The following is a 56,958-nucleotide window of genomic DNA, read 5'->3' as shown; positions in this document are numbered from 1 at the left end:
GATCGACGATGACCTTGGTGCCGGCGATGTGATCGTGCAGGCAGCGCCGGTCAGCGCGGAAGATCAGTAGCGGGTTGAGCAGACCGATGACGACGCCTACTGCGACAATCGGAATCTGGCCGATGACCCGCAGCACCAGATAGCGCAGCACGAGCAGACGCCACAGCGGCGGCTTGTTGCCTTTGAGGTCGACGATGCGGATTTCCAGCAGGCGCTTGCCCCAGGTCTGGCCGCTCTGGTGCAGCGGCCACCCTTGCACGAGAACGAAAACGGTAAAGCCGATGGCTGCCCATAGGATTATCGTGCCGGTCGGCATGCCATAGCCGCTGCGGCTGGCGTTGATGAAGGCCGGCAGAAAACCCCCAAACCACTGGATGGGCAGCACGATCGCCATCAGCAGCAGCCCATCGAGGATCGCCGCCCCGAGCCGCACCCCGCGACCCGCCAGCGCATCAGGCGGACCGTTGAACGCATCGGCGATGCGCGTCGTGGGATTGGCGTAGGGATTGTTCTCGTCCATGGCCGGCTCCTGGCAAGTCGACCGAGTCTGCCGCGACCAACGTCGGCCCGCCAGCCTCGCGGCGCGATGCGATACTGCGCGTTCGCGTCGCGGCCGCCGCCGCAGGGAACCGATCAAGGCATGCCACGCAGCGTCTTCATCACCGGCACCGACACCGGCATCGGCAAGACCCAGGCAAGCGTTGCGCTGCTGCGCGCGATCGAGGCACGCGGCCATCGCGCCGCCGGCATGAAGCCCGTCGCGAGCGGCTGCGAATGGATCGACGGCCGCTGGAGCAACGAGGACGCGCGCGCGCTGCGCAGCGCCACGCGGCTGCAGCCGCCGTATGCGCTGACCAATCCCTATCCGCTGCGCGACGCGGTCGCGCCGCACCTCGCCGCGGCCGCGCAGGGCATCACGCTCGAACTCGAACCAATCCAGGCGGCGTATGAAGCCCTGCGTGCGGAGACGGACTGCGTCGTCGTCGAAGGCGCCGGCGGCTGGTGCGTACCGCTGTCGGCCGCGCTGATGCAGGCAGACATCCCGAGCGCGCTGGCGCTTCCCGTCATCCTCGTCGTCGGCCTGCGCCTGGGCTGCATCAACCACGGGCTGCTCAGCGCACGCGCGATCCGCGCCGACGGCTTCGAGCTGCTGGGCTGGATCGGCAACGTCATCGATCCGCAACAGCCGCTGCAGGCCGACAACGTGCTGACCTTGCGCGATCGCCTGGATGTGCCCTGCCTGGGCCTGCTTCCGCACGGGCCGGTCGACGCGGTGCGGCTCGACGATGCGCTGGCCGCGCTCGGCGCCGCGCCGCTGGCGCGGCGGCGCTGAGCGAAGTAAGCCCTCCGGCCCGTTGGGCGTTCAAGGCAGCCAGAACCTGCGGTTCTGAGCGGTTGTCTTTCACCCCCTTGAAGGGGAGGGCTTTTTCCCCGCCGCCGCACCTTGTCCGCCGCGACACCGCCTCGCGACCGCCACGACTTCCGGCATGCGCCGCTGGGATACTTTGTCGCAATACTGATGCGTTGTAGGCTGCCTGCAGCCTGTGTGCGGTGTCCTGGGGACGCCTCGCCATGGAAGATCACGCATAGCCGGAGCATGTCATGCCGCGCATCGTTCGCCCGTTCCGCGTTTCCCTTTCCCTGTTGACACTCGCGGTTGCGAGCGCGGTGTCGACGACCGCGTACACGCAGGGTCCGCCCGGTGGCGAAATGCCGCCGACCACGGTGGAAGCATCCCGGCCGCGCGTCGAATCCGTCCACGAAACCCTGGCCGCCGTCGGCACGCTGCGTGCCGAGGAAGCGATCACGGTGCGCCCGGAAGTCGTCGGACGCATCGAGGCCGTGCTGTTCGACGAAGGCCAGAAAGTCGCCAAGGGCGCGCCGCTGTTCCGCCTCGATGCGAGTCTCGTACAAGCCGACGTCGCCGAGGCGCTGGCCAACGCATCCAACAGCGACCGCGAACTCAAGCGCGCGCAGGAACTGTCGCAGCGCAAGCTCATCGCTCAGGCGGACGTGGACACCAAGCGCGCCCAGGCCGCCGTCGACGGCGCCAAGCTCGCCTCCAACCGCACGCGCCTGGGCAAGACCGAGATCCGCGCGGCATTCGCCGGCACCACCGGTCTACGCAAGGTCAGCCCGGGCGAATACGTCAACATCGGCGACGCGCTGGTCGACCTCGTCGCGCTCGACACGCTCAAGCTCGACTTCAGCCTGCCCGAGGTGTATCTGGGCCGCTTTCGCCCAGGACAGAAGATCAGCATCGTCGTCGATGCGCAGGGCACGAAGCGCTTCGACGGCGAGGTCTATGCGGTCGCGCCGCAGGTCGATCTGGCCACGCGCTCGGTCACGCTGCGCGCACGCGTGCCGAATGCGGACGGCAGCCTGTTCCCGGGCCAGTTCGCCAAAGTCGCGCTGGAAATCGGTTCGCGCGAGAACGCGCTGCTCGTGCCGGAACAGGCGCTGTGGCCCCAGGGCGACAAGCAGCAGGTCTACGTCATCCGTGACGGCAAGGCGGAACTGATCGAGGTCAAGACCGGCCTGCGCAAACCCGGCTTCGTCGAGATCGTCAGCGGCATCACGGCGGACGACGAGGTCATCAGTGCCGGGCAGATGAAAATCGGTCCCGGCGCGAAAGTGCAGACCGCGCAGGCCGCCGCGGCGGCGCAGCCGCCTCCGCCCGGGCCAGCGAAGTAAGGACCGCGCGCCATGATCCTTTCCGATATCTCCATCCGCCGGCCGGTGTTCGCCACGGTGGTGAACCTCGTCATCCTGCTCGTCGGCGTGATCTGCTACGAACGTCTGGCCGTGCGCCTGATTCCCAAGGTCGACACGCCCGTCGTCACGGTTGCGACGACCTATCCCGGGGCCAGCGCCCAGGTGGTCGAGTCACAGATCACGACACCGATCGAGGAACAGCTCTCGGGCATCGAGGGCATCGACTACATCGGCTCGGTGTCGCGCGAGGAATCCTCGCAGATCACCGTGCGCTTCCGCCTCGATCGCGATCCGGACTCGGCCGCCGCCGACGTGCGCGACCGCGTCGCGCTCGCGCGTGACTTCCTGCCGCAGGAGTCGCGCGAACCCGTCGTGCAGAAACAGGAAGCCGACGCGCAGCCGATCATCTACCTCGCGTTCTCGTCGGACCGCCACACCGAACTCGAAATCGCCGACGTCGCCGAACGCCTGGTCAAGGACCGCGTGCAGAACATCGCCGGCGTCGCCCAGGCGCAGGTCTACGGCAACAAGTACGCGATGCGCGTGTGGCTGGATCCGGCGCGACTGGCGGCCTACTCGCTGACCCCTGCCGACGTCGAGACCGCGCTGCGCAAGCAGAACGTGGAAATACCGGCCGGCCGCATCGAGAGTACGCAGCGCGAATTCGCCGTGCTGTCGGAAACCGACCTGAAGACGCCCGAACAGTTCGGCGCGATCGTGCTGCGCACGGGTGCCGACGGCTATGCGGTGCGCATCCGCGACGTCGCGCGTGTGGAGCTGGGCGCCGACCAGGCGCGCTTTCGCGCGCGCTACAACGGCCGCACCGCCGTGCCGCTGGGCGTGGTCAAGCAGGCCACCGCCAACCCGCTGGCGATTTCCGAAGGACTGCATACGCTGCTGCCGGAGATCACGCGCACGCTGCCCGAAGGCATGAAAGTGGAAATTGCCTACGATTCCACGATCTTCATCGCCCGCTCCATCAGCGAGGTCTACACCACGATCGCCGAGGCCATGGTCCTCGTCGTCCTCGTGATCTTCCTGTTCCTGCGCTCGGCCCGCGCCACGCTGATCCCGATCGTCACGATCCCGGTCTCGCTGATCGGCGCCTTTGCGGTGATGTACCTGTTCGGCTTCTCGATCAACACGCTGACCCTGCTCGCGATGGTGCTGGCGATCGGCCTCGTCGTCGACGATGCGATCGTGATGCTCGAGAACATCTACCGGCACATCGAGGAAGGCATGCCACCGATGCAGGCGGCGCTCAAGGGATCCAGGGAAATCGGCTTCGCCATCGTCGCGATGACCTTGACGCTGGCCGCGGTGTACGTGCCGCTCGCGTTCTCCACCGGCCGCACCGGGCGCCTGTTCATCGAGTTCGCGTTGACCCTGGCCGGCGCCGTGATCGTGTCGGGCTTCACCGCGCTGACCTTGTCTCCGATGATGTGCTCGCGCCTGCTCAAGCACAGCGAAAAGCACGGCAAGGCCTACGAGTTCGGCGAGAAGGTGCTCAACGGTCTGCAGCGCGGCTACGAAGGCGGCCTGCGCTGGAGCCTGCGCCGGCGCGCCATCGTGTTCGGCGCCGCCGCCGTCGTGTTTGCCGGCCTCGTTTCGATCTTCGCGTTCAAGCTGCTGCCGAACGAACTCGCGCCGTCGGAAGACCAGGGCCTCGTGATCGGGTTCGGCATGGCGCCGGAAGGCGCCACGCCCGACTACACCGACGGCTACGCCAAGCAGATGGAAGCGATGTACGCCAAGATGGACGGCGTCGACCGCTACTTCCAGATCGTCGGCTTTCCCACGGTCACACAGACCGTTGGCTTCGTCGGCCTCAAGGACTGGTCCGAGCGCGCGCCGGCGAGCACCTACCAGGGCATGCTGTTCCCGCAGTTCATGAATATTCCCGGCGTGCTCGCGTTTCCGGTGCTGCCGCCGTCGCTCGGCGCGGACGATTTCGGCCAGCCGATCTCCTTTATCGTGCAGACCACCGGCACCTGGGAAGACCTCGAGAAGATCAGCGACGGCCTGCTCGCGAAGATCCGCCAGAACCCGCAGCTGACCAACGCCGACTCCGACCTCAAGCTCAACAAGCCGCAGCTGCGCATCGAGATGGACCGCGACAAGGTCGCCACCGTCGGCGCCAGCGTCGACGAGGTCGGTCGCACGCTCGAAAGCCTGCTCGGCGGACGTCAGGTCACGCGCTTCAAGCGCGGCTCGGAGCAGTACGACGTCATCGTGCAGGTCGACAGCGAAGGCCGCCGCGTGCCCGAGCAGCTCAGCAGCATCTACGTGCACGGCGCCGACGGCGGCATGATCCAGATGGCCAATCTCGTCAGCGCCAACGAAGCCGTCGCGGCGAAAGAGTTGAACCACTTCAACCGCCTGCGTTCGGCCACGATCAGCGCCGGCCTCGCGCCGGGCTACAGCATGGGCGAGGCGCTGACCTGGCTGTCAGGCGCAGTCAAGCAGGTCGCCGCCGACGCGCAGTACGATTTCTCCGGCCAGTCGCGCGAATTCCGCGAATCCTCGAGTGCCTTTGCGTTGCTGCTCGCGCTCGCGCTGGTGTTCATCTACCTCGTGCTCGCCGCGCAGTTCGAAAGCTGGATCGATCCGCTGATCATCCTGTTCTCGGTGCCGCTCGCCGCGTTCGGCGGTCTGGCCTGCCTCGTGCTCGTGAACTGGGTCGCCGCGACCGGCCTCACCCACCAGGCCGGCAGCTGGAACATCTATACCCAGATCGGCCTGATCACGCTGGTCGGCCTGATCGCCAAGCACGGCATCATGATCGTGGAGTTCGCCAACCAGCTGCAGGAGCGCGGCGCGAAAAAGAGCCAGGCCGCGTTCGAAGCCGCGCGCATGCGCCTGCGTCCGATCCTCATGACGACCGGCGCGATGGTGCTCGGTGCGTTGCCGCTCGCGATCGCCTCCGGTGCCGGCGCCGAGGCGCGGCACCAGATCGGCTGGGTCATCGTCGGCGGCATGAGCTTCGGCACGCTGCTGACCCTGTTCGTGGTGCCCGTGGTCTACGTGCTGCTGGCGCGCAAGCATGTGCCGCAGGAGGACTTCGAGGCCTCATCCATCGCGGCGCACTGAGCTGCCCAAGAGCGGACGGAGGCGGCGCGCCTTCAGCGCGTGTCGCCTCAGCCGGGCTTGTTTGCGATCGCGATGATGGTCGCAAGAGGAATGAAACCGTCGAGCTGCTCGGTGACGTCGAGGGCCTCGAGCCCGTAACTGACGCCGGCCTTACCGAACATCATGCAGCAAAGACCACAACCGACGATCTCGCCGAAGAATGGTATTGGGAACAATAGCCGTCCGATGCTCATGTCGAACAGGTCGTAGGCGATGCAGACGGCGAGTTTGGCTGGCCACATGGTACTTTCCTCGGTCAGGTGAAGGACTTCGGCCCGCCGCAACAAGCAGCGGCGAAGCGAGAGAGTTCGCAGTCAGCGGCGGACATTGGCCAGCCCATGCGACGGCGGCGACGATCCAGGCGGCACATTGGCGCCGGGCACATGCTCTCGGAACAACAGAGCGAACGCGTCGCGCAGCAGTGCGTCCTGCGTCACGACGTTCAGCGAATCGCCGGCACGCTCCGCAATACCGACGCGCTCGAGTGCAGGCAGCCCCCCGTCGTCGTCGGCAATGAACACCGTCTTGTCCTGCAACATGCGCGCAAAGATCCGGTCGACTTCATGCAACACGCCGGGCGAGGTATCCCGCGCGTCGAGCAGCACGGTCGGCGCGATGTCCATGAGGGCTTCCACGACCTCTTGCCAATCGTCGTCGTTGAAAGTGCGCGAATCGAACAGAGCACTGAAGTTCCACCCGGCGAGACCGCCTTCAGCGCCTCCGGACGGCAGATTGCCGGTGTCGAGCAAGGCGGTGAAGTTGAGAATGATGCGGTGCTGTAGCGCATTCAGCAGCTCGAGCCGCAACGGAGACGAAGCCGCGAGGTAGACGACCGAAACTGGAAGATAGATTCTCGATGCAATCGCTGCGGACGTACTCAGCAGATACGCGGCAATGGCGGCGCAGACCCACGGATCGAAAAACAACACGAGCGAGCCGATCGCGAGGCCCGTTGTGCTGTGCGAACGCAACTTGGAGCGCTCGAACTTCACGCGCGAGGTCTTCAGGAACAGCGCATAACTGCGACGACATCGCTCGACGAGGTGAGCGCCATGGAAGCGCCGCATCCAGGCCATCTTCGTGATCACATGCAGCAGATTCAATGCGCTCAACAGAGCGAGCGCAGCGGCCAGTCCGTACGCAAGTACGCGCCAGAGCAGGCCGGCTTGGACCAGCAGCAGCAGCACCGCCGTGACGGCTGTCCAGACCAGTACGAGCGACAGCGCCAGCGGCCAGGTCGGCGCGGTCATCGGCGTGGTGCGCAGTCTCATAAAACCTCGTCGGAAGGGCGGCGACTATCAGCGCTGACGGATACCACGCGCCTGACCCTCTGCCGCGACCGAGCGCAATCTCCCAGCGTTCATCCTTGGGGCCGACATCAGGTATTTGCGGCCCGCGCGTGAGCGACGCCGAACTGCGTCAGGATCAGGACGAACAACCGGTTGCGCGGCAAGTGCCTTACGTTCGAAAGGGGTTACACCCCACACCGCATGGCGCGACGCGACGCGACACAGCGCGGCGCGGCGCGGCAGCACGACTGCACCCGCTTCATGTGTACATATTCCGCATGCCGCACCCGCCCTCGGGGGTATGCCATAGACCTCCAGGCGTGGTGCTAAGGACTGGGGGCAAGCATTACCGTCCCCCCGGGCGGCAAAGAGCAGCGTCCGTCATGCCTGAGTCCACCTCCTCTTCTGCGGCTCGCGCGCAGGGCTCTTCCGCGTGGGCCCGCTCGTCGCGGCCTCTCCGCCGGCCGTGGCGCAGAGCTGCATCGCGGGCATAGTCCTCGCGTATCGACGTTAGTCGGCGTTGCGCTTGAGTGTGCCCGGCAGGCACGCTAGCACTTCGTCAACGCCACCCAAGCGCTGCCGCCTGCCACGCCACAGCGAAGTTTACGAATATTTATGTCCACCTTGTTCAGTTCACTCACCATCGGCGCACTCACGCTAGCCAACCGCATCGTGATCGCGCCGATGTGCCAGTACTCGGCCGAGAACGGCTGTATGACCGACTGGCACACCATCCACCTCGGGCAGCTCGCGCTGTCCGGCGCTGCGCTGCTCACGATCGAGGCCACTGCCGTGCTGCCGGAAGGCCGCATCAGCTTTGCCGACGTCGGCCTCTGGGACGACACGACCGAAGCCGCGATGGCAACGACGCTGGCGCGCGTGCGCCGCTATTCGGACATGCCGATCGCGATTCAGCTTGCACACGCGGGCCGCAAGGCATCGACCGACCTGCCCTGGCACGGCGGAAAGCCGATCGCGCCGGACCAGGTCAACGGCTGGCAGACCGTCGCGCCGTCGGCACTGCCATTCGCGCCGCACTACCCCGCGCCGATCGCACTGGATCGCGACGCGATGAACACCGTACGCGACGCCTTCGCCGCCGCAGCGCGCCGCGCGGCGCGGCTGGGACTCGACGCTGTGCAGCTCCACGCCGCGCACGGGTATCTGCTGCACCAGTTCCTCTCGCCGCTCGCCAACCGGCGCGACGACGCCTACGGCGGCAGCCTCGAGAATCGGCTGCGCTTTCCGCTTGAAGTCTTCGATGCGGTACGCGACGCGTTTTCGCCCGAGCGTCCGGTCAGCGTGCGCGTCTCGGGCAGCGACTGGGTCGACGGCGGCTGGAGCGTCGAGGACACGATCGTGTTCGCGCAGGCACTGGAACGGCGCGGCTGCAGCGTGATCCACGTCTCCAGCGGTGGTGTCGATCCGGCGCAGAAAATTCCCGTCGCACCCGGCTACCAGGTGCCTCTGGCCCGCGCCGTCAAGGCCAACGTCGGTATTCCCGTCGTCGCCGTCGGCCTGATCACCGAGTACGACCACGCCGAAGCCATCGTCGCCAGCGGCGATGCCGACCTCGTCGCTCTCGCCCGCGCCATGCTCTACGACCCGCGCTGGCCGTGGCACGCGGCCGCGCACCTGGGTGCGTCGGTAAAGGCGCCCGCGCAGTATCTGCGCTCGCAGCCGCGGCGCTTTCCGAAGCTGTTCGACGCTCCTTGAACGCCCGGCGAAAGGGATGCGGACGCGCCAGCGTTCAACGCTTCCTGACACTCAGAAACGCCACGGCATCGAGCCGTCCGAAATAGTGCGCTTCCTCCAACGGCGTCGTATCACCGTCGATCACAGTGCGCAACTCGAAATCGGCGCCGTGCCGTGCCAGCAGTTGCAACGTCGGCACGTCGTTGCGAACGGCGGCCAGATGCGCCGCGGTGTAACCATTGATGCCGCGCACGTCCGGATCGGCGCCGCCCTGCAGCAGCAGCTCAATTACCGCGAGCCGGTCGTCCCGAGCGCCATCTATCGCCGAGTGCAGCGGCGTATAGCCTTCGTCGTCGCGAAACCGCAGCGTCACGCCGCGCCCGATCATCCAGTTGAGGGCGAGCAGCGAACCGCAGTCGATCGCATTAGTGATCCAGTGGCGTCCGGTGAAGCCATCGAACGCGTCGGGAAACCCGTCGACGAGTTCGGCCAGCTCCTCGAGATCCGCGACGCTGCCCGAAGCCAGCAAGCGCATGATCTCGTCATAGTCGCGATCGGCGGTATACCGCGGCGTGGCGCACTTGTTCATCGTCCCGTTCCCGCTGACTGGTGACGCGAGTCTGCCATCGTACGGACGGCCATACATCCGCGCCGACCGCGCACATGGACTTCGCCCGGCACCCTGCCTTACCCCGATCACGATCTTGCTAGCATCGCGCGGCTTGCCGCCCGCCCAGGCCACTGCCCATGCCCACCAACCTGCTCGTGCGTCCCTACCGCGACACCGACTGGGGTCGGCTCTGCGTCATCCACGATGCCGCGCGGCTGGACGAGTTGCGCCAGAGCGCCGGCGTCGCCGCGTTCCTGCCGCTGACCCAGGCCGCGGAAAACGAAGGGCTGTTCGACTACACAGTGTGCGTCGCCGAGGCCGATGGCCGCGTCGATGGTTTCGTCGCTTTCAGCGACGACGAGCTCGCCTGGCTCTACGTCGATCCCGCCTGCTATCGCCGCGGCATCGGCCGCGCGCTCGTACGGCATGCGGTCAACAGCGCGCCCGGACCGCTGACGGTCGAAGTGCTCGAAGGCAACGAGGCCGCGCTGCGGCTGTATCTCGACGAAGGCTTTCGCCAGCTGCGCCGTGTCGAGGGACGCATGGCGGGTAACGATGCGTTCCCCGCCGTTGCGCGGGTACTGAGGCACATGCCATCCGTTTCGCGCGCATGAATTGCCCTGGGCCGACCGACGGCGGGGGCACAGCTTCAGCAGGTGTGCGCGGACTCACGCCGCTCGTCGCCGCGACGCTGCGGTGGAATCGACGCGCCACGGTCGAGCTGTACAAAGAAACGCCCCGGCACGAGGCCGGGGCGTCTTGTTTACAACCGTGCGGTGAAACTTACTCGATGACGAATTCCTCACCGTCGATCGCGCAGATGTCAACGCCGTACTCTTCCAGCGGCTCATGACCGGCGATTTCGTAGCGGAAGTCGTACTTGCAGGTCGACGTACCGTCGATCGTGACGGCCAGCGTGCCGCCGTTGGGAATCGTACCCTGCAGGATGTTGCTGCCCCACTCGCCGCTCGACGACGGGCCGCCGTACAGCGCCTTCATCGTGCTACCGGTCTTGTTGACGACCGAGAACCCGACGTCGCGCGCGCTAGCGATGGTGGAGCACAGTGCAAGCGCCGCGGCGACGGCGAAAAGAGTCTTACGCATGAAGTGTTTCCCCTGTTTGGCGAAATGCCGAGCGGAGAGTAGCGCTGGCACATACGCCCGGCAATGGCTGTGCGCAACCGCTCAAAGCGGTTATTCAGGTGCGCATTACCTTCGCGTCGCTAGCGCTCGCCGCACGCTATTCGCGTTCCCGAAAAGCCCGCGACGATCGCCGACGATCGGAGCCGTTCGAGCGCCGCCTACGGAATGGGAACCGCGCAAACGACGGTGTCTGCCCCATTCAGAAAGCATGCGACTTGAAGAACGACCACGCCGCGGTCGATCGGGAAGGTCAGGAAGGCACCGCCCCGGGCATCGCCGGCAGCGCGCTGCAATACCGGCGACGCCAACGAGCAAACCTCACGCAACGCCATGCAACAAACGCGAACGATGCGGTACGCCGCACACGCCAGGCGCCTGCAAGCGGACTCAACACGGAGAGTGCATAGCCCGTCGGCGCACGTCATCATGACCGGCACGCGCGCACCCCCGCCACCCATGCCTGCAGGCCGGAACCAATATGACCGAACCGCCGCTTCGACGTCCCGTGCGTCTCTGGGTCGCTGCCCTCATGAATATCATCCTCGGCACGCTCAGCCTCGCAGCCGTGGCATTCCTTTCGCTGTCCCCCCAGATACCCGACGCATTCCGGACAGGCGTGGGCAACACCGTGGTATTCGCCCTGTCGACCGGCCTGCTCATCGCCTGGTCCGTGCTGGCGCTCATGGGAAAACCCTGGGCGCGCTACCTCATGCTTGCCGCCGCACTGCTGTTCTATGGCGGCATCCTGATCCAGAACATCCAGATCTACCGCAGCGCCGCCGACGCACACCTGGCCACCGCGCCGCTGATTGCGCAGGTCGCGGCTGGCGTGATCGAGATCGTCATCAACCTGTGGGCGCTGCTCAGCGCGAAGACGCGGCGGTATTTCGAGCATGCAGCCAGCGCGGCCGGCCGGGGCCGACGAACACCATGACCAGCCCTGGAGGCAAGCAATGCCCCTGACCGGAAGTTGTTTTTGTGGACAAGTTACCTACTGCATCACAGCACCCTTGCGCGCCGCGCGCAGTTGCCACTGCTCACGCTGCCGCAAGGCCTTCAGCGGCGCCGGCTCGGCGTACGCGGAAGTCGAACCCGGATCGTTCGCCTGGAAAAGCGGCGCCGACAACCTCAGCGGCTACGAGTCCACACCGGGCTGGGGACTGTGTTTCTGCCGCACCTGCGGTACCACCCTGTGCGGCACACACGACGGCGAAGTACACGGCGTCACCCTCGGCACCATCGACGGCGATCCCGGTGTCACGATCGGGATGCACCTGTTCGTCGGATCGAAAGCCCCGTGGGACCACATCGGCGGGGATGCGCGGCAATTCGAGGGATTTCCCGAGTAGGGCAACTGCGCGGGACACGCGCAGCAGCGCAGGCCGATGCGTCAACGAACGGCAGCCGTCTTGCGCGGTGCCAGCTCAGCCTTCTCCTTTTCCGTCAACGGCCGATGCCCATAGCTCACGATGCGCGTGAGCTGCCAGCGCTCGCCATCGCGCTTCCAGATCATGAGGAAGCGGGCGCTGCCTTCGCATTGACCGGTGGCGACGTGGCAGAAGATATGTTCGCCCTCCTCGATCGCACCGTAGTCGTGGATCGGGTAGATCTTCAGCGTGGCCGGCAGCAGTTCGCGGCGGACCTTGTGGCAGATGTTCTCGCGCGTGGCCTTGATGACACTGTCGCGGTCGAAAGTTGCGCCGCCCTTGTCGTGGAAGAACTCGACGGTGGACGAGAACAGCGGCGTGAAGGTGTCGAGGTCGCAAGCGTTGTAGGCGTCGAAGAGCTGCTTGTCGAGCGCGGTGATGGTGCGGGTCAATACGGCGTCGGCGGTGCCGTCGTCCGCGTCGGGCGCGGTGCTCGCGGGGTCGGCCGGCGCGGCGGATGACGCGCAGGCCAAGGCGACGGCGAGCGAGATGCTGAGATAAAAGCTGAAACGGGCCATCTGGCGATTCCTTGGTGAGGGTTGCAGTGAAGAGGGACGGTGCGACGCCATGGCCGCGTCAGCGACCGATACGCAATAGATCCGGCGATCCGGGATTCGGTTGCAGCGTGCGATGCGGCGGCGACACGATGGATGACTAACGCCGAGCGCCGCCGTCGGCGGCGACCTTTGGATCTAGGGGTCTGCCCGTGCGTCGCCGGTGCCGCGGCTGAGAGTCGGGTGGCACTCAGGGCAGTGATATCCGGCGGGACGGGGTCCGCGACGCCCGATCACGCGAAACCCAATTCCACCGGAACGGACACCATGAACAGGATTTTTGCCGCGCTGCTGGCACTGCTGGCCATCGCACCGGCGAGTGCGGAAGATGCTGCACCGACCGACCCCGCCGCGGCGAGCCGCGAGCTGCGCGCCATGGTACTGGCGCTGTCGGCAGCCGACCTGGGCCTCACGCGCGCGAACTATCCGCACGAGGTCTGGGGCATGCTCATGGAAACCAGCATGCAAGGCGGCCACTACACCCTGGTCGCGTTGGCAGATGGCTCGACCAGCCTTTACTACAGCACGGGCGGCGGCATCATCGGTGCTGGCAGTTGGCCGGCCGTGAAAGCCGCCAGCCAGCGCTTCCTCGACCAGGGCGATCGCGCGCTGGACCGCAGCGCACCGGCGACGTCGCTGCAGCCGCCCCCGTTGGGCTCAACGCGTTTCTTCTTCCTGACCTTCGCTGGCGTGCATGTCGGCACGGCGCCGGACGCGGCGCTGACCAGGAAAAACCACAGGCTCGCCGCGCTGTTCCGGGCGGGACACGAGGTGATCGCCGCAATCCGGGAGGCAACGCCGCCGGGCGAGAAGGAAACCGACGGCACTTTCCTGTCGCCCAGATCGGACTGATCACCCGGGACAAAACTACCGCGTGCCGCGACTCGCGTGCAGATGACCCGCACACGCAATCCCGCGGTCCGGACGCGCTTGGGCCGATTCCGTCACCACCAGGCCGCAACGCAAGGCCCGCCTCCGGCAACGCCGCGAAGTCCGATCGAGACCGCGCGCGCATGGCCTGAAGTCGCACGAGCCCGGCACCTGCGCTCGTTGAGCTATCGCTCAGCGTGCCCGCGGTCCCTGCTCATTTCGCGACACAGTCGAATTCCGACTTGTCCCACTCCACGCGGGCGCCACCCTCCTCCTCCCAGAACTCGACGCCCTTGGCGACATAGCGGGTGCCGTCGCCGCTGGGCGTGGCCACTGCGATGACCTGGCGGTCGCCGCGGGTCAGCACCGCAGCCGGCGGGTCCGTGGGATAGAAGGCCGCGGTGAACGGCACCCCTTCGAGGCCTTTGCACAGATAGCCCTTCTGCGTTGGCGCCGTCAGCTTGCCGGACAGGATCTGCAATTCGATCTGGCGGCGCCGGTACGCGTCGCGCAGGCATAGAGGCGCATCCTCTGCCTTGCTGCAGGCGTTGCGCTGCGAGAGCCATTGCTTCTGCGCGGCACGCTGGCGGGTCTGCTCGTCGGCCGCCCAGGTGCGCATGGCGTCGCTGTAGGCCTCATTCAATTTCCGGTCCATCGCGGCGAGTTCACGGCTCGCGCAGACGGTCTTTTCCGCCGGTAGCCGGGCTTCGGCGCAGGCGAAGGACGGGCTGTCGGCGCCGCGTTTCGCCGGCACGTCCGTAGCCGCCGTCGGCAGCACGGCCGCCGTGTCGAACGACGCACGCGCAGCGATCACGATGTCGCCGCCTCCGGTACTCGCGGTCACGTACCTGCCACGCACGGTGGGATTCTTCGGATAGCCGCGGCCGTCGAACGCGAGTTCGACCTCGCCAGCTTCGGCACCGCCGCCGCCGACAGTGACGATGAGGTTGCGCCAGCCCCGGGTGCGCGTGGCCGATGCGCGGATCGGCAGGTTGGTCAGACCGATCGTCGCCATGCGCCAGTAGCCACTGCCGAGCAGGGTATAGATCAGGGTGGGACAGCCACCGCTGCCACAGGCCGCCGGGCCGACGACATGGACCAGCACTTCGTTCTCGCCGTCGCCGTTGAGATCGGCAAGCGCCTCGACGTAGCGCGTCGGCGCGGCATCGTCGCCCGAGGCGTACTCCCGCTGGATATCGCTCGACACGTCGGGCGGCAACTCGGCATGCGCCGTCAGCGAGGCCAGCAAAAGGACTACGGCAATGGCGCATTTCGACTTCGCGATCATGAAGCGTCTCCCGATACGTCGCACACGGCGACGATGGACAGCAACGACAGAAGGCCGGGAGCTTAGCGCAGAGAACGTGCAGCGGATGCGATCAGCCGGTGGCCGCTCGGGCGCACCCCTGCCTGCCGCGTGATAGGTGACGGATGAACTTGGCGCTTGTGCGCATTATGTACATGCGTACATGGCCGAGAGTGTTCGGCGAATCCCAGGGAGATTCCGTTCATGCCATCGAAACCACTGCATGCCCGCGTTGCAGCCGCGCTGTCCGCGACCTGTCTTGCGCTGTCAGCCCTCACCGCAACCGCCGCCTTGCCCTTGCGCGCGACGCCACCGGTATCCACCGACCGCTTCGACCAGATCTACTACGCGCAGCCGCACAATACCTACCTGCACAGCAACAAGCTGACCAACTGGCTCGACGCGGGCTATCGCACGGTGGAGATCGACGTCATCGACAACGGCGAGTGGGAGCTCAACGCGAAAGGCCCGTACGTCGCGCACAGCTGGAACCCCGGCAACAGCAACTGCAGCGCCGCGACCGACGATCGCCTCGGCGATTGTCTCGACGACCTGACCGGCTGGCTCGATGACAATCCCATCGATGTACCGCTGCTCGTGTTCATCGACATGAAGGCCAACTCGAATCCTGCCGCTGCGTGGAATCCCGACGAGATCGCCAAGCTCGACAATTTCGTACGTGGCTATCTCGGCAGCCGCATGTACAGCTACCGCGACCTGGCCGCCCATCTCGCGCCCAACGCCAACCGCGCCGGCCTCAAGACCAAGGGCTGGCCGACGATCTCCGCCCTCAAGGGCAAGATCATCGTCGCCTTCACCGGCGGCTTCTACGGCAACGTCAACGCGCGCATGAACGACGCGCGCGCGCTGCTCGCCGCGGAAAGCCCGGCCGGACCGGCGTCGTTCCTGTGTCCCGACGTCGACGCCGGCGACCCCGACGAGATCTCCGGCACCATCGACGGCATCAGCGCGACGGATTCCACGCTGTACTTCTGCACCAACATGCAAGCCGGTAGCCACGATCAGTACACGCTGAACCGTTCGGCCGAATACCGCCAGATCCTGCACCAGTGGGGCGCCGCCGGCGCATTCACGAGCACCGACTACGCCTGGAGCTATATCTCGGTCGCGCACGGCGCGAGCGCGATCGGCTGGGACGTGACCGAGTCGCTGACCGCTACCACGGTATTCCGGCCCGCATGGCTGTCGAGCATCCCGCTCGTCGGCAAGCGCCGCAGCCTGCCGGGCTATTTCGAATTGCGCACGACCTTCGGCAAATGCGTCGACGTAGACGGCAGCGACTGGGACAACGGCACCAAGCTCATCCAGTACACCTGCAACAGCACCGACGCGCAGCGCTTCGTCTACACCGCCGAGGGCCAGCTGCGGCCCAAGGGCGACACCGAATACTGCGCCGACGTCAGGGGCGGCGACGGCGAGGAAGGTGCGAAGCTCAACATCTGGAAGTGCGACGGCGGCGAATCGGAAAAATGGAAAATTTCGCCAGAAGGCCTTTTCGCCAACCGCCACAACGACTGGAACTGGTGCATGGACGTGAGCGGCGGCAGTTCGGCCGATGGCGTGCAGCTGCAGCTCTGGGGCTGCAGCGCCAGCAATAGCAACGAGCAGTTCGATCCGCGCCTGGTGCCGGATTTCTGAGCATCGATGGAATCGGCCGGATGCGCGAAACGCGCGTCCGGCGACTGGCTATTTGCGCACACGCGCATCGCATCGGCGCGCGCGGATCTCGCCAGCATCTGGCGATGGACCTCATTGCTGCCGCAACAGGATCGAGGGCCGCTCTTCCAGAAATGGATAGAGCGGCGAGCACATCCGGGCTTTCTTCGATTCGCAAGCCACGCCGGACCAGTAGGCGCCGAACACCGCAGCCGCCATCGCGAGGCACAGGCCGCAGGCCCAGAACAACCTGCGCCGGCGCGGCCACGCAACGAATCCCCAGCACGCGGCGGCGAGCAGGGAGTACTCGATGCCGTACTGCAACACGTCGTTGCCAAACGGTGCGAAGCGCGCGCCGAAGCCGCTCTTGGCCGCGATGACGTAGATCGCCAGCAGGCCGACGCCCGTGCCGACGGACGCGATGGCCATCGCCAGCGAATCCACCGCCTGGCGCACGCCGCACGGTCGCGCGGCGGCAGTCGTCACGATCTGACCGCAGGGCGCCTTCGATGGCGTTTCGCGGCTCAGCGCCAGCGCCGCTCGATCACGAACTCGGCCTCGCAGCCTTCGTCGACCCAGATGCCGGCACGGTTCCAGCCCCAGGTGCGATCCTCGATGCAGCGCGAACCGGAGATCTGCCGCGTCAGGCGTACCTCGCTGCCGCGGCCGGTGTCGACTTCGCACAGGCGATAGCTGAAATTCTGGCTGCCGCAACGCACCGCGATGCGCTGGCCGTGATCGTCGTCATCGCGCCTGTCGTCGCGGCCGCCCGAGTTGTAGCCGCGGATGTGACCGCCGCCGCGATCGTCGCGGCGATCATCACGATAGTCGTCGTCGCCATTGTCGTAGCGGCGATCATCGCGGCGCTCGCCGCCACCACGCCGCTCGACGCGGAATACGCCGGCGCAGCCGTCGTCGACCCAGACACCGGCGCGGTTCCAGCCCCAGCTGCGGCCTTCGACGCAATCGGTATCGGAAATCTGCTCGATGATCTCCACGCGCCCGCCGTGGCCGGTGTCGACCTGGCACAGGTTGTAGGCATAGCCATGGCTTTCGCAGCGCACCTCGATGTCCCGATCCCAGCCGCGCTGCGCGGACGCGACCGGTACCGCCAGAAACAACGCAGCCGCCACGGCCAGCGCGGCGGAACGTTCATAAGCCTTCATCGTCAACTCCCCCATGAGTACCCGAATCCTCCCGGCCGGCGCCGGCCGCGCCGTGCGGCGCAACTGTCCGGCATGGCCGCGCGCGTCACGCACGGCTGTGTCCGGTTTTTATCATTTCCCGAGGGCGATGCGCAGCGGCGGTTGGGATCGGCCGCGCCTGGCCGGTCTCCGCCTCGACGCCTGCGCCGCGGCAGCGACGGCAGCGGCCCAACCTGTTCGCTCGGGCGAACCCCGTTGCGATGTTGCACGATGGCCGCGACGCCGAACGCAAGCTCGATGACGGCACCTGCCGCCACGACGCGCGCCGAGCGCGGGAAGGCGCGGCGAAGTCAACGCGGCTCCCGCAGCCGCCAAGGCGTCCGGTCAACGCCAGGTGCGGACCGGTGTCCGCTTGAACAGATTGGTTAGGCCTCATTTCGTGCAAGTCGCGAATTTAAGGCTGACGCGGCTCCTGGTGATCTCGGCGTTGTATGCCTCGGCAAACTCAACTGCTTGTCGCTGCAACTTCATGTGTTCGGCCGAACACTGAAGATCACCGGTTCCTTCAATGACCTTGCCTTCGTCAGCTTTTCGCAGACAGTATTGATGCTGAATACCTGGATAGAAGATCGTGTAGCCGTGCACGCCAAGGTACCGGAGGTCGCCTTTCTCGACTGACTCGTTGGCCGAAAGGAATGGGTCAGGTCTGAGACTCTGTTCAAGGGCTTCAACTACCTGATCGCAGCCGCCTGCTATCCGCACTTCTTCCGCGGTGTAGCGCCAGGCCGCTACCGGCGCGATGGCGGCAATGATGCCGACGAGAGTGCGTGACCAACGACTTCGATTCACGAGGCCTAACGGCCAGATTCAGGAGCGGCCTCGCCGAGGGCGAGGACGTCCCTCGAACCTGTTGTTAGGCCACGCTCCTTCGCTGTAGCAATGCACGCCACCATGTTCAGCGCTACCATTATTGGATTTTTAGACAGCGCATGATCCGCAAAGAGAATCCCGGATTCTTGCAGCGACGAAAGCACGTATGAAGCCAACCACGGCTCCTTTTCAAATGCGGGGAATTGCAACAGAGATTCATTCAAGAGCCCTGCTCGAGCTTCCTGTGAAAAGTTGATCATCGCTACGAGGCGTCGAAGCTCTCTGTCTTGGGCTTCTTCTGAAATGACCTCAAGCCTAATCCCTGCATCCGAAACGGCGCGGATAGTGATCATCAGCAGATCCAGCAAAACATCTACGTGTTCTGGCGGGTACTCCGCTCTTGCCATACAGAGAACAGAAGCTAGAAGGTTCGGCTGCTCTATAAAGATCGCGTCTGCCATTTCCAGCTTGTCCTGGACGGTCATTCTCTCGATCTGCCGGATCGCACCTACAAGATTCGCTTTCGTAACGTGTGGCACGGATTATTCCTGTCGCATTGGTCCTGACGTTTGATTTGGCCGGACCGTGGAGGCCGGCGAAGCCGGCCGGATCGGGCCCGCTAGACGGAAGGGTTTGGCATCACTGAGGGCCTGCTTGCTACCAGAGCGTAAATCGTGCGTTGAGCTGGCGTCTCCTCAGCGATCACTATGGGGCTCACTGTCGAAGCACCTTCTCCATGGCCCTGCCTTTGGCGAGTTCATCGACGAGTTTGTCCAGTTGGCGAATCTTCTGCATCAGGGGGTCTTCTACTTCCTCTACGCGGATGCCGCAGACAACGCCCGTGATGAGTGCGCGGTTTGGATTCATCGCTGGCGCTTGAGCGAAGAAGGCTTTGAAGTCAGCCTTTCGTTCGATCTGATGATGCAGGCCAGCCTGGTCGTAACCAGTCAGCCAACAGATGACGCGGTTTACCTCATCTTTCGTTCGCCCCTTGCGCTCGGCCTTGTGTACATACATTGGATACACAGCCCCGAAGGGCGTCGAGAAGATCCGATGTTCTGCCATCTTCGCCTCTCCTGATGCGATGCGAAAGCGGGGCTTGCGTGAGGCCTAACGCCTGAGTTGAACCAAGCCGCTACGCGGCAGGAACAACGCTAGCAGCAACAGGGCGGCGAAACGTGCACCTTTTCCTTCACACCCAAGGCCGGGTGTTCGACGAAGGAGAAGGCCGTTGGATGCATTGGAACAGTCCCGTTTCGACGCCCTGTATGCGCAGCATCTTAGAGCACTGAAACTGCAGGGCAAAGCTGGCTTGTCCATTCCGGTCGGACTGCCGCCAAAGTGGATAGTTGGATGATGACATCACCAGGCATGACCGGGCTTGTTCAACCCGGGATAGATCGCGGCTGCGCGCGATCTATCCCTATTCGTTAGGCGCGCCTGGTTTTTCCCAATTGCGCCAGAATCGCCTCATTAAGATAAGCAAAAGGCCACATCCTAGCGCGCCCGAGAACCAAGCACCTTCCCTTTCCCTTGTGATAAACCACAGAAGAAGGAAGTTGAGAGCGAAGAATGTGAGATTGAATTCTAATGCACCGTGCCAACTCAGGTGACGCTCTGTGCAGCGGCAACGACGAGTGTAAAGCTCCGAAGTCCTCCAGCTACAAAGAACGATTGCACCGAGTGCGACTAAATACCAGAGACTCATCGACGCTCCTGCAGGCTAGCTTCAATTCACACCCAAACGCGGGGCGTAGTAGATCGAGTATCGCCTGAAAATCTCAAGAACTTTCCTACGCACAGCTGCGCCGTTCTCTGATGCCCTCCTGCGCGGGGCTCGTCCACGCTACCGCCGTTACTTCGGCAATGCGGGGGCGTATGACTTACGTACGGCAGGATGAAGGTGTAACGGGTGAGGCGGACGCCACGCGCAAGCCGGGACTTCTCTCGGAACTGCGCCGGGTGCTGCGAACGAACGATTACAGTCTGCGTACCGAGCAGGCCTACCTGGCTGGATCCGGCGGTTCATCGCGGACAACCAGCCAAACCACCCGTGCGAACTGGGCGCGGAGGCGGTGAGCCGCTTTCTCTCACGGCTTGCTGTCGAGCGCCGCGTTTCGGCGGACACGCAGAACCAAGCGCTGGCGGCGTTGTTGTTCCTCTACCGGCGGGTGCCGGGCATCAAGCCGCCGTGGCTGGACGACCTGATCCGCGCCAGGCAGACGGTGCGCGTGCCGACGGTACTGTCGCGCGAGGAGGTACAGCGTTTACTGGCGCATGTCGACGGCAGCGCCAGGCTCGCTATCCGTCTACGTCGGTGTCGGACGGCAAGTCACCGGCCGCGTTCGCCAGCCGCGAGCCGCGGGTCTTCCTCAGGCGCGAGGGCGATACTCCTCACGCCCAGGTCGCTTTGCCCGCAAGATCGTATCGCTTTGTAAACATCCACTTTCGGCACAATTGTTGACTCGCTTCTGTGGCTGCACGCGCGGACCATGCGCTCAGTTCATGACCTCAGGGGGTCGCGATTCGTATGCATTCAATAGTCATGGGTACTCGTTCGAACTACCGGACGCGGCTGTTCTGGCGGTGGCAGGCGTGGCGCCTGCGCAAGGCCGTCCCGCAGGACGTCTCGCGCTCGGTCAATCTGTTCACGAATTTCGCCGCGCTCGACCACCGCGGCTATGCCGAAACGCTATGTACGCTGCTCGAGACGCTGTGCGCCCGTAGCGGCGGACGCGTCGTGACCACGGCGGCCGATGTGCGAGAGCGTCTCAAGCGCGAGATCGGCCCGCAGTCCTGTGTCGCGGTGCTGGCTACGGGCACCGGCGCCGTCGGCGGCTATGCCTGGGCAAGCGTGACGACCGGCAGCGACGCCGTCGCCCGGTTCCGCCAGGCGCCCGGCCTGTCGGCGCTCGACGAACTTGACTGGGACGCCGTGTCGGCGCTGGTCAAGGATCAGCCGACGCTCGCGTTCTATGACATCGGCCTCGACACGCACTATCGACGCGGTTTTTCGCCACTGAAACTGCTGCTCAGGCCGCTGTTCGAACTCGGCGTGACCTATCGCGCCCACAGCGCGCTGTGGTGGGCGCAGCGCGGCAGCGCATTGCACGCGATCTCGCTGGCCCTCGGCGCATGCGCCGTAGTCGAGCGCGACGACTGCGTATTCCTGCAGCACCGTGATATCGCGAGCATCGCCCGCGTGCTGGCCGTGCTGCCGGCGGGCGAAATCTCCGACCTGCTCGCGCGCGTCGCGCCGGGCCGCCCCGTGCGCACGCGTGACGCGAACGCAACCGTGCGAGCGATCCGGGATCCGCAGCAGCCCACGGCAGCGGAACCGGCGATTGCAGCGGCATCGCCGATCCCTGTGACTGCCGACACGACCGCGAGCAACGATGCCGATGGCAATCGTCCGGGGCCGGTCTGCGCACCGGCGGTGATGACGCCCGCATCGCGGCCGGGCGCCGACGTGGCAGCCCAGGCCGGCGACGACATCGGCACCAAGGTCGCGTGGCCCGCGGTCCTGTCCGACCCCGCACCGCTGCACACGTTGCCGGCGCGACTCGGGGCGGTGTTTCCGCGCCTGGCGAGCTGACAGCTTTTCGCGGACCGCGACGCAAGTCGCCGGTTCGCCGGGCCGATCTGGCCCCGTACATCGTGGTTGCGCGTGGGCACTCTCCGAAACCCGGAGACTGCCGCATGCTTCCCCGCCTATCTGCTTCGTATCGTCGCGCCTGCCTGCGCACCGTGGTCGTTCTTGCCCTCGTGGTCGCTGCGCCGGTGTTCGCGCAGACCGCCGCACCGTTCAACCCGGATGCGAATGGTGGCGTCGCCGCGCTGGTCACGCAGGCGGACGGAAAGATCCTCGTCGGCGGTTCGTTCACCGGGATCGGCGGCGCGGTGCGCAACCGGCTCGCAAGACTCACCGCGGACGGACGCCTCGATCCGGCCTTCACCGCGATCGACGTCGATGGTGTCGTGCAGGCGATCTCCGTGCAGGCCGACGGCCGCATTCTGATCGGCGGCAATTTCAATCAGGTCGGCAGCAGCGTGCGCAGCCGCCTCGCTCGGCTCATGCCCGATGGTAGCGTGGACACCGGCTACGCGCCGACGGTCGACGGCGTGGTCTACGAGATGGCGCTGCGCCCGAATGGGCAGCTCGTGATCGGCGGCCTGTTCACGCTCGTCAACGGCTTTCCGCGCTCCAACGTGGCCGAACTCAACACCGGCGGCAGCCTGCTCGCGTCGTTCAACCCGGCCGCGAACGGCATCGTCGAGGGCATCGCGTTCCAGGCCGACGGCAAGACCCTTCTGAGCGGCGAGTTCACCCAGGTCGACGGCCAGGCGCGCAGCGGTCTCGTGCGCCTGACCTCCGGCGGCAGCGTGGATACCGGCTATGCGCCGAATCCGGATGTCTGCAAGTGCGCGCTCACGCTGCAGAACGACGGCAAGCTCCTGGTCGGCGGCAACTTCACCACGATGGCCGGCCAGGCGCGCAGCTATCTGGCGCGCCTCAACGAAGACGGCTCGCTCGACACGACCTACAGCCCGGCCCTCAACGGCGGCGTGCTCCGCATCGCGCTGCAGGCCGACGGCAAGGCGCTGATCGGCGGCATCTTCACGACAGCAGGCGGGCAGCCGCATGCGCGCATCGCGCGCGTCAATGTCAGCGGCAGCATCGACACCGATTTCACCGCCAGTACGACGAGCACCGTCCTCGCGATCGCGCCGCAGGCCGACGGACAGATCGTGATCGGAGGCAGCTTCACCAGCGTGAGCGACCAGACGCGCCGGCGCATCGCGCGGCTGCATGCGGACGGCGCCGTCGAGATCGCGTTCAACGGCGCTCCAACCATCATTGAAGCGGCGCCCTCGCCGATGGCCGCGCAAGGCGATGGCCGCCTGCTGGTCGGCGGCGCGTTCACAGCACTCGGCGGCCAGGCCGTCAACCGGCTCGCGCGGCTCAGGCCCGACGGAACAGTGGACACGACGTTCGCACCGAGCCCGAATTCGCAGGTCACGGCAATCGTCGTGCAGCCGGACCTGTCCGTCGTGGTCGGCGGCAGCTTCACCCAGATCGACGGCGCTGCGCGCAACCGCATTGCGCGGCTCGACGCGGACGGCGACGTCGACACGACCTTCGATCCGGACGCCAGCGGCACGGTACTCGCGATTGCGCGCCAGGCCGACGGCCGCTTCGTGATCGGCGGCAACTTCGGCTTCGTCGGCGGCAGAGCACGCAACAACATCGCGCGGATCAACGCCAACGGCAGCGTCGACACGGGCTTCAACCCAAATGCCAATGGCTTCGTGCGCGGGGTGCTGGTGCAGCCCGACGGCAAGATCCTCGTCATCGGCGACTTCAGCACCATTGCCGGCGCGACCCGCTCCGAGATTGCGCGGCTGCTGCCCGACGGCAGCATCGACGCGGATTTCCACCCGGGTGCCAACAACGCGGTCACCGCGATCGCGCTGCAGCCCGACGGCCGCATCCTCATGGCCGGCCTGTTCACCGTGACTGGCGGCTTCTCGCGCGCCGGCATCGCGCGGCTCAACTCTGACGGCACGGTGGATACGGACTACAACCCCAATCTCCTCAACAGCGCACGGTCGCTCGTGCTGCAGGCCGACGGCAAGCTGCTCGTTGGCGTCAGCAACGGGACCTTGCTCACGCGGCTCAACGCCGACGGCACCGCCGACCCGGGCTGGACCATTCCCACGTCGACGATCACGAGCCCGATGCTGATCGGCAAGCTCGCTGTCGCCAACGACGGCAAGATCCATGGCAGCGGCTACTTCAGAGATCTCGGCGGCAGCGACGACCACGACAACTTCACGCGCCTCAACCAGCCGCAGGCACTGCTGCAGTCCATCGAAGCGATCGCGTATACCAATGGCCCGGCGCTGATCCGCTGGCGCCGCGCCGGAGCCGCGCCGGAACTGGGCGCGCCGCCCGACGTCGCGTTCTCGTTGGCCGGCAGCACGTATTCGGTACTCGGCACCATGCGCCACAGCGGTGCGGACTGGATCTACCGCGACTACGTACCGCCGCTGGCGCAGACCTTCTACCTGCGCGTGCGCGGCGGGGTCGCCTCGTCCGGCGACAGTTCCAGCAGCGGCATCGACCTGCGCGTGCGGCAGTTCCATCTGGCACACGTCGACGGGATCTTTGCCGACGACAACGAATAGCAGCGCACCGCACGCTGATCGCTCCGCGGAACGCGGAGATTGCGGGATCGACTCACTCCATCGCTATTCCGCCGGGTCCGGAGCGGTCCCCGCAACCACCACGGCGACCATCAGTTGCGTTGCGCTGAGCATGACTGGACCGGCCGCCGCATCGTCGTGCATCACGTCGGCGGGTGCCTGGCCGAAGTACGGTCCGTCGGAGACGAGGAAAGTCAGGCGTACGTCGCCCGCCTTCGGTGGCGCCCTGCGCGCCTCAACAGCCGGACCGAGGCGATCGACGAGCGGCTGGGCGGTTGCGAACAGGTGCCGCACCCGCGGCACGAAACTGGCCACACCATCGATCACGACCAGCTTGCCGCTCTGGTTGATATAGCGCACGCCGCCTTCCTGGAACGCGGCCAGCGCATCCAGGCCACCATCGAACGCGACCTCGACGATTACCCCGAGCAGGATCTTCGGCGTCACCGTCTGGCCGATCGCGCGCAGCCGCGAGAATGCGAGATAGCGCACACGTCCTTCCTGTGCCGTGTCGCTCGCGAGCGACCGCAGCGCGGCCACGTCGTCGGATGCGAGGGTCGCCTGCCAGGTTGCCGGCGTCTGTCCGGGTTTTGCCGCGTAGGCCGCGGGATCGTCGCAGAACAGGAGGTTGTAAATCTCGTTCATCGCCGGATTCTCATACGGCGAATACGGTGGCGCGGCGGCAGCGGCGGAGCTGGCCGCAACGCCCAGACCAATGGCAGCAAGGATTTTTCGCAGCATGTGACTCTCGTTGAGGATGAGTGCCGACGCCGGTCGCGCAGGCCAGAGGGATTGGTGTGCTCCGTACTGCCCTCAGGGCACGCGATATCTCACTGCAGTCGGTTCTTACCGTTCACGCGCAACCCGTCATCGCTGTGCCAGCCAGTGGCACAGCACCACGAAACCGGCTGTGTTCAGAAGTGCCGTTATCCAGAACACGATGAGGAACTGGACTTTGGCCGACTTGTGGCGCAGGAACTGCTGCGCGAGCAGCGCACCGGGCCAGCCGCCGGCCAGTGCAAACGCATGCAGCGTGCCCTCCTCGACGCGCCATCGCCCGAGCCGCGCGGCGCGCTTGTCGAGCGCATACACCAGAAACGTCACTACACTGGCGATCAGATAGACCAGCGCAATCCATCCTGGTGGCTTCCACAGGTGGGAGGCAATGCCGTAAACGAAAACGAACGCGGGAATCGCGAGCAGCGCAGGACTGACGCGACGGCGCGGCGATTCGCGTCTTACGGCCATCCGCGCCCTGGCGACCTGCACCCGCTCGACGTTTGTCGCCCGGCGCTTGCCGGCCGGCCCCGGGGCTATGTCGAAGAAGAAGGTCTCGCCGATCTGCGGCCTTGCTCCGCGCGGCGCGAACGACTTGACGTGGACAAACACCTCCACGCCCGTCTCATCGGTTTCGAGAAAACCGAAACCGCGCTCATCATTCCACTTTTTCAAGGTTCCCGTGACGCGCATCGGACGATCCGTGCTGTGCGGCTGCGCGCGATGTTCGCACGCCCGGCATCATCGAGGGCAGGGTTGCAGGCCGTACTCGGCGCCGGGGCTCACGCCCCGAAGCGCACGTCCGCTGCCGCAACGGGCGTCACGCGTCTTCCGAAGCTCGTGATGTTCGCGAGCGTCGCGGTGTGGTGGGCCGAGATCTGCGCGGCGCTGAGCGCGGCGTTGTCGAGCGTCGAATGTCCATCCGCGACGAGCGTCACCTCGTAGCCCAGCGCGAGCGCGCGGCGGATCGTGGAGTCGACGCAGAAATCGCTCTGCAGGCCGCAGACGACCAGGCGCGTGATGCCGCGCTGCTGCAGCAGTGCCTGCAGTCCGGTCTCGTGGAACGAGTCAGTGGCCCGCTTGCGCAGCGCAAGGTCGCCGGGCTGCGTTGCGAGGTCGCCGAACAGCTGCCAACCCTCGCTACCGAACCGGAACGGACCTTCGTCTTCCTCGTGCTGGATCAGCACGACCGGCGCGCCCGCAGCGCGTGCCGCGGCGCTGACCGTGTTGATGCGTTCTACGACGCGGTCGACGTCGAACGCGGCTTCTTCGCCGCGACATAGCGCGTGCTGGACATCGATGATGAGCAGAGCGGTATTCATGATAGTCGCCGCGCCTAGGCCAACTTCACGTCGTGCAGCTTCCAGACCCGCCCAGCAAGCAGGTTCAGGCGATGCTTGACGATGGCATGCGGCAGGTTGGTGACGACTTCGAGGTCGGTATGCAGATCGGACTGTTTTGCCGTGACGCTCGCATTGGGGTCGTTGGCGCCGAGAGTGGGATCGACCGCATCGGGGTCGGGCTGCAGCGCTTTCCAGCGCTGCCAGAGCGACGGTTCGCGCAGGGCCGCCTGCAGGGTGCTGGCGAAGCTGTCGGGGCTGATGCCATCGAACGAGAGCTGGGCATATTCGCCGCGCGCCTGGGACAGGTCGCCGATCGTGATGAAGAAACGTTGCGCTGCGGCCATCGGATTCTCCTTGGCGGCGGAGGCGGGCTCCGCGGTGGCAGGCAGTCTAGCGCGATCGTTCGTGGCGACGGCGTGGAGGCGTGCCGCAGCACAGCACCGGTGTTGCGGCGCCGCGGTTTCTGGAAACGGCAGCCCGATGTGGAGGCGCGAAGGATTGCCTACCGGGACTTTATGCCCAGGCCGGCGTGGCGCGATCTCGCCTAGCATGGAGGTCTTACCACGGGGAGATACTCATGCTGCTGCGCCATCCGCTGGCCCTCGCCCTGGGCCTGTTGCTCGCCCTGCCCGGCTTCGCCGCCGACAAGAAGGCCGACAAGGCTGACAAGAAGGAAGTGAAGTGGGACGTCAACGCCGCCCACGGCCAGACCAAGTCGGTGAAGTTCACCACCGACGAAGGCACCTGGATGGATCTGGACGTCAGCCGCGACGGCAAGCAGATCGTGTTCAGCCTGCTCGGCGACCTCTACCTGCTGCCCATCGACGGCGGCAAGGCCAAGCGCATCAGCAGCGGCGCGGCCTGGGACGTGCAGCCACGCTTCTCGCCGGATGGCCGCGAGGTCGCGTTCACGTCCGATCGCGCCGGCGGCAACAACCTCTGGCGTATGCGCACCGACGGCAGCAAGCCGGTGCAAGTCAGCAAAGAGGACTTCCGTCTCCTGAACAATCCCGCGTGGACGCCGGACGGCGAATACCTGGTCGGACGCAAGCACTTCACCGGCCAGCGCTCGCTCGGCGCGGGCGAGCTGTGGCTGTACCACAAGTCCGGTGGCGGCGGCCTGCAGCTGACCAAGCAGAAGAACGACCAGCAGGACCAGGGCGAGCCCGCGGTGAGCCCGGACGGTCGCTATGTGTATTTTTCCGAAGACGTCACGCAGGGGCCGTCGTTCCAGTACAACAAGAACGCGCATGACACGATCTACGCGATCAAGCGTCTGGACCGCGAGAGCGGCGAGATCGTCGACCTCGTCTCCACGCCGGGCGGCGCGGTACGACCGCAGCCCTCGCCCGACGGCAAGTCGCTGGCCTTCGTCAAGCGCGTGCGCGACAAGAGCGTGCTGCACCTGCTGACGCTCGCCGACGGCAACGTCAAGCCGCTGTGGGACGGCCTGTCGCATGACCTGCAGGAAGCCTGGGCTGTATTCGGCCCGTACGCGAATTTCGCCTGGACACCAGACTCCAGGAGCCTCGTGATCTGGGCCAAGGGCAAGCTCTGGCGCGTCGACGCAGCCAGCGGCAAGCCCGAAGCCATCGCGTTCAGCGCCGACGTGGACCAGACCGTCGCCGCGCCGCTGCGTTTCGAGCAGACGCTGGACAAAGGCAGCTTCGCGCCGAAGATGATCCGCGACGCAGCGACCAGTCCCGACGGCAAGACGCTCGTATTCCACGCAGTCGGCCATCTGTGGACCAAGTCGCTGCCCGGCGGCACGCCGCAGCGCCTCGGCAAGAACGACGGCAGCTTCGAATACCAGCCGAGCTTCAGCGCCGACGGCCGCAAGCTGGTCTACACGACCTGGTCGGACGAAAAGCAGGGCGCCATCGTCGAGCGCGACCTGGCCGGCGGCGGCGACCGCGTGCTCAGCACCGCACCGGGCTTCTACTACTCGCCGCGCTATTCGCGCGACGGCCGCTACGTGACCTGGTCCAAGCAGGCCGGCAGCTCGATGACCGGCTCGCTCAACGCCGGCGAAGGCGGCATCTATGTCATGCCGACCAGCGGCGGCGTGCCCAAGCGCCTGAGCCACGACGGTGTCGAGCCGCAGTTCAGCGCCGACGGCCAGCGTGTCTATTTCCTGACCGGCGGCGGCCTGAAGAAGAAGTTGCAGAGCATCGGCATCGGCGGCGAGGAGCCGCGCGACGTGTTCGACCTGAAGTACACGGACTTCGTCTCGGTCAGCCCGGACGGCAAGTGGGTCGCCTTCACGGAACTGTTCAACGCCTACGTCGCGCCGATGCCGCAGACCGGCAAGATGATAGAACTCAACAAGGACACGACCGCGATCCCGGTCAGCAAGGTGTCCGACTACGTCGGCTCCTATCTGCACTGGGGCAACGACAGCGGCAGCCTGCACTGGTTGGTCGGCAACGAATACTTCACGCGCGAACTCAAGGATGCGTTCGCGTTCGTGCCTGGCGCGCCTAGCGAGCTACCCAAGCCTGCCGCGCTCAAGGGTGTGGAGGTCGGCCTGCGTCTGCCGGTCGACGCTCCGGCCGACGTCGTCGCGTTCACGCATGCGCGCCTGGTCACGATGAACGGCGAGGAAGTCATCGAGGACGGCACGCTCGTCGTCGAGGGCGACAGCATCAAGGCACTCGGCAAGAACGTCGCCGTGCCGGACAACGCACGCGTCATCGACGCGACCGGCAAGACCATCGTGCCCGGCTATATCGACGCGCACGCCCACGCGAGCCACTTCAATTCCGGCGTGGTGCCGCAGCAGAACTGGGCCTATTACACCAACCTCGCGTTCGGCGTGACGACGATGCACGACCCGTCGGCGACGACGGAAACCGTGTTCTCGCAGGCCGAACTGGTCAAGGCCGGCGACCTGGTCGGCCCGCGCGTGTTCTCGACCGGCACCATCCTCTACGGCGCCGACGGCGATTTCAAAGCCGTGGTCAATTCGCTCGACGACGCGCGCGCGCACCTCAAGCGCATGAAGGCCAACGGCGCGTTCAGCGTGAAGAGCTACAACCAGCCGCGCCGCGAACAGCACCAGCAGATCAATCAGGCCGCGCGCGAACTGGGCATGCTCGTGGTCGAGGAAGGCGGCTCGACGTTCAACTTCAACATCCCGATGATCATCGACGGGGTAACCAGCATCGAGCACAACATCCCCGTCGCGCCGTTGTACAAGGACGTCGTCAATCTCTGGAAGGAGACCGACGTGCGCAACACGCCGACGCTCGTCGTGAGCTACGGCGGCCTGTCGGGTGAATACTGGTGGTATGCGCGCGACAACGTCTGGGAAGACAAGAAGCTCGCGCGCTTCTTCCCGCGCGAGACGCTGGATGCGCGCTCGATCCGCCGCGAGACCGCGCCGGACTGGGACTACTACCACATCGACGTGGCCAAGGCCGCCAAGAACCTGCGCGACAACGGCATCCGCATCCAGATCGGCGGCCACGGCCAGCTGCAGGGACTTTCTCCCAATTGGGAAATCTGGATGCTGACCCAGGGCGGGTTCAGCAACCACGAGGCGCTGCGCGCGGCGACCATCGACGGCGCCGACCTGCTGGGTCTTTCCAAGCAGATCGGCTCGCTCGTACCGGGCAAGCGCGCCGACCTCGTCGTGCTCAATACCAATCCGCTGGACAACATCCGCGCAACCATCGACACGCGCTACGTCATGGTCAACGGCCGCCTGTTCGACGTCGACGCGGACATGGCCGAAGTCGGCGGCAAGTCGCGACCGGCACCGACGTTCTACTGGCAGCGCCACCGCGACGGCCGCACCTTCGGCACCGAATACGGCCCGACCATGCCTTGCCATTGCCCGAAGTCGGGGCCGGGACACGACCACGGCGAGGACTGAGGGCAGCACGGCTCCCCTCGCCGCATTCGCAACAGGGGAGCAGACGACAGGTCTGCGATCAGTGAGTGTGATCTCCCGGCAGCCCCGCGCACCTTGCGCGGGGCTGCCCCTTTTCAGGCCCGCGACGACCGCGCCAGCGCAGAGGCCGGTGCACCGGATTTTTCCACCAGCGGGTGGGACGCCAGTCCACCGGTGACGCGCTGCAGGTCTGCCGCACATTGCCGTAGCGCGCTCTGGCCGCGGGCCTGCGCAGAGCCGACAGCACGGTTGAGCGGAACCCGAACCCTACGGACCCGCCTGGTCGCGCTGCGCCGCGCGCGTCCGCGCCACATCGAAGCGCAGCAGGTCGACAAAGGCCCGCCATTCGCGACCGTGCACGAGATCGAGGTAGCGCTGCTCCGGCACATTGCGCGGGCACCACAGCAGGCTCGCTGTGCGCAGTTGCGCGTCGTCGTGGTAGCCGGCGATCACGACGCAGGCATCGACATCGACCGACGCGGTGCCGGCGCGCAGCGCCGCGTGACGCGCGCGCAATGCGTCCGCAATATCCGGCTTCAGCGCCGTGACCGCCTGCCACTGCTCGAGCGGCAGCATCTGCAGCACCGGCATGCCGTCGTGCTGGCGGTAGACCTCGGCCACGTCTTCGGGCAGCGGCGCACCGAAGCGCGTCGCGACGGCGCCGATCTGCGCTTCGTCGGCCGCGCCGCGCCACTTCATGCCGGGGCTGATCAGGCCGATCCACCAGGCCGGACGCTCGATCGCATCGAGCAGCTGCAGCGGCGTCCAGGCGGCGAGCGCGGCCTCTTCGCTTTTCTGTGCCGCTTCGAAACGGCGTAGCCGTTCGGTCATCAGCTGAACACCTGACCAGCGCTCGCGCAGCCAGGACGGCAGGTCGGGCTGGGCCTGGGCCTCACCTTCGCTGTCGAGCCAGTAGTAGCGCAGACCCGCATGCAGCGGCGGTTCGGCCGTGTCGTACAGCGCGACGGTCGCGAGGTCGCGGTCGTGGCCCAGCAACAGGAACGTACCGAGTTGCGCCGGCGTCAGCGTGACGTGGTCCGGCGTCGTGCCGGGACGCAGGAAAGCGATCGTGCCCTCGTACGCAAAGCTCGCGAGATCGAGGTCCGCGGCCGCGGAGGCCGGCTGTAGCCGAGCCAGCGGATACAGGCCCAGCGCCGTGGCACCGTCCGCCGCACGATAGAACGCCGCGAGATCCGCCGGCAGCGGCTGGCCTAGTCGTTCACGCACTGCGGCGAATGCCGCTTCATCGGCACCGGCGACCGGCTCTTCCGCGATCTCCGGCTGCTGAGCCAGGAGTTCCTTCAACAATGCACGCACATCCATCGCAGCAGCCTGCGCCGCCAGTCGCGCGCTGTCGCGCTCGTAGCGATCGACCATCGCGCCCGCGTCGGCCTCCAGCGTCACGCCCGAGCGCCACACGCTCAGCGACACCACCGCCGCAGCGATCGGACCGGCGAGCAGCAGCAGGTAAGTGCCACCGACGAGTACACGCTGCAGCAAGCGCATGGGTTTCACGTCGAGGCTGCGCAGCGCCTCGGCACCGAGCGCCAGACGCACGGGCGCATGCGGCGTCGGCCCGGCGACGCGGTCGAAGATTTCGAAAACGCGCCGCTGGCGCGCACCGGCGGGCCGCGAACGATCCATTTCCGGATCGTTGCGCAAGGCCCGCAGCACGCCACCGAGCTGCCAGCGGTTGCGCACGCCCGGTAGCTGCAGCAGCGCAATGACGGCCAGCAGCGTGAAGCCGAGCCAGAACGCGAGCGCCGCGCCGACCAGGCTCGCGGTTGCGATGAAGACCGCGCTCAGGCGCGCCGAACCCACCGGCAGCAGTTCCTGTACGACATGCGCGCCGTCCAGCGGCGGCACCGGCAGCACGTTGAGGTAATTGACGAACAGGAAGACCAGCGCGGCCTCGTAGGCAAGGCCGCCGATCGCGCCATTCATGAGCACGTAGATCGCGAGCGCCCAGCCGATGACGATACCGGGCAGCGGTCCCATGAGACTCATCCACGCACGGCGCGCCGCATCCGGCGTGGCTTCGTGGCCGATGGTCACGCCGCCGACCAGCGGCAGCGCGAGCATCTGCACGTTGCGATAACCCGACAGGCGCATCGCGAGGTAGTGGCCGAATTCGTGGATCGCGACGACGACGAACAGGATCGCGGCGAAGCGCAGTCCCCAGAACCAGCCGCCGAGCAGCAGAAACAGCGCGACGCTGAAGGCGAACAGCCCGGCCTGCACGCGCCGCGGCACCGGACGCTGGGTCTGGCGCAGGGCGACCTGGGCCAGCCAGGCTAGCCGCGCCGGCGGCACCGGCTGCGTATTCGCCGGCGGCTTGGGCTGGCGCCACAGCGCCGTATACATTTGCCAGGCAAAACCCGGCCGCGGCCGCAGCAATCCCTGGCTGTCGCGGTAGACCTTGCCGCGCTGCTGCAGCGAGGTCAGGCGCTGCTCATGCAGACCCGACGCCTGCCAGTCCACTGACGCGTCGTCGGTGCCCGCCAGATCGGTTGTGCCCTGACGCGCGCACCAGTCCTTGTGCAACAGCCATTGCGCGGCGAAGTCCGCGCCGCCGATGGTCTGCGCGAGCACCTGCTCGTTCGCACCGATCTGCGCGTAGCAGTCGAAGGCTTCGCTCACGCAGTGGCGGCCGTCGGCAAGACGGCGAATGAACACGCTGAGCAGGCGGTTGGCAAAATGCGGTGCCGGCGGTGCAAATAGCCACAGCGTGTCGCCCTGCTCTGGCTGGCGCCAGACGGCAGCCGGCTGGGCCAGCGTGCCGCCGTCGGGGCTGTCGATCAGGAACCAGTCTGGCCCCTCGAAACCCAGCGCGGCCAGTTCTGCTGCGGCCTGCGCATGCAGGTCGGCGATGGCTTCCGGAATGCGCGGCTGCGCGATGCGCCGCGCCCGCAGCGGCCCGAACACGAACGACAACAAGGCGCGTACGCGCTGCAGTTGCAGCAGAAGGAACACGGCCAGCACCAGGGCTGCGATATCGAACATGAGGGGGCTACAGCGGGGAGAGGACGCTTATTGTCAGGTTCCGCCCACCATCGTGCACGTTCGTGATCCGACGACATCGAGCCGGCAGGTCACGACCTGCCGCCGCGCATCGGGAGCGGCATTCGACGCGTGTGGCGGCAAGGGCGCCGTGAAACAATCCGACGATAGCCGCGGCCCCGCCTCGCCGACACGACGATCCCATGGTCTTTTCCAGCGTCGATTTCCTGTTCCTGTTCCTGCCAGTGTTCCTCCTCGCGCAGAACCTGCTGCCGTGGCGCAATCTGACCTTCGTGCTGTTCTCGCTGCTGTTCTACTTCGTCGGCGAAGGCTGGTACACGGGCGTCATCGTCGTCTCGACGCTCGCCAACTACGGTTTCGGGCTAGGCATCGGCGCCGCGCAGGACACCGGCCGCCGGCGCCTGCTGCTGGCCGCCGGCGTCGCGTTCAATCTCGGCCTGCTCGTGTTGTTCAAGTACACCGGCTTTCTTGCCCAGAGCCTGTTCAGCGCCGGCGCGGATTCGTGGCTGCTGCGCATCCACCTGCCGCTGGGCATATCCTTTTTCACCTTCCACGCGATCTCGTACCTCGTCGACATCCATCGCCGCGACGCAAAAGCGGAGCGTTCCCTGGTCAACCTGTCGCTGTACATGCTGATGTTCCCGCAACTGATCGCCGGGCCCATCCTGCGCTTCCATACTGTCGCGCGGCAGCTGCGCCGGCGCGTGGTGGATACACGGCACCTGTACTACGGCGTGGTGCTGTTCTGTTTCGGGCTGGCCCAGAAGGTGCTGCTCGCCGATACGCTGGCCGGTGTAGCCGACCCTCTGTTCGCGCGCAGCGAAACGCTGTCGACGCAGACCGCCTGGCTTGCCACGCTGTGCTACACGCTGCAGATCTACTTCGACTTCGGCGGCTATTCCAACATGGCCGTGGGCCTGGGCTGGATCTGCGGCTTCCATTTTCCGCGTAATTTCAATTATCCCTATGTGGCGCGCTCGATCACGGAGTTCTGGCGCCGCTGGCACATGAGCCTGTCGCGCTGGTTCCGCGACTATCTCTACCTGCCGCTCGGCGGCAACCGCGCAGGTGCCGCGAAGACCTACCGCAACCTGCTGATCGTGTTCCTGCTGTGCGGACTGTGGCACGGCGCGGCCTGGACCTTCGTGCTCTGGGGCGCCTGGCACGGCCTGCTGCTGGTGGTGGAACGCCTGGGCCTGGGGCATGCGCTTGCGCGGCTGCCGCGCCTCATCCAGCACGGCTACGCACTGCTCGCCGTGATGCTGGGCTGGGTACTGTTCCGGGCGGCCGATCTGACCGAAGCCGGGCGCATCCTCGCGCGGCTGTTCGGCGCCGGCAGCGTGACGGACATGGCTGCCTGGGACCTCCTGACCGGCGAACAGGCGTTCGTGCTCGGCGCCGCGGCACTGCTTGCGCTGCCACTTCTGCCCGCGCTGCTCGGCCGCTACGTCGCCATGCCGCTGATGGCCGGCCAATGTCTGCGCGCAGGTGTGGCGTCGACGACTGATACGTCCGTGCACACCGACGAAGCGACATTTGAAAACCGCGCCGCCACGCGCCGCGCCTGGGCGCAGCCACTGCCGCGGCATCGCTACGCGCTGGGACTCCTGCTCGCGTTCGCGCTGTTCCTGCTGTCCATGCTGAAAATCATGACCGGTGCGTACAGCCCGTTCATCTACTTCCGCTTCTGAGGCCGGTCATGCTGCATATTTCCCGCCGCGCGCGTCTGCTGGCTTGCCTCATGGCCCTGGCGCTGCTCGTTCCGGTCGCCGGCCTGCGCCTGCAGACGACGCAGCAACTGGAACAATTCCACCGCCGCACCCTGCATGCATGGCCGGCGAATAACGCATTCGCCGGCGATCCGGTGGCATGGTTCCGCGACGCACGTGCCTGGCTCGTCGACCGCGCCTACCCGATACGGCATGCCGCGCAATGGCGGCGGCAACTGCTGCTGCATGTCCTGCACACGTCGCCGCAGGGCAATATCGCGCTCGGCGACGACGGCTTCATTTTCCTGACCGGCGTCGACGAGAACACGCGCTACAGCATCATTGAAGGCGCATGTATCAATGCACACACCGCCGAGGCCGGCGCGGCACTGCGGCGCGCGCTCGCGCAGCTCGCCCAGTACAGCGAACGCAGTGGCATCGCCGTCGATGTGGTCGTGCTGCCCACCTTGCTGACGATGTACCCCGAGCGCCTGCCGAACTCGATACCGCAGATCTACCGCGACGCCTGCGCCGCGCGCGGCCGCGGCGAATCACCGCTGCTCGACGTCGCGGCGCCGGCCGGACTCCACTACAGCTTTCCAATGGCCGAACTGCGCGCCGCGCGCGACGATCCGGCCTTCTTTCCGCAGGCCAACTGGCACGCGTACGGTCTCAGCGTAAAGGTCGCGCGTGACAGCTATCTGCGACAGCTAGGTCTCGCGCCACCATCGACGGAACACCTGAAACGCGTCGACAAACCGTCGGAAATCCTGCTCATGCACGGTTTCACGCTGCTGCGTCCGGCCTGGCAGGTCGACAGCGACACCGTAGCTCCGGACGCCAGCGGCAACGACGCATTCCGCGCCGCCATCGCCGACCTTGCCCCGAATCCGCGCTTCATCACCTACGGCTGGAAAAACTCCACGCCGCTGCGCGCGGAGAAGGTGCTGATGGTGTCCGACTCCTACGGCCAGCTCACCGCGCCGCTATACACCGCCGCGTTTTCCAGCATGGTCCAGATCACCGCAAACGACTTCAAGAACACCAGCGTGCCCCTGCTCGTGCAGCGCACGCGCGAAACCCGCGGCGTCGACCGCCTGATCCTGCTCGTGCACGACGGCGGCATCTACCGCATCTTCGGCTGGGCGTCGGCGTTGCAGCGGTCAGTCCTGATTTCGATTGAAGGCGCCCACTAACCCGTGTTCTGCACACCCGCCGCAATGCCGTTGACGGTCGCGGCCAGCGCGAGGAACAGCTCGCCCTCGGGGCGGTCGGCGGCGCGCCAGCGCGCGAGCAGGTCGACCTGCAGCAGGCTGATCGGATCGACGTAGGGATTGCGCAGGCGGATCGACTCGCGCAGGCGGCGGTCGCCGGCGAGCAGGTGGTTGGCCTGCTTGAGTTGCAGCACCGCAGTCAGGGTCAGGCTGAACTCGGCCGCGATCGGCGCATGGAACTCCGCGTGCAGTGGACCGGCCAGGTGCGAATACTGTGAAAAAATATCCATGTCGCTTTTTGCGAGCATCATCTCCACGTCCTCGATGAAAGTCGCGAAGAAGGGCCAGTCGCGCGTCATCTCGCGCATGGGTTCGATGCCGTAGCGCACGATGCCGTCGGCGAGCGCGGTGCCTATGCCGAACCAGCCGGTCAGTCCGGCGCGGTTCTGCGACCAGGCGAACACCCACGGGATCGCACGCAGGCTGGCCACGCCCACCGCACCGCCGCGGCGCGGTGGGCGCGAGCCCATGCGCAGGCGCTCGATCACGTCGATCGGCGTGGCGGCGCGGAAATAGTCGGCAAAGCGCGGCGCTTCGTGCACCAGCGCGCGGTAGTGGCTGCGCGACAGTTCGGCCATCTGCCCGACCATCTCGCGCCAGCGCTCTTCGCGCGGTTCGGCCGGACGCGGGCGCAGGCTGGCGCGCAGCACGGCGCCGGTGGTCTGCTCGAGATTGCGCAGCGCGAGCGCGCGGATGCCGTACTTGCGGTGGATCACTTCGCCCTGCTCGGTCAGGCGCAGGTAACCGTCGACCGAGCCGCGCGGCGCGGCGATCACGGCGCGTTCGGTCTTGCCACCGCCGCGGCTGATCGAGCCGCCGCGGCCGTGGAAGAACGCGATGCGCGTGCCGCTGCGCTGGGCCAGTTCGGTCAGCAGCACCTGGGTGCGCTGCAGCGCCCAGCGCGACGCGAACAGGCCGCCGTCCTTGGCGCTGTCGGAATAGCCGAGCATGACCATCTGCCGGTTGCCGCGCGCGGCCAGGTGTTCGCGGTACAGCGGATCGGCGAACAACTGCACCAGCACGTCCTGCGCCGCGCGCAGGTCGGCGATGGTCTCGAACAGCGGCGCCACATCAAGCGGCACATGGCCGTCAGCGCCGACGCAGCCGGCGACGCGCGCGAGCGCGAGCACGGCGAGCACGTCGGCCGCGCTGCGGCTCATGCTGATGATGTAGGGGCCGATCGCGCTGTCGCCGTAGGCGCGGCGCGCGTCGGCGACGGCGCGGAACACGGCCAGCGTGCCGGCCGCGGCGCCAGCATCGGGCGCAGGTACCTGCGCCGTCGCGATGACCTCGGCGAGGCGTTCGCGACGGGCGGTTGCCTCGCGCTGCGGCCAGGACGCGTCGTCGAACAGCGCGGCCAGCGCCAGATCGTGCGCGCCGGATTCCTGGCGCAGGTCGAGCGTGGCCAGGTGGAAGCCGAATGTATCCACGCGCTGCAGTAGCTGGCGCATCGCCAGCCAGCCCGCGTGCTCGCCGCGATTCGCGCGCAGGCTCGCGGCGATGCGTTCGAGGTCGGCGCGGAACTCGGCCGCATCGGCATAGCCCTCGTCGCGCTCGTTCGCGGTCGCGCTCAGGCGCGCGCTGATCAGGCTCAGCAGATGCCGGTACGGCATGTCGTCGTAGCGCGCCTTGAGCCTGGCCGCGGCTTTGGGCATACGCGCGCGGTATTCGGCGAGGCGCGCGAGCACGGCCTCGTCGATCGTCACGCGTGACAGCGACTGGCTCAGCAGTCGCTCGAGCTGGGCGATGTCGCGCCGGTAGGCGGCGAGGATCTGGCTGCGTTGGGCGGTCAGCGTCGCACGCACGGTGTCGGCACCGACGTTCGGGTTGCCGTCCATGTCGCCACCGACCCAGGTACCGAAGCGCAGCAGCGCCGGCAGCGGCAGGAAAACGGGGTCAGGTTCACTTATCCCATGGGCAAGTGAACCTGACTCCGTTTTCAGCTCGCTGAGCACATCCTCGAACACTTCGTAGAACACCGGCAGCATCGGGTACAGCACGTCGGCGAGGAAATAGCTGACGTGGTCCATCTCGTCCTGCACGGTCGGCCGCTCGTTGGCCGCGTCGGCGGTCTGCCATCCGGCGCTGAGCGCCAGGCGCATGCGTTCCTGGTCGGCGCGGCGTTCGGCCGGCGTGCGCTGCCGGTCGATGTCCGCGATCAGGCATTTGACCAGTACCTGTTCCTTGTCGAGCAGCGAGCGGCGCACGGCTTCGGTCGGATGCGCGGTGAACACGGGTTCGATGCGCAGGCGCGCGATCAGCGCGGCGATTTCCGCCGTGCTCACGCCGTCGTGCCGCAAGTCGCGGATGACCTCGCGCAGGCTGCCGGGCTGCGGCGCGGCGCCGGCGCGTTCGTATTCGCGCCGGCGGCGGATGCGGTGCACGCGCTCGGCGATATTGATGGCCTGGAAATAGGTCGCGAAGGCGCGCGCGAGGTCGGTCGCCGTCGCGGCCGGTGCGGCCAGCAGCGCCACGAGCTCGCCGATCGACGTCTGACTTTCGCGCCGGCGTATCGCCGCGCCGCGCACGCGTTCGACCAGGGCGAGGAACTCGTCGCCGAGCTGGTCGGCCAGGATCTCGCCCACGAGCGCGCCGAGACGCTTGACGTCTTCGCGCAGCGCCTGGTCGGCGCGCGGGAATTCGACGTCGCGCAGGGAATCGCCGGGAACAGAGGCGTCACCGGAAACGGAAGGGGGAATCGCGCTCATCGCTTGCACCTGGGGCGGCAGGCCACAAGGAATAGCCCGCGGCGGCGGGGCTGGCAAGTGTTGCGATGCAACACGGCCAGGAAGATGGGGTATGCGCGGTCGCGCGGACCTAAGCGCGATAGGTCAGCCCGCGCATTCCCCCGCCACCGTCGGCCCGGGTGATTTCGGCGCAAAAGGCCGCGGCACCGCGACGGCTGAGTGCCGGCCGGCGCGGCCCACTTTACCTGAACACGCCATCCTGATTGACTGCGGCCCAGGGGAGATCCGCAATGACCGGCACAGTCGATATCACGCAGCAGCTGGGTGCGGCGCAGGCCGGCGACGCCGCCGCGCTCGATGCGCTGTTTCCCATTGTCTACGACGAGCTCAAGCGCCTGGCCCGCAGCGAGCTGGCGCGCGAGCGTGCCGGCCATACGCTGCAACCGACCGCGCTGGTGCACGAGGCCTACCTGCGCCTGGTCGCACAACAGGTCGAGGGCTGGTCCGGCCGCGCGTATTTCTTCAGCCTCGCCGCGAGCATGATGCGGCGCATCCTCGTCAATCACGCGCGCGATCGCGCCGCGCAGAAGCGCGGCAGCGGCGTCGCGCCGGTGACCTTGTCGCAGGCCGAAGGCCTGGCCGACGGCGCGCTCGACGTGGTCGAGCTGCATGAGGCACTGGAGGAGTTGGCCCGGCTCGATGCGCGCCAGGCACGCGTGGTCGAACTCAAGTTTTTCGGCGGACTGGAAATCGAGGAGATCGCCGAGGTCGTCGGCGTGTCATCCGCCACGGTGCGACGCGACTGGACCATGGCGCGCCTGTGGCTCGGCCGCGAGTTGTCCGCATGAAGCCGGCGCTGACACCGCAGCGCTGGCAGCGCCTGCAGGACGTGCTGGCCGCCGCGCTGGAACTGCCGCGTGAGCGCCAGTCCGCCGCGCTGGCCGCCGCCTGCGGCGGCGACACGGAGCTGCTCACCGAGGCGCAATCGCTACTCGCACACCGTGACGCCGTGCCCGAGCGCCTGCCGGCGATCGCCTTCGCCGGCCTCGAGGCGGAGGCCAACAGCGCAGGCGATAGCGACCGTGGACGGCGCATCGGTCTGTTCGTGCTCGACGATCTGCTCGGCAGCGGCGGATCCAGCAGCGTCTACCGCGCGCGCCGCGTCGACGATTTCGAGCAGTTCGTCGCGGTCAAGCTGCTGCGTGGCCACGATCGCACCAGCCTGCGCCGCTTCGAGCGCGAGCGCGGCATCCTGGCCAGTCTCAACCATCCACACATCGCGCGCCTGTTCGACGCCGGCAGCACACCCGAAGGTGCGCCCTACCTCGTGCTGGAATACGTCGACGGGCGCACCTGGGATCGCTGGCTGACCGAAGCCAGGCCGGATCTGCGCCGGCGCATCGAACAGTTCCTGCTCGTCTGCGACGCGGTGGAACATGCGCACCGGCGCCTGCTGGTGCACCGCGACCTCAAGCCCGCCAACATCCTCGTCGACGCGAACGACGTGCCGCGCCTGCTCGACTTCGGCATCGCCACGCTGCTGCAGGACGGCGATTCCACCGTCACCCGCGAAGGCGGCGCGGCGATGACACCGGCGTATGCCGCGCCCGAGCAGCTGCGCGGCGAACCCGTGACCACCGCGACCGACGTGTATGCGCTCGGACTCGTGCTGTACGAGACGCTGAGCGGCCGCCATCCCTTTCGCAAGCCCGGCGACAGCGAGCGCGAACTGCTGCGCGCGATCACGACGCGCGATGCGGAGCGGCCGAGCCAGCACAGCGCCACCGTCTCGGGCCTGCGCGCGGCCGACGTCCGCGGCGATCTCGACAACATCGTGCTGACCGCGATCGAACGCGAGCCCACGCGGCGCTATGGGTCAGTGCGCGAACTCGCCGACGACCTGCGCGCGTGGCTCGCCGGCCGGCCCGTATCGGCGCGGCCACATACGTTCGCCTACCTCGCGCGCAAGTTCGTCGCGCGCCATCGTGTAGCGGTCGTCACCGCCGCCGCGGCCACGCTGGCGCTGCTCGTGGCCAGTGGCATCGCCCTGTGGCAGGCGCGCATTGCCGTACAGGAGCGCGAGCGAGCGCAGCAGCGCTTCGCCGAGGTGCGCCGCTTCGCCAACAACCTGCTGTTCGACTATCACGAAGGCATCCAGAAGCTGGCTGGCTCGCTGCCGATGCAGGAGCGCCTCGTTCGCGACGGCATCGAGTATCTCGAGCGCCTGCGCGCGGATGCCGGCGACGATACGGATCTCTGGCGCGACATCGCCGCGGGCTACATCAAGGTCGGCGACCTGCAGGGCAATCCATACGGCGCGAACCTCGGCGACTTTGCCGGTGCGGGCAAGAGCTACGACCAGGCCGACGCGGCGCTGGCACGCGCCGAAGCGCGCGACCTCAGCGCCGGGACGCGGGTCTTGCGCGCGCGCCTGTCGATGCGTCGCGCCTACCTGCACTACCAGGACGCAGAGCTGGACCCGGCGCGCGAGCGCACGCACGAATCGGTTCGCGGCTTCGCGGCGCTGCATGCCGAAACGCCGGACGACCTCGACGTGCTGAACGAATACGCGGACGGCCTGGATCTTTACAGTGAGCTGATCGGCCTGCGCGGCGACGACGGCAAGCCCGATCCCGACGGCGCGCGGCGCTACCAGCTGCAAGCCGCGGAATTGCGCCGCGACGCGCTCGCCCGTACGCCTGACAGCAAGCGCCTGCGCTACGCCGTCTACACCAGCCAGCAGCGCGAGGGTGCCTACTGGGTGGAGCGCAATGACATGGCCAAGGCCGAGGCCGCGCTGACCGACGCCCTGAGGATGATTCGCGACCTCGTCGCGGGGGATACCAGCGACACTTACCGGCAGCGCGAGATCGGCGTCGTGCTCGTGCGTCTCGTGCAGGTGCAGGATGCGCAGGGCAAACTCGACGCATCGCTCGATTCGGCGCTGCAGGCGATGAAGCACATGGACGAGCTGCTGGCGCGCGATCCGGACAATGATTCGATGCGCGAAGGCGTGACCTCCACGACGGGCTGGGCCGCGCGCCAGCTCGTCAAGGCCGGCCGTCACGGCGAAGCGCTGCCGATCGTGCAGCGCCAGATCGCCATGAACGAGGCGCGCCTGCGCGCCGCGCCGGACAATCCGGAGATTCGCTACAACCTGTCGTTGGCCTATCGCCGGCTCGGCGAACAGCGCGTGGCGGCGGGCGACCCTGACGGCGCGATACAGGCGCACCGCAAGGCGCTGGAGATCCAGCAGGATCTCGCTGCGCTGTCGGCGGACCATGCGGCTGCCGTCGCGCTGTCCCTCCTCCATGTCGGGCGCGCCGAACACGCCGCTGGCCGCACCAGCGCCGCGCGCACCACGCTGACCGACGCGACCCGGCGCCTCGCCGAACTGGTGAACGCGAAAGCGGTCGGCGCGAGCTACGGCGACGACCTTGCCGAAGCCTATGTCGCGCTCGGCGACGCCTGGGCCGCGACACCGGCCGACCGCGCCCGTGCAGCCGACGCCTACCGCAGCGCCGTCGCGATCTGGGACGGATTCGAACGCGACGGCGCGCTGTCACCCCTGTCAGCAAGCAAGCGTGACCGCGCGCGACGCGCCGCGGCGCCATAGGTTGGGGTGCGTTTCGCGTACCCCAACCCATGTATGGCTGCTTCAGAACGTGATCGTGATCGTGGCCGAGTTGTTGGTGCCGGCGATGGAGTTGTTGAGCGTGGTGGCAAAGCCCGCGCAGGCCGCGCTGTTGGCTATCGGCGGGATCGTGATCCCGCCGCCGCTCATGGTCTCGGCGCTCGCATTCCACGTGCCCGTGACGCCGATCACGATAGGGCCGTAGATGCAGTCGCTGCCGAGCGCCACCGGCACGCCGCTCACGGTGGCCGACTGCAGCTGCAGGTAGACGTTGTCCATCTGGATACCGGCGACATTCGGGGCGACGATCGGGTTATAGGTCGAGCCCAGGTGGATCAGCTGCAAGGTCAGCGTAACCATGCCCAGGCCGTTGACGTTGGACTGCACGCTCGACGGCGGGAAATACAGCACACCGCTGTAGACGCCCGGCGAAGCCTGCTGCGCGCCGTTGGCGATGGAGCCGGACGGAAACGGCATCGGGAATCCGTTGATGACCAACTGACCGCTGACCGGCCGCGGTTCCATGCGGTGGCGGAAAATCCGGTCCGGCAGGGTCTGGGCCTGCAGCGGCAGGGCGGCGAACAGCATGACGGCGGCCAGCGTGGACTGGGCGCGGAGGCGGTAATGAGTCGACATGGAATTCCCCGGGTTGGTGAGCGGCACGGAGGCCGCGCGGGGTCTGTCGACCGCGCGCCAGCGTCCTTACCGACCCACGCACGGAAGCGCGGCGAAAACGCTCACGCGTTGGCCGCGGTATCGCTCAATACGCGAATTCGCGGAACACCGGATCCACACTGCCGCCCCAGCGGCCGTGGAACAGTTCCAGCTTGCGTTCGGCCGGCGTCTGGTTGGCCTCGGCGAATTCGATCAGCGGCTCGAGAAACACCGCTTCGCTCGCGCCGTTGGCGTTGAGCTGATTGCGACGGACAAGGCCGTGGCCGGAAATCTTCAGCGCCTCGAGCGCGAGCTCGCGCACGGTCGCGCCGCGGAACGGAAGCTTGAAGCCGTGGCGCGGCACGCCGTCGCGCAGGGCGTGGCGTTCCGCCAGGCTGAAATCCTTGACCAGGTCCCAGGCCGCATCGAGTGCCGCGTCGTCGTAGAGCAGACCGACCCAGAACGCCGGCAGCGCGCAGAGCCGGTTCCAGGGGCCGCCGTCGGCACCGCGCATCTCGAGGTATTTCTTCAGTCGCACTTCGGGGAAGGCCGTGGTCATGTGATCGGCCCAGTCCTTCATCGTCGGCGTCGCGCCCGGCAGATCGTCGAGCTTGCCTTCCATGAATCGGCGGAAGGACTGCCCGGCGAGATCGATGTAGCGCCCGTCGCGGTAGCTGAAGTACATCGGCACGTCGAGCAGATAGTCGACGTAGCGCTCGTAGCTGAAACCGTCCTCGAACACGAAGTCGAGCATGCCGGTGCGGTCCGGATCGGTGTCGGTCCAGACGTTGGAACGGAAGCTCAGAAATCCGTTCGGCTTGCCTTCGGTGAACGGTGAGTCGGCGAACAGCGCGGTCGCGATCGGCTGCAGCGCGAGCGAGACGCGGAACATCTTGACCATCTGAGCCTCGGAACCGAAGTCGAGATTGACCTGCACCGTGCAGGTGCGCGTCATCATGTCCAGTCCCAGGCCACCTTTGAGCGGCATGTAGCGCTGCATGATCGCGTAGCGGCCCTTTGGCATCCACGGCATCTCCGCGCGCGTCCACTTGGGCTGGAAGCCCATGCCGAGGAAGCCCAGGCCGAGTTCGTCGGCGACGGTCTTCACTTCGCGCAGATGACTGGTGACCTCGCAGCAGGTCTCGTGCACGGTGACCAGCGGCGCACCGGACAGTTCCAGCTGGCCGGCCGGCTCCAGCGTGATCGAACCCAGGCCGCGACTCAGCGCGATCAGATAGCCGTTCTCGCGTACCGGCTCCCAGCCGAAGCGCGTCAGTCCCTCCAGCAGGGCGCCGATGCCGCGTTCGCCTTCCCAGGTCGGCGGCTTGAGATCCTCGAGGCGGAAGCCGAACTTCTCGTGCTCGGTGCCGATGCGCCATTCGTCTTTGGGCCGCGCGCCGGAGGCCATGTAGTCGATGAGCTGCTCACGACGCGTGATCGGCACTTCCTTGACCGCACTGGGACCGGACATACGAGGCTCGCTGGCTGGATGGAACGGCGACGTTGGGGCGCCAACGCCGATCAAAAGGGGGGACGCGCTCCGGCCACTGGCGTCTGCGGCGAACCGAGTGCGGCTTGCGCCGGATCGGCGAATCGCGGAAGACTCGCGCAATGCCCGCCGCCAGACTTGCACGTTACCTGTTGCCGGCGCTACTGCTGCCCGGCGCCACGCTGGCGCAGGAACTGGTGCGCGGCAACGGCCCCGAGCCCTCGACGCTGGATCCGCACCGCTGCCAGGAAGTGGCCTGCGGCAATATCCTGCGCGACCTCTACGAAGGTCTGGTGACAGAAGACGCGGCCGGCGCAGTGATTCCGGGCGCGGCCGAATCCTGGACGCGCTCCGACGACGGATTGACCTGGCGCTTCCGCCTGCGCGCCGACCTGCGCTGGTCCAACGGCCAGCCACTCGATGCGGCGCAGTTCGTCGCGAGCTTCCGCCGCGCGCTCGCACCGCAGACCGCAGCGCCCATGGCCGCGCTGCTGCGGCCGATCGCGAATGCCACCGCGGTCGGTACGGGGACGCAGCCGACCGACGCACTCGGCGTCAGTGCGATCGACGCGCGCACGCTGCAGATCGTGCTCGACGAACCGGTCGCGCTGACCGATCGCCTGCTGCTGCCGATCGCCTTCCCCGTCTATCTGCCGGCCGTGACGACGTTCGGTGCGCAGCACACCCGGCCCGGCAATCTCGTCGGCAACGGCGCTTACGCGCTGTCGGACTGGACGCCGCAGGCCAGTGTCGAACTCACGCGCAATACGCGGTTCCACGGCGCTGCCGATGTCGCGATCGAGCGCGTGCGCTTCGTCGTCACCGAAGATGCCGCGAGCGAACTCAAGCGTTTTCAGGCCGGCGACCTGCACCTGACCGAAACCGTGCCGCCGAAGCCACTCGCGCAATTGCGCGCGGCGTTCGGGGAGCGCCTGCACATCGGGCCGTATCTCGGCAGCTTCTGGCTCGGGCTGAACCTGACGCGGCCGCCGCTGCGCGACGATCCGGCGTTGCGCGAGGCGCTGGTGCTCGCGATCGACCGCGACATCCTCACGCGCTACGTCACCGGCCTCGGCGAACAGCCGGCGTGGAGTGTCGTGCCGCCGGGCACGCGCGATCACGTCGTGCCCGACGTGGCCGCCGCTCGCCTGGCGCGCGAGCCGCGCGAAGCCCAGGCGCGCGCGCTCTACGCCGCGGCCGGCTACACGCGCGACGCGCCCGTCGTACTGGAACTGCGCTACAACACCTCGACCGTGCACCGCAAACTCGCGCTGGCCGTGGCGTCCATGTGGCGCCAGGTGCTCGGGGCACGCGTCGTGCTGCGCAACGAGGAATGGAAGGTGTTCGTGCAGAACCGACGCGCGCGCGTCATCACGCAGGTGTTCCGCGGCGGCTGGATCGCCGACGTCAACGATCCGCTGGAATTCCTCGCGACGTTCGCCGGCACGGACAACCCGCTGAACACGACCGGTTACGCCGATACGCAGTTCGACGATCTGCTGCGCCGCGCCGCCGCCCTGCCGGCCGGCGCCGAACGCCGCGATCTCGTCGCCGCGGCCGAAGCGCGGCTGCTCGCCGCGAACGCGGTGGTACCTATTTATTTCTACACATCCAAGCATCTCGTCGACGCACGATTGCAGGGCTTCGAGGCCAACTCGCTGGATCACCACGCCTCGCGCTGGCTGCGCTGGGCAACCGGCACGCCGCCAGCTTCGACATCGCCTGGCATGCCGCGATGACCATCGCCACCACGCCCGTCGATGCGACACGCGTCGCAGCGCCGTTCTCGCGTCTGGCTGCGCGCATGCGTGCGTTCGCGACCTCGCTGCTCACGGCTGCGTTCACGCTCTGGCTGCTCGTCACGCTGTGCTTCGCGCTACTCCACGCTGCGCCAGGCGGACCGTTCGACACTGAAAAAGCAGCACCGCCGGCGGTGCAGGCGCAACTCGCGCAGCGCTACCGCCTGGATCGCAGCCTGCCGCAGCAATACCTGGCCTATCTCGGCGACATCGTGCGCGGCGATCTCGGGCCGTCGTTCCAGTACTCGGACTTCAGCGTCAACGAACTCATTGCGCGCAGCCTGCCGGTATCCGCCGGGCTCGGTGGCCTGGCCCTGCTGCTGGCGCTGATGATCGGCGTGCCGGTCGGCGTGATCGCCGCAGCGCGCGAAGGCGGCCGGCTGGACCGCGGCCTCATGCTGATCGGCGCGATGGCGCAGGCGCTGCCCAAGTTCGTGATTGCGCCGCTGCTGATCCTGCTGTTCGCCGTGAAACTCGGTTGGCTGCCGGCCGGCGGCTGGGTCGCGCAGGACTGGCGCTACCTCGTCTTGCCGGTGATCGCGCTGATGCTGCCGAATCTCGCCTGGTGCGCGCGCCTGACCCGCAGCGGCATGAGCGAAGCACTGGCCAGCGACTGGCTGCGCGCCGCGCGCGCGCGCGGCTACGGCGAGACGCGCCTGCTGCTCGTCCATGCCCTGCCCGTCGCCGCGCTGCCTCTGGCCGCGTGGCTGAGTCCTGCGCTGATCAGCGTCATCACCGGCTCGGCCGTGATCGAGCAGATCTTCGGCATACCCGGCATGGGCCGCTACTTCGTGCAAGGCGCGTTGAACCGCGACTACACCCTGGTGCTCGGCGTGGTGCTGGTCGCCGGGACACTCGTGATCGCGGTCAATGTGCTCGTCGATGCGCTGCGGTCGTGGCTGGATCCACGCTTGCGCACCAACTAGGAAATCCCCATGCGCATAGAAACCGAATTCGCAATGAACGCCGTCATCCTCGTAAATATGCTGCCGCGAGGAGAGGCCGGCGCATCGCGAAGACTCGCAGATGATCTTTCGGTTCTGTCGCAGCAATCTCCCTCGTTTTTGTTCCGCTACGAGGAAATTGTCGATGACGCCGGCTTGCGAAAATTATTGTTAGATCTGCGACGTGAGTGCAGACGCGGATTGCGTCCCATCATTCACTTCGACGGGCATGGCGATAGCAAGCGCGGCATGCAGATTGGTCGTTCGTCGAATTTTTTTTCTTGGGCCGAATTAGCCAAGAAGCTACGCAAGATAAACATGGCCAGCGGGAACAATCTTTGCGTTGTAATGGGCGTTTGCTCAGGCCTAGATTTGATTCGCCCCATTTCAATTTTGAAACCAGTGCCGTTCTACACGCTTATTGCGCCGCGAAGAGAAGTCTCGACCGGATATTTAGACGAGCGCGTCTCACCCTTTTATCGCGCTCTTCTCGGCAGCAGGACGCTGGACGAAGCGCTCCAGCTGTTTCTGCCGGAACTCGCCTATTTCCACGCAGAAAAAATGTTTCTAATCGTCATGGCCCGTCACATTGCAGAGCACTGCGTTGGGAAAGGCGTTCGAATCAGACGCGAACGCCTCTTAAGTGAGGTTATAGAAAATGGCATTGCAAACAATCCGCGAAATCGACGACTGCTACGCAAGTCGTTGAAACAACAAATACGACCTAGCCAGGTACTTATTGACCACTTTTCAAACAAGTTCCTGTTGGGGCGTCAGTGCAACGTGAGTATAGAAATGATCCTCAACGAACTCGGCCTTCCGTCCGACGCCGCACAAGAAAATCCAGATAGGCAAGATCGGCGATAGAGCATCACAGGGCATACGAGTTAGTTATGAGCGCTCGGCTCAGCCAGCACGTCGTCCTTGTAGATCGCCACATGCGGCACGCCATCGCTGCCGATCCAGCCACGGTACATGCCTTCGGTGTTGAACGGCAGCGCGAAGCGCCCATCGCTCGTGAGTGCGATCGCGCCGCCGTCGCCGCCGGCCTTGGGGATTTCCTGGTTGATCACCGCGTCGGCGGCATCGCGGATGTTTTGCTTTGCGTATTGCACACGCGCGCAGATGTCGTGGGCGGCGACGGCACGGATGTAGAACTCGCCCCAGCCAGTACCGGACACGGCGCAGCGCGCATTGGCATAGGTGCCGGCACCGATGATGGGCGCGTCGCCGACGCGGCCGTAGCGTTTGTTGGTCATGCCGCCGGTGGACGTGCCGGCGGCGAGACCGCCCTTCGCATCCAGGGCGACCGCGCCGACGGTGCCGAAGTGCTTGGCCGTCTCGATATCCGTGTGCGCCTTTTTGTCGGCTTCTTCCTTGAGCGCCTTCTGCAGCTGCTGCCAGCGTTTCTCGGTGCGGAAATAGGCCGGATCCACCAGCGGCATGCCGATGCTCGTGGCGAAGGCCTCGGCGCCGTCGCCGGTCATCATGACGTGGGCGGATTTCTCCATCACGGCGCGCGCTAGCGCAATCGGGTTCCTGATCCGGTGCACGCCGGCGATGGCGCCGGCGCGGCCGGTCTTGCCGTCCATGATCGCGGCATCGAGCTCGTTCGTGCCGTCATGGGTGAACACGGCGCCGCGGCCGGCGTTGAACTGCGGCGCGTCCTCGAGCACGAGGATGGCCGCACTGACCGCATCGAGCGCGGGCTTGCCGGCGGCCAGCGCCGCGTGGCCGGCGCGCAGCGCCGCTTCCAGCGCCGCGCGCGCGGCCTGTTCTTCCTCACGCGTCATGCCTGCGCGCTCGACGCCGGCGCCGCCGTGAATCACGAGGACGGTCGGGGCGACCGGCTTGTCCGCGCCCGCGGCGAGCGTCGCTACCATCAGCAGCGGGACGGCACTGAAGCTACAAAGTATCTTTTTTATCATTTTCGTCGCTCTCAGGGGGGCGGCATGGCGGCAAGTGGGCAGGCATCTGTGGCGCACCCGGCCACACCGCGCTGCTCCGGTCCTTGCATCGTGCAGGTGCCTGGCCATTGGCTTCGCGCCGCCGCAGGGTTCCCGCCTCGACGTCGTAGGTGAAGCCGAACGCGGGCCGCTCGACGCGAAAATCGTCCAGATGCAGGAGGCTGTCCGTGCCGATGCCAGTCACGCGCACATCGCGCAAGCTTAGCGGCTTGCCTGCGGCATAGACATCCGCCGCGCGCTGCGGCTGCAGCAACCAGGCATGGCCGCCGCTGCCGCTGAAGACGCGGCCGAGGCCGTCGCCATCGATGCATAGCGCGGTGTATTCGTCCACGCCGATGCCGACGAGGTCCGGGCGGTGCTTGTCCTGCGTGAGGCGCGCGAGGAACGCAATCAGCCGACCCTGACGCTCGCGCTTGCCGAAATGGCTGTCGGTGATGACACGCGCGAGGTGAGGCAGGTGCAGGAAGTCCTCGACCAGGGTCAGCGCCGGCCCGGCCGGATCGGCGAGCGCCTCGGAAGACACGACGCTGCCGCCGTCCATCGCGCCATAAGCGTGTGCACCGAGGATCGCCAACCCCGCACTCGTGCCGCCGAGTGGCTTGCCCTGCGTCACGTGCGCATCGATGGCGGCGTTCAAGGGCGTGCCCTTCCAGTAGCGCACATAGTTGGACTGGTCTCCGCCGGCCAGGAACAGGCCGTCGGCGTCGCGCACGATCTGCAGCACGCGCGGATCGGACGCGGCGCGGCGGTCGCTGAAGACCAGCGTCTGCGCCGCGGTGATGCCGCCGATATCGTTGAAGAATTCCTGTTGCGCTTCAACCGAGCCCGACGCGCGCAGGATCACGATGCGGCCGTGCCCGGCGCGCCCGATGAACCAGCGGAATGCGTCGTAGGGCCAGTCGCCGCCGCCGACGAGCATCAGGCCAGGGCGCACCGCTGCCGGCCGCGCCGCCGCGATGTCGCCGATTTCATGGTAGCGGTAGCCCTCGCGCGAGGGCTCGTCGTCGGTAGCAGCCGCGGCCGCCGTGGCGAGCAGCGCGAAGCACACGGCGATGCGGCGCAAGCCCGCCCGGCAACGATTGAACACACGCATCGCGACATCCCGTGAGTGAGGATCAGGTCCAGGACGAACCAGCGCGCGCTTTCCCTACGTCGGTGTCGCCATGCCGCGCGACCCGGTGTGCGTGGCGCGCAATCGGCTATCGTCGGCGCATGGACAATGCCCCCGATGCCTGGTTCGTCCGCGAGATCCTGGTGCATGAGCCAGCGCTGGTGCAGTTCCTGCGCCGCCACTGGCCGCACGGCGACGAGTTGCACGACCTGCGTCAGGAGGTCTACGTTCGCATCTACGAAGCCGCCGCGAAGGCGCTGCCGCAGCAACCCAAGTCGTTCCTGTTCGCGACCGCACGGCATCTGATGACCGACCGCCTGCGCCGCGGCCGCGTGGTTTCGATCGAACCGGCGGGTGATTTCGAGTCCTTGAACGTCCTCATAGACGAGGTGTCGCCGGAGCACCGGTTCGGCGCACGGCAAATCCTCAAGCGGCTGGCCGATGCGCTGGACCGGCTGCCGGGGCGTTGCCGCGAGATCGTCTGGCTGCGGCGCGTCGAGGAGCTGCCGCAGAAGGAAGTCGCGGCGCGTCTGGGCATCAGCGAAAAGGCCGTGGAGAAGCAGATCGCCAGAGGCATGCGCCTGCTCGCCGAACACTACTACGGCAGCCCGGCGACATCCGCGGATTCACCTGGCACCGCGGCGCGCGATGCCGCTCGGCGGGATCGGGAAACGCGATGAGCGAACGGAGCAGACAGATCGAACATGACGCAGCAGCGTGGCTGGCGCGCCGCGACGGCGGAGATTGGTCGACCGTCGACGCGGCCGCTCTCGACGCCTGGCTGTCCGCGGCGACCGCGCACAAGGTCGCCTTCCTGCGCCTGGAAGCGGCGTGGCTGCAGAGTGGTCGGCTCAAGGCGCTCGGCGCTGGCCTGGCCGCAGGCGAACTCCCCGATCGCGGCCGCTGGTCGCAGACCCGCTTCGGCCCCCATGCCGCTGGCGTACGCGAGTCCGCGCCGGCGTTTGACGCGACATCGGCGCCGCCCGGCACGCGCACGCGCAACCTGCCGCCGCAGCGCGGCGGTCGCTGGCTCGCCGCCGCCGCCGCATTCGCGGTCTGCGCCATATCGCTGACCGGCCTGTGGCGCAGTTATGAGCAGGTAGAACCACTGAGTTATCGCACGCCGGTCGGTGCGCTGCGCAGCATCGGACTGGCCGACGGCTCCGCCGCGACATTGAGCAGCGACAGCACGATCGATGTGGCGCTGTCGCGCCACGAGCGGAACATCGATCTGGTTCGCGGCGAGGCGTACTTCGACGTGGCCAAGGACCGCGCGCGACCGTTCGCGGTGCAGGCTGGCGACCACCGCATCGTGGCGGTCGGAACGCGTTTTGCGGTGCGACGGGACGGCGATGAAATCCGCGTCGTCGTGACCGAAGGCACCGTGCGGCTCGAATCGGCCGGCGCCGACGGACGCGACCAGCCGGTCACACTGCTGCCGGCCGGCTCCAGTGCGCTGGCCAACGCAAGCGGCGTGCTGGTCCGTGCGGGCTCGGCCGCCGATGCGGAACGCGCGCTGGACTGGCGCCGCGGCTATCTCGTGTTTCTCGATACGCCGCTGGCGGTCGCCGTAGCCGAGTTCAATCGCTACAACACGCGGCCGCTCGTGATCGGCGACGCGACCGCGGCGCAGCTGCGCATAGGCGGCAGCTTCCGCTGGTCCAACGCAGAGCTGTTCGTGAACCTGCTCGAGCAGGCCGTGCCGGTGCGCGCCGAGCGCGAGGCCGAGCGCATCGTGCTGTACAGCCGCTAGTCGGGATTTTGCGGCGTCGTTCGTCATGACTTCCGCTGGCGCCGGGTGCGCCCCTGGCAGGCTGTTGAGAAGCAGCCTGCTAGAGCGATCCAGAATGGATCGCACGAGAGTCGATCGCGTAAGCGATTGATTCGCGGAGAACGTGGGCAAGCTCTGCTTGCACCGTTCGATTGAGAAAGGGGTTTCTCCCCTTTCTCAACAACCTGCTCGGGGGAAGTTCTGATGCTGCGACACATGCGTGTGCTGGTGTTGACCCTGGCCTGTGCGGCGGCGCTGGCCGCCCACGCGCAGAATGCGGCCGCGCCGGAGCCGATCGACATCCCGCCGGGCGACCTGGTTACGGCGCTGGACACGCTCGCGCGGCAGTCCGGCGCCCAGTTCGTCTATTCCGCCGACGAGCTCAGGGGCCTGCGCACGGCTGGCGCAAAGGGCACGATGACGGCCGGTGACGCGCTCGAGCGCCTGCTGCGCGGCAGCGGGCATACGCTGCGACGCGATGGTTCCGGCGCGATGGTCATCGTCCGGGACGCCGCACCGCCAGCGCCGAAGACCGACACGCCCGCCCCCATCCTGAGCGATTCCGCGACGCAGCGGCCGGTAGTCGAGCTCGAAAGTGTCCAGGTGACCGGCTCGCGCATTCCGCGCGCGCAGATCGAAGGCCCGGCGCCGATCACCGTGATCACCGCGGAGGAGATCAAGGCCAACGGCTTCACGACCGTACCCGACGTGCTGCGAGCGATGACCCAGAACGGCGGCGAGACGCAGAGCCAGCAATCGGCCAGCGGCGCGGATTTCTCGCCGGGTGCGCAGCAGGTCGACCTGCGCGGCCTCGGCCCCAACCACACGCTCGTGCTCGTCAACGGGCGTCGCATCGCCGACTTTCCGATGCCGTTCAAGGGCCGCAGCAACTTTACCGACATATCCAACATTCCACTCGGCATGGTCGAGCGTATCGAGATCCTGACCGGCAGCGCGTCGGCGATCTACGGCTCCGACGCAATCTCCGGTGTGGTCAATTTCATCCTCAAGAAAAAGGCCGACGGCACCACGGTCGACCTGCGCCTGGGCGATACCTCGCGCGGCGGAGGCGAGTCGTTCAACCTGAGCCTGTCCAGCGGTTTTGGCAAGGAACGCTTCCATGCGATCTATGGCGTGGAGCTGCTCTCGCAGCGGCCCTTGTGGGCCTACGAGCGGGAGGTCCAGGATTCCACGCAGGATGCGCCGACCGCACGCGCGCGCATCGCCCGCCGCGCATTCCTGCGCACCAACTGGTACGACGAATACCTCGATCCCGGCGCTTCGACCTGTGCCGGGCTGGCGCATCTCAACGACGGCTCGACCTATTACGCGTTGCGACCCGGCTGGGGCGTCGACGGCGAGGACGGCTACTACTGCGGCAGCGACGCGTCGATCGGCTACGGCACGATGACGAGCCGGCGCAAGGGCGTGAACAGCTATGCCTCGCTCGGCTATTCGTTCGACAACGGCATCGACTGGTTCGCCGACGTGCAACTGGGCTATCACGAACTGTCGATGTTCCGCGATGTGACGCAGTGGAGCTTCCAGGCGCCCGACGGCAACGAGGAAGGCTATTTCCATAACCAGGCCACGGGTGACGTCGAATACTGGCAGCGCCAGTTCTCGCCCGAGGAAATGGGCGGACTGGATCGCGGCATGATCCGCAACCGGCAGAAGACCTTCAGCATCAGCACCGGCCTCAAGGGCGACTTCGGCACGGCGTGGTCGTGGGAAACCGCGCTGAGCCATTCGCAGTACCAGTCGACGATCAGTTGGCCGCAGATCGTGGCCGCGCGCGCGAACGCGCTGTTCCTGGGCCCGCAGCTCGGCGTCGACGAGGACGGCTTCCCGATCTTCGATGCGGACCCGGAACGCCTGTACACGCCGCTGACCCGCGCCGACTACGACGACATCGCCGCGCGCACGACGTATACGCCGAAATCGCGCACCGACACGCTGTCATTGACGCTCACGAACACCGAGCTGTTCGCGATGCCCGCCGGCGAGGCGGGCTTCGCCGGCACGCTCGAAGTGGGCGATCAGGCCTACGACCTGCATCCCGATCCGCTCGCGACGCAGTATTACTACTACAGCTGGCGCGATTCCGACGGTTCGGGCAGCCGCGACCGCTGGGCCGCGGCGGGCGAACTGCGCGTGCCGCTACTGGACTCGCTCAGTGTCAGTGCGGCGGCGCGCTATGACCAGTACCGCTACGACGGCCACTCGATCGACAAACCGACCTGGAGCAGCGGCCTCGAATGGCGACCGTTCGATTCGCTGCTCGTGCGTGGCTCCTACGGCACGGCGTTCCGCGCGCCGGACCTGCATTATGTGTTCTCGGGCGAGGGCAATCTCGAATCCTCGGGCTCGGACTACTACCGCTGTCGCACGGAGGAACCCGACGTCGACATCGGCGACTGTTCCTACAGCGACGAAGGCGTGATCGTCACGCGCAGCGGCAACCGCCGCCTGCAGCCGGAAACGAGCAAGGCGTATACGGCCGGCCTGGTGTTCTCGCCGGCGGCGAACCTCGACTTCTCGCTCGACTATTTCGACATCGACCTGCGCAACCAGGTGCAGGACCTGCGCATCGACGGTGTGCTGCAGGACGAGGCGAGCTGTCGCATCGGCACGCGCGTCGACGGCACCCCGGTGGATCCGGCCTCGCCGACCTGCATCGATGCGCTCGCGCGCGTGCGCCGCTCGACCGACGGCGGCCTGTACGGCGTCTTCGTCAACCCGATCAACATCGCGCGCGAACGTACCAGCGGTATCGATTTCAGCACGCATTACAAACTGGAAACTGCGCTCGGGCTGTTCCGCTTCAATGGCAACTACACCTGGGTACGTCGGCACGAGAGCCAGCAGTACACCGGCGATCTCGTCGAGGACCAGTTCGCCGTCAACAGCGGCTTCGACATCCCGCGCACCAAGGCCAGCGCAAGCCTGAGCTGGGAGAAAAACCGCTGGACCACGACGGTGCACGGCGAGCGCCTGGGCCGGCTGCCGAATTCGGATTCCTATTCCGAGGCCTACGATCCCGAAGACGGTGGCAGTCCCTGGATCGGCGCGACCTACCGCTACAACGCGTCGTTGCAATACCGCTTCAGCGAACGCGCGCAGATTTCGCTGGCGGTCACGAACCTGTTCGACAAGATGCCGCCACGCGATGCGACCGCGACCGGCTATCCGTACTACGACATCTCGTGGTTCGACGCGACCGGCCGGCAGTTCTACCTGCAGTACACGCACCGCTTCGGCGGCAAGGCGCTGTAGCGGCGGGGCGCGCAGTGTTACGGCTGCGCCGGGCCACGTCGCGACACAGCTGCGCGGGAGCGACGCCTCGATATGGCGGCGCGCGGAACGCGCTCAGCCCGCCGCGGGTCCCGTCGTCGACAGCCAGGCGGCGATCGCGGCCCGCGCCTCGTCGATACCGATCCGGTCGAGCGACGAGAAGGCCTGGATGGTCGCGCGCGGACACAGCAGCCCCATCTCGCGGCGCGTGGACAGCAAGGTGCTCGCGGCGTCGCCGCGCGAGAGCTTGTCGACCTTGGTCATCAGCACATGGCAGGGCAGGTTGATGTCGCGGCAGTACTGCAGCATGAGCCGGTCGAAATCCTTGAGCGGATGACGGCTGTCCATGATCAGCACGACGCCGCGCAGCGACTGGCGCCCCGACAGGTAGGCATCGATTAGTCCGCGCCAGTGGTCGCGTAAGGTCGTCGGCACCTTGGCGTAGCCGTAGCCGGGCAGATCGATGAGGCGGCGGTCCTCGTCGAGATCAAAGACGACGAGTTGCTGCGTGCGCCCCGGGGTCTTGGAGGTGCGCGCCAGGCCGACCTGGTCGCAGATGCGGTTCAGCGCGCTCGACTTGCCGGCGTTCGAGCGGCCGGCGAACGCGACTTCAGCACCGCTGTCGGCAGGCAACTGGCGCAACTCGTGCGCAGCCAGGCGAAAGCGGGCGCGACGGAAAAGGGAATTGGACATGGATGACATCTCTGGAACGAAGGGGTTCGGCTCTCGGAGCCCCCTTGAGTCAAGGGGGCGGCCAAACGCGTAGCGTTTGGCCAGGGTTGTGGAGATCTGGTGCTAAACATCGAAGCTACGGCACTGACTCCGGCAGCAGTCTCCCCGAAGGGCGGCCAAACGCGTAGCGTTTGGCCAGGGTTGTGGAGATCTGGTGCTAAACACCGAAGCTACGGCACTGACTCCGGCAGCAGTCTCCCCGAAGGGCGGCCAAACGCGT

Annotated in this window: 45 protein-coding genes (1 of these 45 only partly in view); 22 read left to right on the top strand and 23 right to left on the bottom strand. The window is 66.8% G+C overall.

Annotated features, from left to right (window positions below; genetic code table 11):
- A protein-coding gene (locus tag RUU78_RS07275) for an RDD family protein (protein WP_313915114.1) crosses the window boundary here: on the bottom strand, window positions 1-520 show its 5' portion. It extends 5 nt beyond the left edge of the window; the window shows 520 of its 525 coding nt (coding positions 1-520); the start codon lies at window positions 518-520; the stop codon falls past the left edge of the window.
- A 120-nt stretch (window positions 521-640) separates the two neighbouring features.
- Here RUU78_RS07275 and bioD point away from each other — a divergent pair, with 120 nt between their 5' ends.
- The 3 genes from bioD (at window position 641) to RUU78_RS07260 (ending at window position 5,805) form a co-directional block, all read left to right on the top strand.
- Window positions 641-1,333, top strand: coding sequence for a dethiobiotin synthase (bioD, locus tag RUU78_RS07270; RefSeq protein WP_313915112.1), 693 nt, complete (start codon window positions 641-643; stop codon window positions 1,331-1,333).
- Window positions 1,334-1,602: 269 nt separating this feature from the next.
- A complete protein-coding gene (locus RUU78_RS07265; protein WP_313915110.1) occupies window positions 1,603-2,694 on the top strand; it encodes an efflux RND transporter periplasmic adaptor subunit in 1,092 nt (363 codons plus the stop codon).
- 12 nt (window positions 2,695-2,706) lie between these two features.
- Complete coding sequence (locus RUU78_RS07260) at window positions 2,707-5,805, top strand: efflux RND transporter permease subunit (protein ID WP_313915108.1); 3,099 nt, start codon at window positions 2,707-2,709, stop codon at window positions 5,803-5,805.
- Window positions 5,806-5,852: 47 nt separating this feature from the next.
- On the opposite strand, the gene RUU78_RS07255 is transcribed toward RUU78_RS07260, so the two are convergent.
- Both RUU78_RS07255 and RUU78_RS07250 read right to left on the bottom strand, forming a co-directional pair.
- Complete coding sequence (locus RUU78_RS07255) at window positions 5,853-6,086, bottom strand: hypothetical protein (RefSeq protein WP_313915106.1); 234 nt, start codon at window positions 6,084-6,086, stop codon at window positions 5,853-5,855.
- A 72-nt stretch (window positions 6,087-6,158) separates the two neighbouring features.
- The gene (locus tag RUU78_RS07250) at window positions 6,159-7,115 is read right to left on the bottom strand and encodes a hypothetical protein (protein ID WP_313915105.1); all 957 of its coding nucleotides are present in this window, start codon (window positions 7,113-7,115) and stop codon (window positions 6,159-6,161) included.
- Between the two features lie 633 nt (window positions 7,116-7,748).
- Here RUU78_RS07250 and RUU78_RS07245 point away from each other — a divergent pair.
- On the top strand, window positions 7,749-8,849 hold the full coding sequence (locus RUU78_RS07245) for an NADH:flavin oxidoreductase/NADH oxidase (protein WP_313915103.1): 1,101 nt from the start codon (window positions 7,749-7,751) through the stop codon (window positions 8,847-8,849).
- A gap of 34 nt (window positions 8,850-8,883) precedes the next feature.
- Here the strand turns inward: RUU78_RS07245 and RUU78_RS07240 are convergent, their stop codons facing one another.
- Window positions 8,884-9,570, bottom strand: a complete 687-nt coding sequence (locus tag RUU78_RS07240; RefSeq protein WP_313915100.1) for an ankyrin repeat domain-containing protein — start codon at window positions 9,568-9,570, stop codon at window positions 8,884-8,886.
- A gap of 5 nt (window positions 9,571-9,575) precedes the next feature.
- Between RUU78_RS07240 and RUU78_RS07235 the strand changes: the two genes are divergently transcribed.
- Entirely contained in the window at window positions 9,576-10,052 is a 477-nt protein-coding gene (locus RUU78_RS07235) for a GNAT family N-acetyltransferase (protein ID WP_313915098.1), read from the top strand.
- 169 nt (window positions 10,053-10,221) lie between these two features.
- On the opposite strand, the gene RUU78_RS07230 is transcribed toward RUU78_RS07235, so the two are convergent.
- The gene (locus RUU78_RS07230) at window positions 10,222-10,542 is read right to left on the bottom strand and encodes a hypothetical protein (RefSeq protein ID WP_313915096.1); all 321 of its coding nucleotides are present in this window, start codon (window positions 10,540-10,542) and stop codon (window positions 10,222-10,224) included.
- Between the two features lie 568 nt (window positions 10,543-11,110).
- Between RUU78_RS07230 and RUU78_RS07225 the strand changes: the two genes are divergently transcribed.
- Window positions 11,111-11,515 carry a hypothetical protein gene (locus tag RUU78_RS07225; protein WP_313915095.1) on the top strand — a complete coding sequence of 135 codons (405 nt, stop codon included), beginning with the start codon at window positions 11,111-11,113 and terminating at the stop codon, window positions 11,513-11,515.
- A 19-nt stretch (window positions 11,516-11,534) separates the two neighbouring features.
- Window positions 11,535-11,930: a GFA family protein gene (locus RUU78_RS07220; RefSeq protein WP_313915093.1), complete on the top strand. Its 396-nt coding sequence runs from the start codon at window positions 11,535-11,537 to the stop codon at window positions 11,928-11,930.
- 41 nt (window positions 11,931-11,971) lie between these two features.
- Here RUU78_RS07220 and RUU78_RS07215 read toward each other — a convergent pair whose 3' ends face one another.
- Window positions 11,972-12,526 carry a nuclear transport factor 2 family protein gene (locus tag RUU78_RS07215; RefSeq protein WP_313915091.1) on the bottom strand — a complete coding sequence of 185 codons (555 nt, stop codon included), beginning with the start codon at window positions 12,524-12,526 and terminating at the stop codon, window positions 11,972-11,974.
- 303 nt (window positions 12,527-12,829) lie between these two features.
- Between RUU78_RS07215 and RUU78_RS07210 the strand changes: the two genes are divergently transcribed.
- Window positions 12,830-13,414, top strand: coding sequence for a hypothetical protein (locus RUU78_RS07210; protein WP_313915089.1), 585 nt, complete (start codon window positions 12,830-12,832; stop codon window positions 13,412-13,414).
- A gap of 232 nt (window positions 13,415-13,646) precedes the next feature.
- On the opposite strand, the gene RUU78_RS07205 is transcribed toward RUU78_RS07210, so the two are convergent.
- Window positions 13,647-14,720 (bottom strand): MliC family protein, encoded by a 1,074-nt coding sequence (locus tag RUU78_RS07205; protein ID WP_313915087.1) that lies wholly within the window; start codon window positions 14,718-14,720, stop codon window positions 13,647-13,649.
- A 222-nt stretch (window positions 14,721-14,942) separates the two neighbouring features.
- Here RUU78_RS07205 and RUU78_RS07200 point away from each other — a divergent pair, with 222 nt between their 5' ends.
- On the top strand, window positions 14,943-16,397 hold the full coding sequence (locus RUU78_RS07200; RefSeq protein ID WP_313915086.1) for a Ca2+-dependent phosphoinositide-specific phospholipase C: 1,455 nt from the start codon (window positions 14,943-14,945) through the stop codon (window positions 16,395-16,397).
- A 111-nt stretch (window positions 16,398-16,508) separates the two neighbouring features.
- Here RUU78_RS07200 and RUU78_RS07195 read toward each other — a convergent pair whose 3' ends face one another.
- From RUU78_RS07195 to RUU78_RS07175, 5 genes are all read right to left on the bottom strand, one after another.
- Window positions 16,509-16,901: a hypothetical protein gene (locus RUU78_RS07195; RefSeq protein WP_313915084.1), complete on the bottom strand. Its 393-nt coding sequence runs from the start codon at window positions 16,899-16,901 to the stop codon at window positions 16,509-16,511.
- 38 nt (window positions 16,902-16,939) lie between these two features.
- Window positions 16,940-17,581, bottom strand: a complete 642-nt coding sequence (locus tag RUU78_RS07190; protein ID WP_313915082.1) for a DUF3011 domain-containing protein — start codon at window positions 17,579-17,581, stop codon at window positions 16,940-16,942.
- A 411-nt stretch (window positions 17,582-17,992) separates the two neighbouring features.
- On the bottom strand, window positions 17,993-18,409 hold the full coding sequence (locus RUU78_RS07185; protein WP_313915080.1) for a hypothetical protein: 417 nt from the start codon (window positions 18,407-18,409) through the stop codon (window positions 17,993-17,995).
- A 5-nt stretch (window positions 18,410-18,414) separates the two neighbouring features.
- Complete coding sequence (locus RUU78_RS07180) at window positions 18,415-18,969, bottom strand: hypothetical protein (RefSeq protein ID WP_313915079.1); 555 nt, start codon at window positions 18,967-18,969, stop codon at window positions 18,415-18,417.
- A 175-nt stretch (window positions 18,970-19,144) separates the two neighbouring features.
- A complete protein-coding gene (locus RUU78_RS07175) occupies window positions 19,145-19,495 on the bottom strand; it encodes a DUF2200 domain-containing protein (protein ID WP_313915077.1) in 351 nt (116 codons plus the stop codon).
- Window positions 19,496-20,975: 1,480 nt separating this feature from the next.
- Between RUU78_RS07175 and RUU78_RS07170 the strand changes: the two genes are divergently transcribed.
- Window positions 20,976-22,025, top strand: coding sequence for a hypothetical protein (locus RUU78_RS07170; protein WP_313915076.1), 1,050 nt, complete (start codon window positions 20,976-20,978; stop codon window positions 22,023-22,025).
- A 104-nt stretch (window positions 22,026-22,129) separates the two neighbouring features.
- On the top strand, window positions 22,130-24,619 hold the full coding sequence (locus RUU78_RS07165) for a delta-60 repeat domain-containing protein (RefSeq protein ID WP_313915075.1): 2,490 nt from the start codon (window positions 22,130-22,132) through the stop codon (window positions 24,617-24,619).
- Between the two features lie 63 nt (window positions 24,620-24,682).
- Here RUU78_RS07165 and RUU78_RS07160 read toward each other — a convergent pair whose 3' ends face one another.
- The 4 genes from RUU78_RS07160 to RUU78_RS07145 all read right to left on the bottom strand — a co-directional run bounded on the left by RUU78_RS07160 (window position 24,683) and on the right by RUU78_RS07145 (window position 27,101).
- Complete coding sequence (locus RUU78_RS07160; protein WP_313915073.1) at window positions 24,683-25,378, bottom strand: hypothetical protein; 696 nt, start codon at window positions 25,376-25,378, stop codon at window positions 24,683-24,685.
- Between the two features lie 126 nt (window positions 25,379-25,504).
- The gene (locus RUU78_RS07155) at window positions 25,505-26,107 is read right to left on the bottom strand and encodes a cold shock and DUF1294 domain-containing protein (protein ID WP_313915071.1); all 603 of its coding nucleotides are present in this window, start codon (window positions 26,105-26,107) and stop codon (window positions 25,505-25,507) included.
- A gap of 89 nt (window positions 26,108-26,196) precedes the next feature.
- The gene (locus RUU78_RS07150) at window positions 26,197-26,736 is read right to left on the bottom strand and encodes a cysteine hydrolase family protein (protein WP_313915068.1); all 540 of its coding nucleotides are present in this window, start codon (window positions 26,734-26,736) and stop codon (window positions 26,197-26,199) included.
- 14 nt (window positions 26,737-26,750) lie between these two features.
- Window positions 26,751-27,101: a hypothetical protein gene (locus tag RUU78_RS07145; protein WP_313915066.1), complete on the bottom strand. Its 351-nt coding sequence runs from the start codon at window positions 27,099-27,101 to the stop codon at window positions 26,751-26,753.
- 233 nt (window positions 27,102-27,334) lie between these two features.
- Here RUU78_RS07145 and RUU78_RS07140 point away from each other — a divergent pair, with 233 nt between their 5' ends.
- Window positions 27,335-30,634, top strand: coding sequence for an amidohydrolase family protein (locus RUU78_RS07140; RefSeq protein WP_313915064.1), 3,300 nt, complete (start codon window positions 27,335-27,337; stop codon window positions 30,632-30,634).
- A gap of 285 nt (window positions 30,635-30,919) precedes the next feature.
- Here RUU78_RS07140 and RUU78_RS07135 read toward each other — a convergent pair whose 3' ends face one another.
- Window positions 30,920-33,655, bottom strand: coding sequence for a site-2 protease family protein (locus RUU78_RS07135; RefSeq protein WP_313915062.1), 2,736 nt, complete (start codon window positions 33,653-33,655; stop codon window positions 30,920-30,922).
- 200 nt (window positions 33,656-33,855) lie between these two features.
- On the opposite strand from RUU78_RS07135, the gene RUU78_RS07130 reads away from it, so the two are divergent.
- Both RUU78_RS07130 and RUU78_RS07125 read left to right on the top strand, forming a co-directional pair.
- The gene (locus tag RUU78_RS07130) at window positions 33,856-35,364 is read left to right on the top strand and encodes an MBOAT family protein (RefSeq protein WP_313915060.1); all 1,509 of its coding nucleotides are present in this window, start codon (window positions 33,856-33,858) and stop codon (window positions 35,362-35,364) included.
- Window positions 35,365-35,372: 8 nt separating this feature from the next.
- On the top strand, window positions 35,373-36,578 hold the full coding sequence (locus RUU78_RS07125; RefSeq protein ID WP_313915058.1) for a hypothetical protein: 1,206 nt from the start codon (window positions 35,373-35,375) through the stop codon (window positions 36,576-36,578).
- Here the strand turns inward: RUU78_RS07125 and ppc are convergent.
- Complete coding sequence (gene ppc, locus RUU78_RS07120) at window positions 36,575-39,364, bottom strand: phosphoenolpyruvate carboxylase (protein WP_313915057.1); 2,790 nt, start codon at window positions 39,362-39,364, stop codon at window positions 36,575-36,577. The genes RUU78_RS07125 and ppc overlap by 4 nt on opposite strands.
- A 269-nt stretch (window positions 39,365-39,633) precedes the next feature.
- Between ppc and RUU78_RS07115 the strand changes: the two genes are divergently transcribed.
- Both RUU78_RS07115 and RUU78_RS07110 read left to right on the top strand, forming a co-directional pair.
- Window positions 39,634-40,191 carry an ECF-type sigma factor gene (locus RUU78_RS07115; protein WP_313915055.1) on the top strand — a complete coding sequence of 186 codons (558 nt, stop codon included), beginning with the start codon at window positions 39,634-39,636 and terminating at the stop codon, window positions 40,189-40,191.
- The gene (locus tag RUU78_RS07110; RefSeq protein WP_313915054.1) at window positions 40,188-42,959 is read left to right on the top strand and encodes a serine/threonine-protein kinase; all 2,772 of its coding nucleotides are present in this window, start codon (window positions 40,188-40,190) and stop codon (window positions 42,957-42,959) included. Before RUU78_RS07115 ends, RUU78_RS07110 begins: the two co-directional genes overlap by 4 nt.
- A gap of 42 nt (window positions 42,960-43,001) precedes the next feature.
- Here RUU78_RS07110 and RUU78_RS07105 read toward each other — a convergent pair whose 3' ends face one another.
- Together RUU78_RS07105 and RUU78_RS07100 are read right to left on the bottom strand one after the other, a co-directional pair.
- Window positions 43,002-43,613, bottom strand: coding sequence for a hypothetical protein (locus RUU78_RS07105; protein ID WP_313915053.1), 612 nt, complete (start codon window positions 43,611-43,613; stop codon window positions 43,002-43,004).
- Between the two features lie 124 nt (window positions 43,614-43,737).
- Complete coding sequence (locus RUU78_RS07100; protein WP_313915051.1) at window positions 43,738-45,102, bottom strand: glutamate--cysteine ligase; 1,365 nt, start codon at window positions 45,100-45,102, stop codon at window positions 43,738-43,740.
- 140 nt (window positions 45,103-45,242) lie between these two features.
- Here RUU78_RS07100 and RUU78_RS07095 point away from each other — a divergent pair, with 140 nt between their 5' ends.
- Genes RUU78_RS07095 through RUU78_RS07085 form a run of 3 tightly spaced genes read left to right on the top strand, consistent with a single transcriptional unit; the run spans window position 45,243 to window position 48,730 of the window.
- Window positions 45,243-46,859, top strand: coding sequence for a peptide ABC transporter substrate-binding protein (locus RUU78_RS07095; protein ID WP_313915050.1), 1,617 nt, complete (start codon window positions 45,243-45,245; stop codon window positions 46,857-46,859).
- A complete protein-coding gene (locus tag RUU78_RS07090; protein WP_313915049.1) occupies window positions 46,856-47,845 on the top strand; it encodes an ABC transporter permease subunit in 990 nt (329 codons plus the stop codon). The genes RUU78_RS07095 and RUU78_RS07090 overlap by 4 nt, the downstream gene beginning before the upstream one ends.
- A 9-nt stretch (window positions 47,846-47,854) precedes the next feature.
- Entirely contained in the window at window positions 47,855-48,730 is an 876-nt protein-coding gene (locus RUU78_RS07085) for a hypothetical protein (protein ID WP_313915048.1), read from the top strand.
- A 20-nt stretch (window positions 48,731-48,750) separates the two neighbouring features.
- Here the strand turns inward: RUU78_RS07085 and RUU78_RS07080 are convergent, their stop codons facing one another.
- Both RUU78_RS07080 and RUU78_RS07075 read right to left on the bottom strand, forming a co-directional pair.
- Window positions 48,751-49,746: an isoaspartyl peptidase/L-asparaginase gene (locus RUU78_RS07080; RefSeq protein ID WP_313915134.1), complete on the bottom strand. Its 996-nt coding sequence runs from the start codon at window positions 49,744-49,746 to the stop codon at window positions 48,751-48,753.
- Between the two features lie 22 nt (window positions 49,747-49,768).
- Entirely contained in the window at window positions 49,769-50,923 is a 1,155-nt protein-coding gene (locus RUU78_RS07075; RefSeq protein WP_313915047.1) for a cyanophycinase, read from the bottom strand.
- 119 nt (window positions 50,924-51,042) lie between these two features.
- Here RUU78_RS07075 and RUU78_RS07070 point away from each other — a divergent pair, with 119 nt between their 5' ends.
- The 3 genes from RUU78_RS07070 (at window position 51,043) to RUU78_RS07060 (ending at window position 55,988) form a co-directional block, all read left to right on the top strand.
- A complete protein-coding gene (locus RUU78_RS07070) occupies window positions 51,043-51,621 on the top strand; it encodes a sigma-70 family RNA polymerase sigma factor (RefSeq protein WP_313915046.1) in 579 nt (192 codons plus the stop codon).
- Window positions 51,618-52,694: a FecR domain-containing protein gene (locus RUU78_RS07065; protein WP_313915045.1), complete on the top strand. Its 1,077-nt coding sequence runs from the start codon at window positions 51,618-51,620 to the stop codon at window positions 52,692-52,694. Before RUU78_RS07070 ends, RUU78_RS07065 begins: the two co-directional genes overlap by 4 nt.
- Before the next feature lie 222 nt (window positions 52,695-52,916).
- Window positions 52,917-55,988 carry a TonB-dependent receptor gene (locus RUU78_RS07060; RefSeq protein ID WP_313915044.1) on the top strand — a complete coding sequence of 1,024 codons (3,072 nt, stop codon included), beginning with the start codon at window positions 52,917-52,919 and terminating at the stop codon, window positions 55,986-55,988.
- Window positions 55,989-56,081: 93 nt separating this feature from the next.
- On the opposite strand, the gene yihA is transcribed toward RUU78_RS07060, so the two are convergent.
- Entirely contained in the window at window positions 56,082-56,699 is a 618-nt protein-coding gene (gene yihA, locus RUU78_RS07055; protein ID WP_313915043.1) for a ribosome biogenesis GTP-binding protein YihA/YsxC, read from the bottom strand.
- Window positions 56,700-56,958 lie beyond the last annotated feature (259 nt).

The organism is Tahibacter sp. (assembly GCF_032229445.1).
GTDB lineage: Bacteria > Pseudomonadota > Gammaproteobacteria > Xanthomonadales > Rhodanobacteraceae > Tahibacter.
The sequence above is the reverse complement of the archived record's forward strand: the minus strand, read 5'-3'. Positions and strand labels throughout refer to the sequence as shown.

What these genes read in the sequence shown, in the direction of transcription:
- RUU78_RS07095 (WP_313915050.1), top strand. Translation starts at nt 45,243, where the DNA reads ATGCCCGCCGCCAGACTTGCACGTTACCTGTTGCCGGCGCTACTGCTG.
- RUU78_RS07245 (WP_313915103.1), top strand. Translation starts at nt 7,749, where the DNA reads ATGTCCACCTTGTTCAGTTCACTCACCATCGGCGCACTCACGCTAGCC.
- RUU78_RS07230 (WP_313915096.1), bottom strand. Translation starts at nt 10,542, where the DNA reads ATGCGTAAGACTCTTTTCGCCGTCGCCGCGGCGCTTGCACTGTGCTCC.
- yihA (WP_313915043.1), bottom strand. Translation starts at nt 56,699, where the DNA reads ATGTCCAATTCCCTTTTCCGTCGCGCCCGCTTTCGCCTGGCTGCGCAC.
- RUU78_RS07205 (WP_313915087.1), bottom strand. Translation starts at nt 14,720, where the DNA reads ATGATCGCGAAGTCGAAATGCGCCATTGCCGTAGTCCTTTTGCTGGCC.
- RUU78_RS07155 (WP_313915071.1), bottom strand. Translation starts at nt 26,107, where the DNA reads ATGCGCGTCACGGGAACCTTGAAAAAGTGGAATGATGAGCGCGGTTTC.
- RUU78_RS07210 (WP_313915089.1), top strand. Translation starts at nt 12,830, where the DNA reads ATGAACAGGATTTTTGCCGCGCTGCTGGCACTGCTGGCCATCGCACCG.
- RUU78_RS07150 (WP_313915068.1), bottom strand. Translation starts at nt 26,736, where the DNA reads ATGAATACCGCTCTGCTCATCATCGATGTCCAGCACGCGCTATGTCGC.
- RUU78_RS07130 (WP_313915060.1), top strand. Translation starts at nt 33,856, where the DNA reads ATGGTCTTTTCCAGCGTCGATTTCCTGTTCCTGTTCCTGCCAGTGTTC.
- ppc (WP_313915057.1), bottom strand. Translation starts at nt 39,364, where the DNA reads ATGAGCGCGATTCCCCCTTCCGTTTCCGGTGACGCCTCTGTTCCCGGC.
- RUU78_RS07235 (WP_313915098.1), top strand. Translation starts at nt 9,576, where the DNA reads ATGCCCACCAACCTGCTCGTGCGTCCCTACCGCGACACCGACTGGGGT.
- RUU78_RS07220 (WP_313915093.1), top strand. Translation starts at nt 11,535, where the DNA reads ATGCCCCTGACCGGAAGTTGTTTTTGTGGACAAGTTACCTACTGCATC.
- RUU78_RS07140 (WP_313915064.1), top strand. Translation starts at nt 27,335, where the DNA reads ATGCTGCTGCGCCATCCGCTGGCCCTCGCCCTGGGCCTGTTGCTCGCC.
- RUU78_RS07255 (WP_313915106.1), bottom strand. Translation starts at nt 6,086, where the DNA reads ATGTGGCCAGCCAAACTCGCCGTCTGCATCGCCTACGACCTGTTCGAC.
- RUU78_RS07165 (WP_313915075.1), top strand. Translation starts at nt 22,130, where the DNA reads ATGCTTCCCCGCCTATCTGCTTCGTATCGTCGCGCCTGCCTGCGCACC.
- RUU78_RS07125 (WP_313915058.1), top strand. Translation starts at nt 35,373, where the DNA reads ATGCTGCATATTTCCCGCCGCGCGCGTCTGCTGGCTTGCCTCATGGCC.
- RUU78_RS07060 (WP_313915044.1), top strand. Translation starts at nt 52,917, where the DNA reads ATGCTGCGACACATGCGTGTGCTGGTGTTGACCCTGGCCTGTGCGGCG.
- bioD (WP_313915112.1), top strand. Translation starts at nt 641, where the DNA reads ATGCCACGCAGCGTCTTCATCACCGGCACCGACACCGGCATCGGCAAG.
- RUU78_RS07260 (WP_313915108.1), top strand. Translation starts at nt 2,707, where the DNA reads ATGATCCTTTCCGATATCTCCATCCGCCGGCCGGTGTTCGCCACGGTG.
- RUU78_RS07110 (WP_313915054.1), top strand. Translation starts at nt 40,188, where the DNA reads ATGAAGCCGGCGCTGACACCGCAGCGCTGGCAGCGCCTGCAGGACGTG.
- RUU78_RS07145 (WP_313915066.1), bottom strand. Translation starts at nt 27,101, where the DNA reads ATGGCCGCAGCGCAACGTTTCTTCATCACGATCGGCGACCTGTCCCAG.
- RUU78_RS07065 (WP_313915045.1), top strand. Translation starts at nt 51,618, where the DNA reads ATGAGCGAACGGAGCAGACAGATCGAACATGACGCAGCAGCGTGGCTG.
- RUU78_RS07175 (WP_313915077.1), bottom strand. Translation starts at nt 19,495, where the DNA reads ATGGCAGAACATCGGATCTTCTCGACGCCCTTCGGGGCTGTGTATCCA.
- RUU78_RS07200 (WP_313915086.1), top strand. Translation starts at nt 14,943, where the DNA reads ATGCCATCGAAACCACTGCATGCCCGCGTTGCAGCCGCGCTGTCCGCG.
- RUU78_RS07100 (WP_313915051.1), bottom strand. Translation starts at nt 45,102, where the DNA reads ATGTCCGGTCCCAGTGCGGTCAAGGAAGTGCCGATCACGCGTCGTGAG.
- RUU78_RS07085 (WP_313915048.1), top strand. Translation starts at nt 47,855, where the DNA reads ATGCGCATAGAAACCGAATTCGCAATGAACGCCGTCATCCTCGTAAAT.
- RUU78_RS07190 (WP_313915082.1), bottom strand. Translation starts at nt 17,581, where the DNA reads ATGAAGGCTTATGAACGTTCCGCCGCGCTGGCCGTGGCGGCTGCGTTG.
- RUU78_RS07135 (WP_313915062.1), bottom strand. Translation starts at nt 33,655, where the DNA reads ATGTTCGATATCGCAGCCCTGGTGCTGGCCGTGTTCCTTCTGCTGCAA.
- RUU78_RS07170 (WP_313915076.1), top strand. Translation starts at nt 20,976, where the DNA reads ATGGGTACTCGTTCGAACTACCGGACGCGGCTGTTCTGGCGGTGGCAG.
- RUU78_RS07160 (WP_313915073.1), bottom strand. Translation starts at nt 25,378, where the DNA reads ATGCTGCGAAAAATCCTTGCTGCCATTGGTCTGGGCGTTGCGGCCAGC.
- RUU78_RS07265 (WP_313915110.1), top strand. Translation starts at nt 1,603, where the DNA reads ATGCCGCGCATCGTTCGCCCGTTCCGCGTTTCCCTTTCCCTGTTGACA.
- RUU78_RS07080 (WP_313915134.1), bottom strand. Translation starts at nt 49,746, where the DNA reads ATGGTAGCGACGCTCGCCGCGGGCGCGGACAAGCCGGTCGCCCCGACC.
- RUU78_RS07115 (WP_313915055.1), top strand. Translation starts at nt 39,634, where the DNA reads ATGACCGGCACAGTCGATATCACGCAGCAGCTGGGTGCGGCGCAGGCC.
- RUU78_RS07215 (WP_313915091.1), bottom strand. Translation starts at nt 12,526, where the DNA reads ATGGCCCGTTTCAGCTTTTATCTCAGCATCTCGCTCGCCGTCGCCTTG.
- RUU78_RS07250 (WP_313915105.1), bottom strand. Translation starts at nt 7,115, where the DNA reads ATGAGACTGCGCACCACGCCGATGACCGCGCCGACCTGGCCGCTGGCG.
- RUU78_RS07070 (WP_313915046.1), top strand. Translation starts at nt 51,043, where the DNA reads ATGGACAATGCCCCCGATGCCTGGTTCGTCCGCGAGATCCTGGTGCAT.
- RUU78_RS07225 (WP_313915095.1), top strand. Translation starts at nt 11,111, where the DNA reads ATGAATATCATCCTCGGCACGCTCAGCCTCGCAGCCGTGGCATTCCTT.
- RUU78_RS07105 (WP_313915053.1), bottom strand. Translation starts at nt 43,613, where the DNA reads ATGTCGACTCATTACCGCCTCCGCGCCCAGTCCACGCTGGCCGCCGTC.
- RUU78_RS07075 (WP_313915047.1), bottom strand. Translation starts at nt 50,923, where the DNA reads ATGCGTGTGTTCAATCGTTGCCGGGCGGGCTTGCGCCGCATCGCCGTG.
- RUU78_RS07090 (WP_313915049.1), top strand. Translation starts at nt 46,856, where the DNA reads ATGACCATCGCCACCACGCCCGTCGATGCGACACGCGTCGCAGCGCCG.